At 63.9% G+C, this 55,145-nt stretch carries 56 protein-coding genes and 1 tRNA gene (1 of these 57 running past the window's edge); 28 read left to right on the forward strand and 29 right to left on the reverse strand.

Going from position 1 to position 55,145, the window contains the following annotated elements; genetic code table 11:
* Positions 1-66: 66 nt before the first annotated feature.
* Together phnH and phnG are read right to left on the reverse strand one after the other, a co-directional pair.
* Positions 67-666 carry a phosphonate C-P lyase system protein PhnH gene (gene phnH / locus V6M52_RS19035; RefSeq protein ID WP_332702546.1) on the reverse strand — a complete coding sequence of 200 codons (600 nt, stop codon included), beginning with the start codon at positions 664-666 and terminating at the stop codon, positions 67-69.
* A 1-nt stretch (position 667) separates the two neighbouring features.
* On the reverse strand, positions 668-1,123 hold the full coding sequence (gene phnG, locus V6M52_RS19040; protein WP_332693550.1) for a phosphonate C-P lyase system protein PhnG: 456 nt from the start codon (positions 1,121-1,123) through the stop codon (positions 668-670).
* A 76-nt stretch (positions 1,124-1,199) separates the two neighbouring features.
* Here phnG and phnF point away from each other — a divergent pair, with 76 nt between their 5' ends.
* Positions 1,200-1,925, forward strand: coding sequence for a phosphonate metabolism transcriptional regulator PhnF (gene phnF / locus V6M52_RS19045; protein WP_332702548.1), 726 nt, complete (start codon positions 1,200-1,202; stop codon positions 1,923-1,925).
* On the opposite strand, the gene phnN is transcribed toward phnF, so the two are convergent.
* From phnN to V6M52_RS19080, 7 genes are all read right to left on the reverse strand, one after another.
* Positions 1,922-2,485, reverse strand: a complete 564-nt coding sequence (gene phnN, locus V6M52_RS19050; protein ID WP_332702550.1) for a phosphonate metabolism protein/1,5-bisphosphokinase (PRPP-forming) PhnN — start codon at positions 2,483-2,485, stop codon at positions 1,922-1,924. The genes phnF and phnN overlap by 4 nt on opposite strands.
* Positions 2,482-3,630, reverse strand: a complete 1,149-nt coding sequence (locus V6M52_RS19055; protein WP_332702552.1) for an alpha-D-ribose 1-methylphosphonate 5-triphosphate diphosphatase — start codon at positions 3,628-3,630, stop codon at positions 2,482-2,484. Before V6M52_RS19055 ends, phnN begins: the two co-directional genes overlap by 4 nt.
* 203 nt (positions 3,631-3,833) lie before the next feature.
* Positions 3,834-6,005, reverse strand: coding sequence for an esterase-like activity of phytase family protein (locus V6M52_RS19060; RefSeq protein ID WP_332702554.1), 2,172 nt, complete (start codon positions 6,003-6,005; stop codon positions 3,834-3,836).
* A gap of 87 nt (positions 6,006-6,092) precedes the next feature.
* On the reverse strand, positions 6,093-6,797 hold the full coding sequence (locus V6M52_RS19065) for a YoaK family protein (RefSeq protein ID WP_332702556.1): 705 nt from the start codon (positions 6,795-6,797) through the stop codon (positions 6,093-6,095).
* 202 nt (positions 6,798-6,999) lie between these two features.
* Positions 7,000-7,090, reverse strand: a tRNA-Ser gene (locus V6M52_RS19070).
* A 119-nt stretch (positions 7,091-7,209) separates the two neighbouring features.
* Positions 7,210-7,908, reverse strand: a complete 699-nt coding sequence (locus V6M52_RS19075; RefSeq protein WP_332702558.1) for a glutathione S-transferase family protein — start codon at positions 7,906-7,908, stop codon at positions 7,210-7,212.
* Positions 7,909-8,059: 151 nt separating this feature from the next.
* The gene (locus V6M52_RS19080; protein WP_332702560.1) at positions 8,060-8,500 is read right to left on the reverse strand and encodes a glyoxalase superfamily protein; all 441 of its coding nucleotides are present in this window, start codon (positions 8,498-8,500) and stop codon (positions 8,060-8,062) included.
* 339 nt (positions 8,501-8,839) lie between these two features.
* Here V6M52_RS19080 and V6M52_RS19085 point away from each other — a divergent pair, with 339 nt between their 5' ends.
* Positions 8,840-9,607, forward strand: coding sequence for a sulfite exporter TauE/SafE family protein (locus V6M52_RS19085; RefSeq protein ID WP_332702643.1), 768 nt, complete (start codon positions 8,840-8,842; stop codon positions 9,605-9,607).
* A 63-nt stretch (positions 9,608-9,670) separates the two neighbouring features.
* Here the strand turns inward: V6M52_RS19085 and V6M52_RS19090 are convergent, their stop codons facing one another.
* Positions 9,671-11,764, reverse strand: a complete 2,094-nt coding sequence (locus V6M52_RS19090) for a molybdopterin-containing oxidoreductase family protein (RefSeq protein WP_332702562.1) — start codon at positions 11,762-11,764, stop codon at positions 9,671-9,673.
* Positions 11,765-12,436: 672 nt separating this feature from the next.
* Positions 12,437-13,063 carry a hypothetical protein gene (locus V6M52_RS19095; RefSeq protein ID WP_332702564.1) on the reverse strand — a complete coding sequence of 209 codons (627 nt, stop codon included), beginning with the start codon at positions 13,061-13,063 and terminating at the stop codon, positions 12,437-12,439.
* Between the two features lie 110 nt (positions 13,064-13,173).
* On the opposite strand from V6M52_RS19095, the gene V6M52_RS19100 reads away from it, so the two are divergent.
* Positions 13,174-13,296: a hypothetical protein gene (locus tag V6M52_RS19100; RefSeq protein ID WP_332688204.1), complete on the forward strand. Its 123-nt coding sequence runs from the start codon at positions 13,174-13,176 to the stop codon at positions 13,294-13,296.
* Positions 13,297-13,300: 4 nt separating this feature from the next.
* Here V6M52_RS19100 and sugE read toward each other — a convergent pair whose 3' ends face one another.
* Complete coding sequence (gene sugE, locus V6M52_RS19105; protein WP_332688203.1) at positions 13,301-13,615, reverse strand: quaternary ammonium compound efflux SMR transporter SugE; 315 nt, start codon at positions 13,613-13,615, stop codon at positions 13,301-13,303.
* 189 nt (positions 13,616-13,804) lie between these two features.
* On the opposite strand from sugE, the gene V6M52_RS19110 reads away from it, so the two are divergent.
* Together V6M52_RS19110 and V6M52_RS19115 are read left to right on the forward strand one after the other, a co-directional pair.
* Positions 13,805-15,016, forward strand: coding sequence for an MFS transporter (locus V6M52_RS19110; protein ID WP_332702566.1), 1,212 nt, complete (start codon positions 13,805-13,807; stop codon positions 15,014-15,016).
* Positions 15,017-15,067: 51 nt separating this feature from the next.
* Positions 15,068-15,487: a DUF1801 domain-containing protein gene (locus tag V6M52_RS19115; protein ID WP_332702568.1), complete on the forward strand. Its 420-nt coding sequence runs from the start codon at positions 15,068-15,070 to the stop codon at positions 15,485-15,487.
* 79 nt (positions 15,488-15,566) lie between these two features.
* Here V6M52_RS19115 and V6M52_RS19120 read toward each other — a convergent pair whose 3' ends face one another.
* The 4 genes from V6M52_RS19120 to ndk form a co-directional block, all read right to left on the reverse strand.
* Entirely contained in the window at positions 15,567-15,893 is a 327-nt protein-coding gene (locus V6M52_RS19120; protein WP_332688200.1) for a DUF718 domain-containing protein, read from the reverse strand.
* 112 nt (positions 15,894-16,005) lie between these two features.
* Entirely contained in the window at positions 16,006-16,818 is an 813-nt protein-coding gene (locus V6M52_RS19125) for a hypothetical protein (protein WP_332702570.1), read from the reverse strand.
* An 8-nt stretch (positions 16,819-16,826) separates the two neighbouring features.
* A complete protein-coding gene (locus V6M52_RS19130) occupies positions 16,827-18,797 on the reverse strand; it encodes a DEAD/DEAH box helicase (protein ID WP_332702572.1) in 1,971 nt (656 codons plus the stop codon).
* 336 nt (positions 18,798-19,133) lie between these two features.
* Complete coding sequence (gene ndk / locus V6M52_RS19135; protein ID WP_332688197.1) at positions 19,134-19,556, reverse strand: nucleoside-diphosphate kinase; 423 nt, start codon at positions 19,554-19,556, stop codon at positions 19,134-19,136.
* A gap of 239 nt (positions 19,557-19,795) precedes the next feature.
* Here ndk and V6M52_RS19140 point away from each other — a divergent pair, with 239 nt between their 5' ends.
* The 3 genes from V6M52_RS19140 to V6M52_RS19150 all read left to right on the forward strand — a co-directional run bounded on the left by V6M52_RS19140 (position 19,796) and on the right by V6M52_RS19150 (position 23,036).
* Positions 19,796-21,667, forward strand: coding sequence for an ABC-F family ATP-binding cassette domain-containing protein (locus V6M52_RS19140; RefSeq protein WP_332702574.1), 1,872 nt, complete (start codon positions 19,796-19,798; stop codon positions 21,665-21,667).
* On the forward strand, positions 21,664-22,095 hold the full coding sequence (locus tag V6M52_RS19145) for a cupin domain-containing protein (RefSeq protein ID WP_332702576.1): 432 nt from the start codon (positions 21,664-21,666) through the stop codon (positions 22,093-22,095). The genes V6M52_RS19140 and V6M52_RS19145 overlap by 4 nt, the downstream gene beginning before the upstream one ends.
* A 77-nt stretch (positions 22,096-22,172) precedes the next feature.
* On the forward strand, positions 22,173-23,036 hold the full coding sequence (locus V6M52_RS19150) for a DUF4344 domain-containing metallopeptidase (protein ID WP_332688194.1): 864 nt from the start codon (positions 22,173-22,175) through the stop codon (positions 23,034-23,036).
* On the opposite strand, the gene V6M52_RS19155 is transcribed toward V6M52_RS19150, so the two are convergent.
* From V6M52_RS19155 to V6M52_RS19165, 3 genes are all read right to left on the reverse strand, one after another.
* On the reverse strand, positions 23,029-23,646 hold the full coding sequence (locus V6M52_RS19155) for a YitT family protein (protein WP_332702578.1): 618 nt from the start codon (positions 23,644-23,646) through the stop codon (positions 23,029-23,031). The genes V6M52_RS19150 and V6M52_RS19155 overlap by 8 nt on opposite strands.
* Positions 23,643-24,089: a DNA polymerase III subunit chi gene (locus V6M52_RS19160; protein WP_332702580.1), complete on the reverse strand. Its 447-nt coding sequence runs from the start codon at positions 24,087-24,089 to the stop codon at positions 23,643-23,645. Before V6M52_RS19160 ends, V6M52_RS19155 begins: the two co-directional genes overlap by 4 nt.
* 239 nt (positions 24,090-24,328) lie before the next feature.
* Complete coding sequence (locus V6M52_RS19165; RefSeq protein ID WP_332702582.1) at positions 24,329-25,810, reverse strand: leucyl aminopeptidase; 1,482 nt, start codon at positions 25,808-25,810, stop codon at positions 24,329-24,331.
* 211 nt (positions 25,811-26,021) lie between these two features.
* Between V6M52_RS19165 and V6M52_RS19170 the strand changes: the two genes are divergently transcribed.
* The 6 genes from V6M52_RS19170 (at position 26,022) to rsmA (ending at position 33,421) form a co-directional block, all read left to right on the forward strand.
* Complete coding sequence (locus V6M52_RS19170) at positions 26,022-27,092, forward strand: LptF/LptG family permease (RefSeq protein ID WP_332702584.1); 1,071 nt, start codon at positions 26,022-26,024, stop codon at positions 27,090-27,092.
* Positions 27,089-28,159 carry an LptF/LptG family permease gene (locus V6M52_RS19175; RefSeq protein WP_332687339.1) on the forward strand — a complete coding sequence of 357 codons (1,071 nt, stop codon included), beginning with the start codon at positions 27,089-27,091 and terminating at the stop codon, positions 28,157-28,159. Before V6M52_RS19170 ends, V6M52_RS19175 begins: the two co-directional genes overlap by 4 nt.
* 26 nt (positions 28,160-28,185) lie before the next feature.
* On the forward strand, positions 28,186-30,471 hold the full coding sequence (locus tag V6M52_RS19180) for an LPS-assembly protein LptD (protein ID WP_332702586.1): 2,286 nt from the start codon (positions 28,186-28,188) through the stop codon (positions 30,469-30,471).
* 97 nt (positions 30,472-30,568) lie between these two features.
* Complete coding sequence (locus V6M52_RS19185; RefSeq protein ID WP_332702587.1) at positions 30,569-31,468, forward strand: peptidylprolyl isomerase; 900 nt, start codon at positions 30,569-30,571, stop codon at positions 31,466-31,468.
* A gap of 91 nt (positions 31,469-31,559) precedes the next feature.
* Positions 31,560-32,558: a 4-hydroxythreonine-4-phosphate dehydrogenase PdxA gene (gene pdxA / locus V6M52_RS19190; RefSeq protein WP_332702589.1), complete on the forward strand. Its 999-nt coding sequence runs from the start codon at positions 31,560-31,562 to the stop codon at positions 32,556-32,558.
* Positions 32,555-33,421, forward strand: a complete 867-nt coding sequence (rsmA, locus tag V6M52_RS19195) for a 16S rRNA (adenine(1518)-N(6)/adenine(1519)-N(6))-dimethyltransferase RsmA (protein WP_332702591.1) — start codon at positions 32,555-32,557, stop codon at positions 33,419-33,421. The genes pdxA and rsmA overlap by 4 nt, the downstream gene beginning before the upstream one ends.
* Positions 33,422-33,426: 5 nt before the next feature.
* On the opposite strand, the gene V6M52_RS19200 is transcribed toward rsmA, so the two are convergent.
* Positions 33,427-34,101: a TetR/AcrR family transcriptional regulator C-terminal domain-containing protein gene (locus V6M52_RS19200; protein ID WP_332702593.1), complete on the reverse strand. Its 675-nt coding sequence runs from the start codon at positions 34,099-34,101 to the stop codon at positions 33,427-33,429.
* A 71-nt stretch (positions 34,102-34,172) separates the two neighbouring features.
* Here V6M52_RS19200 and V6M52_RS19205 point away from each other — a divergent pair, with 71 nt between their 5' ends.
* Positions 34,173-34,571, forward strand: a complete 399-nt coding sequence (locus V6M52_RS19205) for a hypothetical protein (RefSeq protein WP_332702595.1) — start codon at positions 34,173-34,175, stop codon at positions 34,569-34,571.
* Here V6M52_RS19205 and V6M52_RS19210 read toward each other — a convergent pair.
* The 8 genes from V6M52_RS19210 to fabD all read right to left on the reverse strand — a co-directional run bounded on the left by V6M52_RS19210 (position 34,568) and on the right by fabD (position 42,306).
* On the reverse strand, positions 34,568-35,809 hold the full coding sequence (locus V6M52_RS19210) for an MFS transporter (RefSeq protein WP_332702597.1): 1,242 nt from the start codon (positions 35,807-35,809) through the stop codon (positions 34,568-34,570). The genes V6M52_RS19205 and V6M52_RS19210 overlap by 4 nt on opposite strands.
* A 103-nt stretch (positions 35,810-35,912) precedes the next feature.
* Positions 35,913-36,551 carry a guanylate kinase gene (gene gmk / locus V6M52_RS19215; RefSeq protein WP_332687347.1) on the reverse strand — a complete coding sequence of 213 codons (639 nt, stop codon included), beginning with the start codon at positions 36,549-36,551 and terminating at the stop codon, positions 35,913-35,915.
* Between the two features lie 10 nt (positions 36,552-36,561).
* Positions 36,562-37,452: a YicC/YloC family endoribonuclease gene (locus tag V6M52_RS19220; protein ID WP_332702599.1), complete on the reverse strand. Its 891-nt coding sequence runs from the start codon at positions 37,450-37,452 to the stop codon at positions 36,562-36,564.
* Positions 37,449-38,570 carry an endolytic transglycosylase MltG gene (gene mltG, locus V6M52_RS19225; protein ID WP_332687349.1) on the reverse strand — a complete coding sequence of 374 codons (1,122 nt, stop codon included), beginning with the start codon at positions 38,568-38,570 and terminating at the stop codon, positions 37,449-37,451. The genes V6M52_RS19220 and mltG overlap by 4 nt, the downstream gene beginning before the upstream one ends.
* A 164-nt stretch (positions 38,571-38,734) precedes the next feature.
* Positions 38,735-39,997 (reverse strand): beta-ketoacyl-ACP synthase II, encoded by a 1,263-nt coding sequence (gene fabF / locus V6M52_RS19230; protein WP_332702644.1) that lies wholly within the window; start codon positions 39,995-39,997, stop codon positions 38,735-38,737.
* A 51-nt stretch (positions 39,998-40,048) separates the two neighbouring features.
* Positions 40,049-40,285, reverse strand: a complete 237-nt coding sequence (locus V6M52_RS19235; RefSeq protein WP_035100440.1) for an acyl carrier protein — start codon at positions 40,283-40,285, stop codon at positions 40,049-40,051.
* A gap of 276 nt (positions 40,286-40,561) precedes the next feature.
* On the reverse strand, positions 40,562-41,299 hold the full coding sequence (fabG, locus tag V6M52_RS19240; RefSeq protein ID WP_332687351.1) for a 3-oxoacyl-[acyl-carrier-protein] reductase: 738 nt from the start codon (positions 41,297-41,299) through the stop codon (positions 40,562-40,564).
* A gap of 56 nt (positions 41,300-41,355) precedes the next feature.
* Entirely contained in the window at positions 41,356-42,306 is a 951-nt protein-coding gene (gene fabD, locus V6M52_RS19245; RefSeq protein WP_332687352.1) for an ACP S-malonyltransferase, read from the reverse strand.
* Between the two features lie 195 nt (positions 42,307-42,501).
* Between fabD and V6M52_RS19250 the strand changes: the two genes are divergently transcribed.
* The 12 genes from V6M52_RS19250 (at position 42,502) to V6M52_RS19305 (ending at position 53,361) form a co-directional block, all read left to right on the forward strand.
* Entirely contained in the window at positions 42,502-42,882 is a 381-nt protein-coding gene (locus V6M52_RS19250; protein ID WP_332687353.1) for a VOC family protein, read from the forward strand.
* Positions 42,883-43,177: 295 nt separating this feature from the next.
* Entirely contained in the window at positions 43,178-43,579 is a 402-nt protein-coding gene (rpsF, locus tag V6M52_RS19255) for a 30S ribosomal protein S6 (protein WP_332687354.1), read from the forward strand.
* Positions 43,580-43,596: 17 nt separating this feature from the next.
* A complete protein-coding gene (rpsR, locus tag V6M52_RS19260; protein ID WP_046169334.1) occupies positions 43,597-43,851 on the forward strand; it encodes a 30S ribosomal protein S18 in 255 nt (84 codons plus the stop codon).
* A gap of 253 nt (positions 43,852-44,104) precedes the next feature.
* The gene (gene rplI / locus V6M52_RS19265; protein WP_332687355.1) at positions 44,105-44,677 is read left to right on the forward strand and encodes a 50S ribosomal protein L9; all 573 of its coding nucleotides are present in this window, start codon (positions 44,105-44,107) and stop codon (positions 44,675-44,677) included.
* Positions 44,678-44,920: 243 nt separating this feature from the next.
* A complete protein-coding gene (locus V6M52_RS19270; protein ID WP_332687356.1) occupies positions 44,921-46,408 on the forward strand; it encodes a replicative DNA helicase in 1,488 nt (495 codons plus the stop codon).
* A gap of 2 nt (positions 46,409-46,410) precedes the next feature.
* Positions 46,411-47,538, forward strand: a complete 1,128-nt coding sequence (gene alr / locus V6M52_RS19275; RefSeq protein ID WP_332687357.1) for an alanine racemase — start codon at positions 46,411-46,413, stop codon at positions 47,536-47,538.
* A 91-nt stretch (positions 47,539-47,629) separates the two neighbouring features.
* Positions 47,630-48,166 carry a DUF1697 domain-containing protein gene (locus V6M52_RS19280; protein ID WP_332702601.1) on the forward strand — a complete coding sequence of 179 codons (537 nt, stop codon included), beginning with the start codon at positions 47,630-47,632 and terminating at the stop codon, positions 48,164-48,166.
* A 9-nt stretch (positions 48,167-48,175) separates the two neighbouring features.
* Positions 48,176-49,576: a DNA repair protein RadA gene (gene radA, locus V6M52_RS19285; protein WP_332687359.1), complete on the forward strand. Its 1,401-nt coding sequence runs from the start codon at positions 48,176-48,178 to the stop codon at positions 49,574-49,576.
* A gap of 130 nt (positions 49,577-49,706) precedes the next feature.
* Positions 49,707-50,342 carry a CvpA family protein gene (locus V6M52_RS19290; RefSeq protein WP_332687360.1) on the forward strand — a complete coding sequence of 212 codons (636 nt, stop codon included), beginning with the start codon at positions 49,707-49,709 and terminating at the stop codon, positions 50,340-50,342.
* A 169-nt stretch (positions 50,343-50,511) separates the two neighbouring features.
* Positions 50,512-52,002, forward strand: coding sequence for an amidophosphoribosyltransferase (gene purF / locus V6M52_RS19295; RefSeq protein ID WP_332687361.1), 1,491 nt, complete (start codon positions 50,512-50,514; stop codon positions 52,000-52,002).
* On the forward strand, positions 52,002-52,751 hold the full coding sequence (locus tag V6M52_RS19300) for an SDR family NAD(P)-dependent oxidoreductase (protein WP_332702603.1): 750 nt from the start codon (positions 52,002-52,004) through the stop codon (positions 52,749-52,751). Before purF ends, V6M52_RS19300 begins: the two co-directional genes overlap by 1 nt.
* Before the next feature lie 4 nt (positions 52,752-52,755).
* Complete coding sequence (locus V6M52_RS19305) at positions 52,756-53,361, forward strand: GNAT family N-acetyltransferase (protein ID WP_332702605.1); 606 nt, start codon at positions 52,756-52,758, stop codon at positions 53,359-53,361.
* A gap of 63 nt (positions 53,362-53,424) precedes the next feature.
* Here the strand turns inward: V6M52_RS19305 and V6M52_RS19310 are convergent, their stop codons facing one another.
* Entirely contained in the window at positions 53,425-54,687 is a 1,263-nt protein-coding gene (locus V6M52_RS19310; RefSeq protein ID WP_332702646.1) for a hemolysin family protein, read from the reverse strand.
* A gap of 213 nt (positions 54,688-54,900) precedes the next feature.
* Here V6M52_RS19310 and V6M52_RS19315 point away from each other — a divergent pair, with 213 nt between their 5' ends.
* Positions 54,901-55,145, forward strand: the 5' portion of a protein-coding gene (locus V6M52_RS19315) for an MAPEG family protein (RefSeq protein WP_332691652.1). It continues 193 nt past the right edge of the window; only the first 245 of its 438 coding nucleotides appear in the window; the start codon lies at positions 54,901-54,903; its stop codon lies beyond the right edge, outside the window.

The following is a 55,145-nucleotide window of genomic DNA, read 5'->3' on the forward strand; positions in this document are numbered from 1 at the left end:
GGTCGGCCAGCAGGGCATGGGCATTGGCAATGGCGGCTTCACCGCCTTTGACGGCTACATACATCGCTAGTGTCCTTCCGAAATGCGGGTGCTGCGCGGCAGGCCCATGACTTCGCCTTCTGCCACCAGCAGCAGGTCGATGCCGCGGGGGAACAGTTCGCGATTGGCGGAGCATTGCGCGAGGAAGTCCCCGGGCAGCCCGGTGGGGCTGATATGGCCATGGCCCTTGATGCCGGGGCCGCGGGTGATGAGCGTCTCGCCGCCGGTCAGCGAAGCGACGGCGAGTACGATGGTGGTCGAGCGATCGGGATATTCCTGCGTGCCGAGATTGAACTGGTCGAAGCGCGGCAGGTGGGCGGCGCCGGTGGCGAAGGCGAAGACCGCCCTGCCCGGCTCGCGCACCACGCCGGCGCCGGTGTGGAAATTGACGAAGTCGAGGACGCCCGCATCGGCACGCAAAGTATTGTCCAGCCATATGCTGGTGTCATGATCGGCAAGCGTCAGCAATATGCTCGCCAATTCGGGCGATATGCTGCTCCGGATCGAAGGGGGCGTGACGAGTTTTCGGGGCGTTCCGGGATTGGCCAGCGCGTCCATGATGGCGCGGAAGCTGCTCTGCGATTGCAGCACCGGGTCGGCAAAGCCGCCGTCGAGACCGATATCCATCTCAGTTATCCCCCCGCACCATGGTGAAGAAATCGACCCGCGTCGCGGCGGTCTCGTCGCGGCGCTGCTGGTCGGAATTGGTTGCAAATGTCCGTAGTGGCTCGACAATTTCGGCCTCTACGCGGGCCGGATCGCGCTGCCACAGGGCGTCGATCACCGCGATGATCTCGGCCTTGGCCATGTCGCGCCCCAGGCAATAGCCGTGCCCCACTTCCCCGCTTGCAATGCGCACACTGGCGCGGCTGACGCTGGCCTCGCCCAGATTGAACGGCGCCCCGCCACCGCCGGCCCGGCCGCGCACCATGACGAGGCCGATTTCGGGTCCGCGCACCTTGGTATGGGCGGGCTTGTCGGCCCAGCGGTCCCAGAGTTCGGCCAGGGCCTTGGCCGGGGCGCTGGCCAGCGCGTCCAGCACCGCCTTGCGCGCGCCGCCATTGCTCGAAGATTGCGTCTGCATGCTTGCCTCGACTTGTCTAATAGAATAGACAACTAATGTCCTGAATCCGGTCCTACGCTTCTCGTGTGAAAATGCAATGACAGTCTCCAAGGACGTTTCCGGCGGAGTCGCCCTGTGGCGGCGCATCGTCGATGCCATCCGGCTCGATATCGTGGGCGGCAAGCTGGCGAGCGGCGATCGGCTGCCGACCGAAGCTATTCTGGCGGAACGCTTTTCCGCCAACCGGCACACGGTTCGCCGGGCCCTTGCCGTGCTTGCCGATGAGGGCGTCGTGGGAGCCGAACAGGGCCGTGGCACCTTTGTGCGCAGCGCCAGGCGGCTGAGCTATCCCATCGGCAAGCGGACGCGATTCTCGGAAGGCCTGGCCGGCCAGGCCAGCGTCACCAGCGGGCAATTGCTGTCCAGCCGCATCGAGAATGCCAGCGCGGCTGGGGCTGCGGCGCTGGGTATCAAGCCCGGCGCCAAGGTGGTCCGCATGGAGACGCTGTCGCTCGCCGACGGCCGGCCGCTGTCGCGCGCCACGGCCTGGCTGGACTATCGGAACTTTGCCGATTTCGCGGGGCGCTACACCGCGCTTGGTTCATTCACGGCAGTGTTTGCCAGCTATGGCATTGCCGACTATTCCCGCGCTTCGACGCGCGTCTCGGCCCGCCATGCCGATGTGGAGGAAACCAAGTTGCTCGACCTCACTCCTGGCGCCATCCTGCTGGTATCGGAGGCCGTTGACGCCGATTCAGATGGCAATCCAATATCTTACGCGCTCAGCCGGTTTCCGGCCGAGCGGATGGAACTGGTGGTCTAGGCCCGTTCCACCAGCCGGGCTGCGTCTTCGAGAAGGCGCACAAACTGCTCTCCGGCTATCTCCAGCGCTCCGGAATTGTCGATGCGCACCGTGCTGGCCGGGAGGCGGCTGTCGACGCTGCGGTCGAGGCGGCGCTGGATGGAATCGGCGGTCTCGCGACCGCGATTGGCCAGCCGCTGGGCGATGACGTCGCGGTCGGCGGTGACCGACACAACCAGAGTGTCGGGATAGCGGGCCACCAGCGCCGGGATCACCCCGCGGGAGAGGTTGGCGACCACGACCTTACCGGCCGCCAGATCGCGATCGAGAGCGATGGGCAGGCCGTAGCGCAGGCCATGCGCGTCCCAGCTGAGGGCGAATGCCCCGTCCTGCTCGGCCAGCGCGAAGGCCTCCGCATCCATGCTGTCGTGGTCTTCGCTGCCGCCATCGGCCTGACGCGTCACCACCCGGCGCACGAAGACGACACGGCCGGTCGCTTCCAGACGCTCGCGGGCAAAGCCGATCAGGCTGTCCTTGCCAACCCCGCTCGGCCCGACAACGGCGACGAAGGTTCCGGTCATATCACCCGCCTGCCCTGGCGCCACACGGTCCGTACAATGGGAATACCGTCTTCGACGCGCACCTGCACGAAGTCGGCGCGCTTGCCGATGGCGACTTCGCCTCGGTCATGAAAGCCCGCGGCTTCGGCCGGGCGCTTGGTGACCATCTGAATGGCCCGGGAGAGACTTATCCCCTCCACATTGTCGGCGAGCGAGAATGCGGACTGCAGCATGGAAAAGGGGATGTAGTCGGACGACAGGATATCGAGCAGATCGGCTTCGGCCAGCGCCCGCGCCGACACATTGCCGGAATGGGAGCCGCCACGGACGACGTTCGGTCCCCCCATCAGGATGGCCATGCCAGCCTGGCGCGAGGCCTTGGCTGCTTCGAGCGTGGTCGGGAATTCGGCCACGTCGGTGCCCAGGGCCACGGCCTCCTCGACATGGTCGCGCGTGGCGTCGTCGTGGCTGGCGATGACAATGCCCTTGTCACGGCAGATCTCGGCAATGGCGCGGCGATGCGGCCCGGCATGGGCAACCGACTCGGCGTTGCGGCGCTGGATGAATTCATCGAGGGCCGCATCGGTCATCTTGAGCTTGCCCTGGTAGTAGACCCGGTAGGCATCGGCGCTGGCGAACTGGCGCTGGCCGGGCGCATGGTCCATCAGCGAGGCGAGCCGCACCTGCGGGTCGTCCTGGAGCAGGGTGAAGCTATCGAGACAGTCCGGGGCCGAGACTTCGCAGCGCAGGTGGATGTGATGCTCCGCCCGCAAGCGGCCGGCCGCATTGCCGGCACGGATGGCGTCGGCGAGGGTTTTCATCTCGGTGGCGCCGAGGTCGGCATGCTCATCCATGCCGACGCGAAGGGCGTCGAGCACGGTGGTGATGCCGGATGCAGCGATCTGCGCGTCATGCGCCTGCACGGCAGCGACAGGGTTCCACCGCACCTTGGGGCGCGGGGCATAGTGGGTTTCGAGGTGGTCGGTATGCAGTTCCACGAGGCCCGGGATCAGATAATCGCCGTCGAGGTCCATGCCAGTGCGCGAGGACGGGGCGATATCGGTTATGATGCCGCCGTCGACCCGGACCGAACCATCCAGCACGGTGTCGGCCAGGACGATCCGGGCATTGGTCAGGACGAGTTCCCCAAGGGCGACAGTGTTCATGGTGTGGGACGATTCTGCGGTTCGTGAGAGCGGTGATTGCGCCTGCGGTAGCCCAGTTTGATGACAATTTGGCGACTTCGCGGTGCAGTCTATATGCCAGCACTGAAGGAACGTAGCCAATTGTGGCGCGCCATAGCGGCCCACCAAATGCATAGGGGCCGGATCCGTGGATCCGACCCCTGCATTCCTTGTCGCGGGAACGGCTAGAGCGCGCCGATGGACCAGAAGAAGGTCTCGCCAGAGCTGTCATCCACGCCGTCGTTGTCGGTGATGACGTAGCCGGTGCCAGTCGAGTCGATCGCCAGGCTCTCGACCTTGTCGACGACATAGCCGTTGAAGGACTTGAGGTCGGGGACGAGGTCACGCACCAGTTCCTTGCTCACGACTGGCAGTTCGCCATCGAGCGGCGCGGCCACCAATTCACTGACCGGCACGCGGTAGATGGCCTTGAGCTGGGCATTGGCGGCGATCTGGTTGTCGCGTTCAACGATATAGGCGAAGTCGCCATGGACGGTGATTTCCGAAAGGCCGACCCAGGCACCCTCGGCAGCCGCTTCGAGCGGGTAGCGCACCGCGCCCCATTCTTCGGTGTCGGTGTTGTAGGCGACGAGCTTGACGAAGCCCTTCTCGTCATCCCTCCACTCGCGCTGGATAGCGATCCAGAGGGTGTCGCCGATCGCGGCAACGCCTTCCGAACCCGACCGGGTTTCACCGGCAAGCAGGGCAGCCGGGAAAGCGATCTCATCTTCGATCTCGCCATCGGCATTGACGTGGAACAGCGCATGCGGCGTCAGCTTGGCAGTGTCGCCTTCCGAAGCCAGCCAGAAGCCGCCTTCGCCGTCCAGCGTGATGCCCTCGAGGTCGAGCTTCTGGGCGGGGTTGCCGTTGCGGGTGATGACGGTTTTCTTGACGATGCGGGCCGGCTTGGCGGTGGCCTCGATCTCGAAGATGGCCGCTTCGGTGAAGACGCTGTCACTGACGGCATAGAGAACGCCGGGCTTTTCGGCATCGGCAACGGCACCGGAAAGCGCGGCCCAGCCGATCGGCTTACCGTCGGCGTCGAGATCGGACATGATGGTCGGATAGGCCGGCTCGCCTTCGGCAAGCTCATAGATCATGACATGGGCCGGCGCGGCGCCATCGGGCGACAGGTCGGTTTCATTGGCGGTGACATAAAGATTGCGCGAGGGAATGGCCAGCGCACCTTCCGGGCCGACGCCGGAGGGGAGCGACTGCCAGTATTCGGGTACATCGCCGGTATCCTTGTAGACGGCGACCAGCGAGGAGCGTTCCTGGTTCACGAAGATGAAGCGGGTGTCGCCGAACGTGCCCACTTCCATGCCTTCGGGCTCGACACCCTTGGCGTCGGACCGGCCTTCCGGATAATGGCCGAGCTGGGCGGCGATATATTCCATCGAAACGCCGCTCTCGTAGAGCTCGGTGCCATCCTTGTGGAAGATGGTGAAGCCGCGCGAGCCGCCTTCGTAGTCGCCTTCATTGGCGGTGATGATGCGGTTCTCGTCCAGCCACTGCACGGCGTCGGGCTCGCGCTTGCGGCCGGGCTGGCTCTCGGTGAAGCTCAGCTTGCCGTCTTCGGTGGCGTCGATGCCTTCGAGATCGACAGTGCCGGCGCTGAAATCATTGACGACTTCGCCGGTCTTGCCGTTGAGAACGACGATGTGGTTGTTTTCCTGCAGCGTGACGACCAGCTCGTCGAGGCTGTTGAAATCGGTATATTCCGGCTCGGCATCGTCGGCGGCGAAGTCAGCAACGCCGGCCAGTTCGGTGACGCGCATGGTGGCACAATCGACGCTGCCTTCAGCGACGTCGAAGAAGGTGATGTTGCCGCTCGGCAGCTGCGGGATGGCGCCGTCGTTGAGGTCTTCGTCGCGCTGGTTTTCCATCGAAATGGCAATCAGCGAGCCATCCATGTTCTTGGCGATGGCGTCGGGCTGGCCGCCCAGTTCGCAGGTGAGTTCCACCTCCTTGCTCACCTGATCGATGATGGCGAGGTAGCCCGTTGGGGCAGTGAAGTCCTCGGTCGTATCGACCGTGACCAGCACCTTGCCGCCGATGAAGGTGACCGAGGTCGGCCCGCCTTCGAGCGCGACGAAGCCGCCCGCCTTGGGCGCGGTCGCGTCGGTGATATCGACAAAGCCGACGCCGCCCAGCAGCGCGTTGGAATAGACCAGTGTCATGCCGTCTTCGCTGGCATTGATGATCTCGGCCGAGTTCTCGACACCGTCTTCCGCATCCGGGTTGTTGAGGGCAACCGGAAAGCTGGCAATGCGGTTGAAGTACTCGGCGGCGGTGACCGACGCCGTCGTGGCCAGCAGCGTCGTGGTCAGCGCGAGCAGGAATTTCGGTGAAAGCATGATGGAGCCCCTGTTGCAGTGGGCTCCGCATAGGGCCGCCATGCTACAGGCCGATGACGCGAATATGACGGATGCATGACGGCCAGCTCACGCGCCGGGGGCGCGTCCAACGGCGTCGCTCACCAGGCGCGGCACCGCCATGACCATGAGGATACCAGCCAGGGGAATCGAAAAGACATAACCGAGGTGGCCAAAGCCGAGGGCGCCGACGACGCCGCCGAGGAAGAACATGCCGACGACGCGGAGCAAGATGCCCAGCTTCTTGCGGTCTGCCGTAACCCTGAGGGCTTCGGCCTTGGTCTTGTCCCGGTGCCAGTAGAGGTACTTGCCCAGCTCAATGCCGATGTCCGTCACCATGCCGGTGAGGTGGGTGGTGCGCATCCGAGCGCCGGAAATCTTGGTAATCGTGGCATTCTGCAGGCCCATGATGAAACAGAGCAGCGGCGCGGCGAGCACCATGAATTGCGGCGCATCGCGGCTGGCGGTGCCCAGGACGCCGAAGGCCAGCAACAGGAGCGCTTCCAGAGCGATCGGATAGGCATATTGCCGGGTCCGGGCGTTGCGGCGGCCCCAGTTGATCAGGACGGCCGAGCATCCGGCGCCCGCGGTAAACGCGATCAGGGCAATGATGCCGGCGCCAACCACGCCGAACAGACCCAAAGCCAGGTTGTCGGCGACCGCGGAGACGATCCCGGTCATGTGGGAGGTGTACTGGCCGATGGCGAGAAGGCCGCCGGCATTGATGGCGCCGGCGATGAAGGCGAGGACCACGCCGAGAATCGTGTCGGTCACACCTGATCGCCGATGGGCGATGGCGGTGCGCAGAAACTGGATACGGCTGCGATGACGCGGACGATGTTCGATGGCGGTTCCGATCTTGGGCCCTGACTCCAGCACGATCGGCCGAGCGCCCTGATTGCCATGCGCGTCGGGTGCCAACCACCCTGGTCAGGCGCCAATGTTGGCACGCGCATTGCCAAGGCTCAAGAGGCAGTGGCGGAGAGGATGGGATTCGAACCCACGAGACCCTTTTGAGATCTGCGCCCTTAGCAGGGGCGTGCCTTCGGCCACTCGGCCACCTCTCCGTCAACGGGTGGATAGCGGGCGGGGTGAGGCATGGCAAGCGGTTTTTGGCCGGCTGGGGATAGCGGCCCGATTTGCCAAGGCTCGGGTCCGGGGGATGCCCAGACCCGAGGCGCAGGGCTCAGCGCTGGTTGAACAGAACCTTGTGGGCTTCCTTGTCCTCGGCCAGGCTCTTGGCTGGTACATCCTTGCCCCAGGCGAGGCCACGGGCAACAGCCGGACGGGCGTTGAGGCGCTCGATCCAGGCCAGGGCATTGGGGAATTCGTCGCGGGTGACGCCATAGCGTTCCCAGGACTGGGCCCAGCCGATGGAGGCGATATCGGAAATGGAATAGTCGCCGGCGATATAGTCGCGACCCTCGAGCTGGGTGTTCAGCACGCGGAACAGGCGATGGGTCTCATCGCTGTAGCGCTTCATCGCATAGGGGATTTTTTCGGGCGCATAGACATTGAAGTGGTTGTTCTGGCCGAGCATGGGGCCGAAGCCGCCGACCTGCCAGAACAGCCATTCATCGACCTTGACCTGCTCGCGCCGATCGGCCGGATAGAACTTGCCGAACTTGAGGGCCAGGTATTTGAGGATGGCGCCGGATTCGAAGATCGAGATCGGCTCGCCCCCCGGGCCTTCGGGATCGACAATGGCCGGAATCTTGTTGTTGGGCGAGATGGCCAGGAATTCGGGCTTGAACTGGTCGCCCTTGCCGATGTCGATGCGGTGGTAGGTCCACGGCACGCCAAGCTCTTCGAGCATGACATGAACCTTCTGCCCATTGGGCGTGGGCAGCGAATAGGCCTCGATCGGCTTGGTCTGGATGGTCATTGCCGGTTCCGTTGTTGATTGATGCGCTAAACTATCGGCATTTTACGATGAAGGGCAAGGCAGCATGTTGCCGCCCTGCCCCAAGTCTTAGAATTGTCGCGCTTTCGAAGCGGAAAACCGGAGACCGCTTTTCCTGCAAGCTCCGGAACCATCATGCCCGCTTGAGGATCATCTGTGGATTGCCATTTCCGCGCAGCGCCGACGAAATGCCGCTGAAATCCACCGTGGAGACGACGCGATGGCGCAGGGCCGCGAACATGAAGGTGGGCGTGACATTGACGGGGGTGTCGAAGGTCACGGTGACGGTCATGTGCTGCATGTCGCCCAGCAGCTGGACGCCGATGAGCAGGCCGGTAAAGGGCTGATCGAGATAGAGCCCCTTGACCCGCATGCCGACCTGGAAAGGCACGGCCACCCGATCGGGCAAGGCGGCGCGGGCGGTGTTCCAGTCGCGATAGCCATGGGCCCGGGCGACGGCTTCGAGCGCGGCGCCGTGGGACAGGGTTTCGCCGGCCAAAGCGCGCTCCTGGCGGAGGGACTTGGCTTCGGATTTGAGGGTCTGGGCGGAAGGGGTGTCGAGCGAAAACGACATGACGAGGTCCTCTCATGCAAATGAGGCGACTGTTCCATGGGGGCTCGCATTGCCATGATGCGCCTTGCAAGGGATGAACCGAAGTTCGTTCTCATGCGCGGAGACTGGACTTCACCATCGGAATTGCTTCCGGCGAGCGGCGGGTGCCAGCGACCTGAGGCGGATATGAGCGCGAGGGGTGGTTTTGTCAACGGCATGGCGGGCATGCGATCAATCGCAGTGATGGGGTGATCAGCGATTTGTGTTGGGCGCGTCCCGCTTTCCAGCGTATGTGCCCAACCTGACGACCCCCACCCCCACCCCTCCCCTCAAGGGGATGGGAGCCGAGGCCCTGTGATCATGATTGAAACGCTGTTCCTGTTGGTAGCGGGTCTCCTGGGCGGGGCGGTCAATTCGTTGGCGGGCGGGGGCTCGTTCATCGTGTTTCCGGCGCTGCTGTTCGTCGGCGTGCCGCCGGTGATCGCCAATGCGTCGAACACCTATGCGGCGCTGCCCGGCTATGTGAGCGGGACTTTTGGCTATTGGCACGCCATGGCCAGGCACAAGGACCGGCTGGTGCTCTATGCCATCATGGCGGCGGTGTTCGGCTATGTCGGTGCCGAGCTGCTGCTGGTGGTGTCGGACGAGCTGTTTTCGCTGGTGGTGCCGTGGCTGATGGGTTTTGCGGTGCTGCTGTTCATCTTCGGCAACCGGCTCAATGGCTTCGTCGCCTCGCTGCATGGCGGGCGGCGGGGGATGAAAGTGCTGGGCCAGGCGCTGCTGATGGCGTTCCTCGCCGGCGTCTGCGTCTATGGCGGGTTTTTTAATGCCGGGCTGGGCATTCTGCTGCTGGCGTTTCTCGCCACGGCGGGGATGAACGACATCCATGCCATGAATGGGCTCAAGCTCTATATCTCCGCCATCGTGGCGCTGGTGGCAGTGGCCCGGTTTGCGCTGAGCGGGTCGATCGACTGGTATCACGGCTCGATCGCGCTGGTGGGCGTGGTGACCGGCGGCTATCTGGCGGCCAAGTATGCGCATCATATTCCGACGCAGTGGATACGGACGGCCGTGATTATCTATGGGGTTTTCATGACCGGGTATTTCTTCTGGGGGGCGTATTTCTGAGCTTCCTGAGCGAAGCTTGCAGTCGACACCCTCCCCCTTGGGCGCGGGGTGTTCAGTATCTTTTTAGTCCGCCCGCCTGATCCACACGGCCGCATCGTGGAAGGCGGCGCCGCCGAAGGGTGGGGCTGGGGTGGCATTGGTGAGGGTGTTGATGCCCTTGCCGCCGCGATGGGATTTGTTCTGGTGCAGACCTTCGGCGATGAGGACGCCGGTGGGCAAGCCGGTGCGGATGCGGGCGGTGAGGTCGACCGCGCCGCGGCGATTGCCGAGGGTGACGAACTGCCCCTCTTCGATGCCGAGACGGGCAGCGTCATGGGGGTGGATGAAGACCGAGGGCACGCCTTCGCGCTTCTGGCTGCCGGGGGTTTCGTTGAAGGACGAATTCAGGAAGGCGCGGGCCGGGCTGGTGGCGAGGCGGAAGGGATGGGTGGCGTCGGTCGCCTCGGTGATGGCCCAGTGGTCGGCGAAGCGCGGCATGTCGGTCGGGTCACAGGTCCAGAAGTAGCCCTTCTTGTCGGCGACATCCTGCCAGTTCGGGGTGAAGCGGAAACGCTTGTCGGGCCAGGCGAAGCCATCGGCAAAACGGGCGACAGCGTCGGGGCGTTCGCGGTCGACGAAGCCGGTTTTCTCGACTTCATCCAGGGCGGGATAGCTGGATCGGCGGAAGGTTTCGGCGACGACGTCGCGATCCGCCATGCGGAAACTTTCATCATCGAGACCGAGGCGCAGGGCCAGGGCGTTGACGACTTCGTGGTTGGAGCGCGTCTCGCCGGGGCGCTGAATCAGCGCGGGGCCATAGAGCACGCGGGTGTGGCCGCCGCGGGTGTAATAATCGTTGTGTTCGAGGAACATGGTGGCGGGCAGCACGATATCGGCCAGTTCGGCCGTTTCGGTCATGAACTGCTCGTGGACGACGAGGAAGAGGTCCTCGCGGGAGAGGCCGGCGCGGGTCAGCGTCTGGTCGGGGGCGACGGCGGCCGGATTGGTGTTCTGGACGATCATGGCCTTGACCGGACCGCCCTGCTTAAGGGCCTTGGCGTCGCCGGTCAGGATCGGGCCGATCTCGGACATGTCGAGCCAGCGCGGATCACCCTTTTGCAGGTGAGTGCCTTCGAGGCGCGACTTGTCGAGCTTCCAGGTGCCCGAATTGGAGTGGAAAGCGCCGCCGCCGCGATGCTGCCAGGCGCCGGTCATGGCCGGGATGCAGAGGGCGGCATGCATGGCGGTTGAGCCGTTGCGCTGGCGGGTAAAGCCATAGCCGAGGCGGAAATAGGAGCGCGGGGTGGTGCCGACGAGATGGGCGAAGGCGGTGATCTCTGCGACGGTGAGGCCGGTGATCTCGGCGGCCCATTCAGGCGTTTTCGTCGCGAGATGGGCTTCGAAATCGGGGCCGAAATCGGTGTATTTTGCCATATAGGCGCGGTCGGCGAGGTTATCGCGCAGCAGCACATGCATGACGGCGACGGCGAGCGCGCCGTCAGTGCCGGGACGCAGCACAAGGCCCATATCGGCCTGGGCCATGGTGGCGGTCTGGTAGATGTCGATGACGACGACCTTGGCCTTGCGCTCCTTTTTGGCGCGCATGGCGTGGGTCATGACATTGACCTGGGTATGCACGGCATTGGTGCCCCAGATGACGACGCAATCGCTCTCTGCCATCTGCTCCGGATTGACCCCGCCGAGCATGCCGGTGCCGGCGATATAGCCGGGCCAGGCGAGGCCCGTGCAGATAGTATCGTATTGGCGGGAATAGGCTTTAGCGGCGCGCAGGCGGTCGATGCCGTCGCGGTGCACGTGGCCCATGGTGCCTGCATAGTAGTAGGGCCAGATGGCCTCGGCGCCGTGCTCGGCCTCGATGGCGCTGAAGCGGGCGGCGATTTCGTCGAGGGCTTCGTCCCAGGAGATGCGGGTGAACTGGCCGCTGCCCTTGGGGCCGGTGCGGCGCATCGGATGGGTCAGGCGCTCAGGATGGTGGACGCGCTCGGCGTAGCGGGCGACCTTTTCGCAGATGACGCCGGCGGTATAGGGATCATCCTTGGCGCCACGCACCCGGCCGATGGTGGCATCGTCGATGATGTCGACGTCCAGCGCGCAGGCGGATGGGCAATCATGCGGGCAGACCGAACGGGCGGTGCGGAGGACGATGGACTGGTTCATGGCCGGAGACTAGCGGAGCGGCGGGACAGGCTCAATTGAATTGGGGTGATGCCGGGCATTTGCGGCGTGAATGGGCGTGCGGACGCGCCGCCTGCATTGCGGTTGTCGTTTGGTTCGGTGCCGCTCAACCTGTCGATGAGCGATGATGGCGAGGCCGGGGCCTCGAATTGGGTAGTAAATGGTGAGGCTACGGTCTCGCCATCACGCCGGGATTTTTCACACACGCATCGAGCGGCCGCCCTTTCGGGTTGGACGGTCGAGCTGGAGGCGGGGCGCTGTGCCCCTCTCCTCCTGCCAGCGTCCGGCCGGTGGTCAGCATACATGCGGGAGCCTGGCGACCCATGCTCCCCGGCAGTCTTACCCGCTCATCACTCGTCATGATCGCGCTCTGGCGGGAAGATGGGAACAGTATGCGGGAGGTTTGGTGGGTGGGGATAAGTTTTGTGCTGACCGCGCAATCCCCAGCAAACCCGGTCGTCATCCTCGGGCTCGACCCGAGGGGACTGTACTTATCCGATGTCCGCAAGTGAAGAGCCCTCGGGTCAGGCCCGAGGGTGACGATCTGTGGGTGGGAGCGGTTTTGCCCTTCGGGCCGGCTTGCCATTCGGCCATAGGCCTCATGGCCTTTTCACCTAAAATCGCTCCACTGGAGCGATTTTGCCTTCGGCCGGCTCAAAGAGTCGCAAACGCCTTGGCCGAGGTTTCGGCGTTACGGCGGGCGCGGTTGGTGGCGTGGATGGCCAGTTGGGCGGCTCCGGAATGGAACTGGGAGAAGGTGACGCGCTGGGCGTCGTGCGTGGCAATGGTGACGCCGCGCCAGCAGGGGCGGACGGCGCGGACGTCGGACCAGGCGATCTTGGTCTCGCGGCCAAGGGCGCTGCGATGTTCCAGCACGGTATTGTTCCAGCGCACCCTGGTGAAGAGCCCACCGAGACCGATGGCGAAGGCCCCTGAACCCAGCAGAAGCGAGGCAATGAAGGTTGCCACCATCTGAGTGGCTTCGACATGCTTGGTGCCGCCGATGACGATGATGGCACTCATCAGCACCACGGCCAGAGCCGCCGCGCCGTAGCAGGCGAAATATTCCACCATGGACGGACGCAGTTCGGACCAGCCATCGACGCTGACGGCTTCCTCGCTCTGCACCAGGCGCAAAGCCAGGAAAGCCGCGTAGCCGAAAGCAACCACGCCAGCGGCGCGGGCGAGCGGCAGACCTTCGGTGAAGGGAACGTATTTGAGGACGAGAAGGGTAACGATTACGAATAGTGGCAAAGCCACTTCCTGCCAGCGCAAGGGCACTATTGCTCTCCAACTAAATCTTGGGGGGCCGGCGACGCGAATTCGGCATTCCTGTGAATCGAAACTAACAAGCCTGCGCGATTTGGCCATTAACAAAGTTGGGAGCGGCCATGTTCGCGTGGAACATCAGCTTTTTTGTCACAGTGACCAAGCCTGAGAAAGTGATTCAAGCGGCTGAGAATTTGATTCAAGACGCCGGCAGGACGATTCAAGCCGGCGCCTCAACCGCCTGAAAAATCAGGAGAAAACCTTGATACCGATGATACCGGCGACAATCATGCCGATGCAGGCAAGCCGCGCCGCGGTCGCCGGATCGCCAAAGAGGTACATGCCGAGCAGCGCGGTGCCGACGGTGCCGATGCCGGTCCAGACGGCGTAACCGGTACCCACCGGCAGGTCGCGCAGCGCCAGGCCGAGCAAGACGACGCTGGCGATCATGGCGGCAATGGTGAGCGCAGTGGGGACGAGGCGGGTGAAACCATCGGTGTATTTGAGACCGATGGCCCAGCCCATTTCAAAAAGGCCGGCAATGACGAGATAGACCCAAGCCATGGGGTGACACTCCTGTTGGCGGGTCGTCCCGACCGGAAACGGAAGCACCCGAGGTCGTCCAAGGGCGGTGTGGTGATAGGCCAGATGGGAGGAAAGGTGAAGTGCGTCACATGGGAAGCAGGTCAGGCCCGCGCGCATGGACCGACTCGTGGTGGCCAGATAGACAGGTGCGCTGCTTGAGGAGCACCGATGATGGGTGAGACGAGACGCATGCCGGTGACGGCCATGCTCGGGGCGAACATGTTCTTCTCGGGGGTGACGTTCGCGAGCACCGCCCCTTATGCTTCGATCGTCGGTGTCGAGACACTGGGCATGAGCACCGGCCAGTTCGCCGCGCTGTTTTCGTTCGGCGCGGTGGTGGGCACGTTCATATCGCTGGGGCTGGGCTATCTCTCCGACAAGCTGCCGGATCGGCGCATTCTGGTGTTGGCGGCAGCATTGGCGGGCATGATCGGCCAGGGGTTGATCTATCTGGTGCCCACGCAATTGTCCTTCATGATCGCCATGGGGCTGATCATGCCGCTGGGCTTTTCGATGTTTTCGCAGAGCTTTGCCTATGTGCGGGTGTATTTCATCAAGCACGATCCGGCCCGGGCGGACTTCATGGTCTCGGCGCTGCGCACGGTCTTTACGGTGGCCTGGACAATCGTGCCGCCGATTGCCGGCTATGTGGCGGCGGAATTTTCCGTGTTCAACGTCTATCTGATGTCGGCGCTATCCTACGCGGCTTGCGGATTGATCTTCATCACCATGATGACCGACCCTGGCACGCGCGTCGCCAATGTGCCCCCTGCCCCAAAGCCCGCCCGCGAAGCCGGCGCGGCGCGGGCCAAGCTGCCCATGCCGATCATCAGCGGTGTGGTGGGGCTGACCATCATCACGGTGGCGACGCGGCTGGTGGGCATGGGCGTACCGTTGCTCATCGTCACGCAATTGGGCGGGACGCTGACCGATGTCGGCATCTATGCCGGAATAGCGGCGGGACTGGAACTGCCCTTCATGCTCGGCTGGGGTTATCTGCTGGCGCGGCTGAGCAAGGAATCCATCCTGATCTTCAACGGGCTGCTCTATGCGGTGTACCTCTATCTGGTGACGCAGGCGCAGGCGGTGACCGACATCTTCTGGCTGCAGGGGATCAACGGCATTGCCACCGCGGCGCTGATGTCGGTGAATATCAGCTATCTGCAGGACGCCATAAAGGGGCGCGTCGGGCTCTCGACCTCGCTGATGGACGTGGTGGCGATCAGCGCGACGCTGCTGGGTTCGGCGGCTTTCGGGTTCCTCAGCGCGGGCGCGGACTACCGGGTCGTGATCGCCGGGGCCGCGACCATCGCGGCAGGGGGTGCGCTGGTGATGCTGGCGGGCAATGTGGGCCAATTGCGCAAGGCCAGGATTGCCTGACGGGGGGCTGACCAGTGGAGAAATCAGGCTGAGCCTGAGCAGGAGAAAGCCATGAACCAAACGGTTGCCGCAGTCTTTGACGGCTATCCAGAGCCGCTGCACGAACAGCTTCTGGCGCTACGGCAATTGATCCAGGACACGGCGGCGGCCACCGATGGCGTCGGTCCGCTGGAGGAAACGCTCAAATGGGGTCAGGTGAGCTACCTGACCAGCCAGAGCGGCAGCGGCACCACGGTGCGGATCGGCACTGACAAGGCGACGGGCCAACCGGCCATTTATGTGAATTGCCAGACTGACCTGCTGAGCCGCTATCGGACGCTCTACCCCGATGCCTTCCGCTATGACGGCAATCGCGGCGTGGTGCTGGGCGCGGCACCCGATGAGGCGGCGCTGCGGCATGTGGTGGCTTTGGCGTTGACCTATCACGCGCAGAAGAAGGCAACACTCAGTGCCGGATCAAGGGATCATTGACGCAAACGCCCTGTCCGTCTCGGCCTGCGTCCGGGCCACCCTCTCCCCTGGGGAGAGCAGGCGCTACGCATATGGGCCGCTAGTGGTCGGCCATGTCGTATTCGGCAGCGGCCTCACCGGACACCGGATCGGTGACGCCGAGGTCGTCGCCAAGGTCCTCTAGCATGGGGCGGAGGCCATCCAGTGAGCTGATCATGGCTGGGCGGGCCTTGACGATACTGTCGAAGCCATCCCATTCGCCGATCACGCAATATGAGCGATCGCCGGTTTTAACGAGGGTAAACCGGCGCATTCCTGCCGCCTTCAACTCGCTCCCTATTGTTTGCACCAGACTGTCGTGATGCGCGACGAACTTATCCTCAAAGCCAGGTTTTACGCGCATACGCACAATATTATAGGCCGTCATGCCTGCCTCCCTGTTTGATGGGCAGGCCCTGAGGGCCTGACACCAATCCCACAATTTACAGCGTCCTCGGGACAGATCACAGCATATTCGGGGCTTCGGACACGGCGCCGCTTCAGGCCTCGAGCGGCAGCTCGATGCCTTCGCGGGCGCAGAGTTCGGCCATGGCGCTGCCGGGCGCGGGGAGCGGCATGTCGGCGCGGCCGCGGCGGGTGAGCTGGCTGCGCCAGAGATGGATGGCGAGGGTCTCGGGCCGGATGGCCGGATCGACGCTGGAGCCGGGCGTCATCAGCGCCGGAATATCCTCATAGGGGATGGGGTAGAACACGGCACTGGGCTGGACGCGGTCGCTGAGACCGTGCCGGGCGACATAGTGGGTGAGCGCCATGGGGCCGGTGGCGCCATATTGCATGTCTTCGGGGGCGATCTTTTCGCCGAAAAGGCGGCGGACGGCGACCTCGATGCGGCGAATGGGCGGCAGGTGCTGTTCGAGCAGCGGCCGCTCGGTCTGGGTGAAGATGGCGAGCAGGTCATCGAGCAGCGGGGCATCGGCGGGGATGTGCAGGACCGCGCCATTGATCGAGCCGGGACGCTCATAGGCCATGAGATAGTCGGGCGGATTGGCGATGGGGCGCACGCAATAGACGTCGAGATCGGCATAGACCCCCCGGCCCTGCCGCAAAGCCATCATGCGGAAATAGTCCGAAAAGACGCCGGGCGTGCCCTTGCCCTTGTAGAAGACCAGCTTGTCGCGCGGCAGCACTTCGGCGGCATCGCGGGCAATGGCGCCGGCCGGCAGGCCGGGCACCGGGTCGAAGGAATAGACTTCCACCTTGTGCCCGTGCCGGCGGAAGGAGGCGATGGAGAGCGCCTCCAGCCAGCTCATGGGGCCGTGCCAGAAGCTCACGATGGTGGGTTGTACCGACATAGATGCGATCAGACCTGCGGCTTGCGCTTGGGCTTGTGATCCTTCTTGGCAGGCTTTTCCTTCTTGGCAAAGGGGGCGCCGTCGGCAGGCTTGCCGGCCCATTTGGGCTTGCCCTTGTCCTTGCTCGGGGGCGCCTTGCTGACCTTAGGCGGACGCGGCTTGTCGAAATCGGGCTTGGGGGCGCGGGGGGCTTCGGACTCGGCCGGATTCCAGCCACCGGTGGCGGGAGGGGAATCTAGATCATCCGGACGCAGGCCGGACGAGCCATAGCGAGCCTGGCGATCGGCGCGGCCGGGGCGAGGCGCGTCGGGGTCGAAGCGTTCGACGGGGCCCGGCGGGCGGCGCTGGCTGGGGGGCGGGCCGGCGCGGCGTTCACCCGGGCCATCGACGGGCGCGATGGTGACGCCGCGTTCGCCGGAACCATTCTTTTCAACGCTGCGGGCAAAGGCATCGGCCTTTTGCGCAGCGACTTCGAAGATGGATTCGGTATCGAAGATGCGGATCGAGCCAATGGCGGTCTTGGTGACGCCGCCGGCCTTGCACAGCATGGGCAGCAGCCAGCGCGGCTCGGCCTTGTGCTTGCGGCCGACCGAGACCTTGAACCAGGTGCCGCCTTCAAATTTCTCGCGGGTACGCGGGTCCTTGTCGCCGGGCTTGTCGAAGACGGGGGCGTCGGACACGTCCTCGGGCGCCGGCCGGGCGGCAAGCTGCTGGCGCAAATAGGCGGCGGCGATGGCTTCTGGCGTGTAGCGCGCCAGCAGCTGGCCGACGAATTCGGCTTCTTCCTCGCCGACCGGCAGGGTCAGGCCCTCGGCGGTGAGGATGCTTTCGCGATAGCGGGCCTCGATTTCCTCGGCGGAGGGCGGGGCCATCATGGTGACGTCGAGGCGGGCGGTCTTGAGGATGCGCTGGGCGACGGCCCGGCGATGCATCGGCGCGATGATGACGCAGGTGCCCTTGCGCCCTGCCCGGCCGGTGCGACCCGAACGGTGCAGCAGGGTATCGGCATTGGTGGGCAGGTCGGCGTGGATGACCAGGTCGAGATTGGGCAGATCGATGCCGCGGGCGGCGACGTCGGTGGCGACGCAGATGCGGGCGCGGCCATCGCGCATGGACTGCAGCGCATTGGTGCGCTCGGACTGGCTGAGCTCTCCCGACAGGGTGACGACATCGAAGCCGCGGTTGTGCAGGCGCGCCGAGAGGTGCTTCACGCCTTCGCGGGTGGAGGCGAAGACGATGGTGTTGACCGCCTCATAGTAGAGCAGCGTGTTGATGATGGCGTTTTCGCGCTCGGCGGATGGCACCAGCATCAGCTTGTAGTCGATATCGGCGTGCTGCTCGGTGCCGCTGGAGGCAGCGACGCGCAGGGCATCGCGCTGAAAGGTCTTGGCCAGCTGGGCAATAGGCTTGGGCACGGTCGCGGAGAACAGCAGCGTGCGGCGATCCTCGGGGGCGGCGTCGAGGATGAATTCGAGATCTTCGCGGAAGCCCAGGTCGAGCATTTCGTCGGCTTCGTCGAGCACGACGGCGCGCAGGGCCGACATGTCGAGGGCGCCGCGGGTGATGTGATCACGCAGGCGCCCGGGGGTGCCGACGACGATATGGGCGCCGCGCTCCAGCGCCCGGCGCTCGGTGCGTGCATCCATGCCGCCGACGCAGGAGGCGGTGCGGGCACCGGTTTCGGCATAGAGCCATTCGAGTTCGCGCTGCACCTGGAGGGCCAGTTCGCGGGTCGGGGCGATGAGCAGCGCCAACGGCGCGCCGGTTTCGGTGAAGCGTTCGGCATCGCCCAGCAGAGTCGGGGCGATGGCCATGCCGAAGGCGACGGTCTTGCCGGAGCCGGTCTGGGCGGAAACGAGCAGGTCGCGGCCGGCGGTCTGGTCTTCGATGATGGCGGCTTGCACGGGCGTCAGCGTCTCGTAGCCTTTGGCGACAAGGGCACGGGCGAGCGGGGCAAGGATGGTATCAGGCAGGGACATATTTGGCTTTCTGGACGCCGCCAATCATTGGCGTCATGGCCGCATGGGGCGGGAGGCCCGGTTTGCGGATGGAATTTAAGGAAACCCCGCTTGCGCGAGGTGGACGCCGTGGTGGTTGGACACACCATAGCACAAACAAGCAAAAAGGCCGCCCGGCGGGCGGCCTACCTGACTCTTCCCTTCTCCCCTTGCGGGAGAAGGTGCCCGAAGGGCGGATGAGGGGTCAGCGGTGACTGGGATTTCGGCGATTGCGGAAGCAACCCCTCACCCTGCAATTCCTCTGAACGAGGAATTGCTCCCTCTCCCGCAAGGGGAGAGGGGGAAGAAGAAGTGCGCTTAGCCAACGAGCTCGTCGTCGTTGAAGAAGAACTTGATTTCCTGGGCAGCGGTTTCCGGGGCGTCGGAACCGTGGACCGAGTTTTCGCCGATCGAGAGGGCGAATTCCTTGCGGATGGTGCCGGCAGCAGCGTTTTCCGGGTTGGTGGCGCCCATGACTTCACGGTTCTTGAGGATGGCGCCTTCGCCTTCCAGAACCTGAACGACGACGGGCGAGGCGATCATCTGCTCGACCAGTTCGCCGAAGAAGGGGCGTTCCTTATGGACCGCGTAGAAGCCTTCAGCCTGGGCGCGGGTCATGTGGATCTTCTTGAGGGCGATCGGGGTAAGACCGGCTTCCTCGAACTTGGAGATGATCTTGCCGATGAGGTTGCGACGGACGGCATCGGGCTTGATGATGGAGAAGGTGCGTTCGAGCGCCATGAGGTTCGATCCTTGAATGGGTCTGTTGGGAAGGTGGCGCCTTGTAGCGGGAGACTGCGACGGAGACAAGACGGGGTGTCGCGGCACTGTCGAGCCCGCTGGCGTGGCACCCATGCCGCAAAGCCGGTTGCCATGATCGCCGCATAACTCTATCCAACGGCAAACACTTTGTCGCAGGCCTGAGGCACGGCTTTTTTGCTGTCGCCCGCGTAGGCCCGCCCTCCACAGATTGCCGCATCATGCTGACCATCAACAACCTGACCTATCGCATCCAGGGCCGCGAACTGTTCGAAGACGCCTCGGTGGTACTGCCCACCGGCTCCAAGACCGGATTCGTGGGCAAGAACGGCACCGGCAAGACCACGCTGTTCCACCTGATCCAGGGCCATATCTCACTTGATTCGGGCTCCATCGAGCTCAACAAGAAGGCGCGGATCGGGGCGGTGGCGCAGGAAGCGCCGGCGGGCAATGAGAGCGTGCTCGACGTGGTGATGGCCGCCGACAAGGAGCGCACGGCGCTGATGGCGGAGGCCGAGACGGCAACCGACCCGGACCGCATCGGCGAAATCTACATGCGGCTCGCCGATATCGACGCGCATACCGCCGAGGGTCGGGCCTCCTCGATCCTCAAAGGCCTGGGCTTCGAGCAGGACCGGCAGAATGCACCGACGCATGAGCTGTCGGGTGGTTGGCGCATGCGCGTGGCGCTGGCGGGCGTGCTGTTCAGCCAGCCAGACCTGCTGCTGCTGGACGAGCCGACCAACTATCTCGATCTGGAAGGCACGCTGTGGCTGGAGAAGTATCTCGCCACCTATCCCTACACCGTCTTCATGATCAGCCATGATCGTGACCTGCTCAACAAGTCGGTCAGTTCGATTATCCATCTCGAGCACCGCAAGTTCACCTTCTACAAGGGCAATTACGACACGTTCGAAACCACGCGTCGCATGCAGATGGAGCTCAATAACAAGGGCCGCGACAAGGCACTCGACCAGGTGGCGCATCTGCAGAAATTCGTCGACCGCTTCAAGGCCAAGGCCTCCAAAGCCAAGCAGGCCCAGTCGCGCATGAAGATGATCGAGAAACTCAGGCCGCCCGCGGCGATGTTCGACGAGTATTCGGCACCGTTCACGTTCCAGCAGCCAAAGGCCGAGCTATCTACGCCGATGATCTCGCTGGATAGCGTGGCGGCGGGTTATGGCGACAAGACCATTCTGCGCAACGTGAACATGCGGATCGACCCGGAAGACCGCATCGCGCTGATCGGCGTCAACGGCAACGGCAAGTCGACTTTCGCCAAGCTGCTGGCCGGCGACATCGCGCCGATGGGCGGCCAGTTGCGCAAGGGCAAGAAGCTGGAAATTGCGCATTTTGCGCAGCATCAGATGGACAAGCTCAAGCCGGACTGGACGCCGTTCGAACACGTGGTCGAACTGATGCCGACCGACAGCGAAGCCAAGCGCCGCTCGCGGCTGAGCCAGATGGGCCTGACCAAGTCGCGCATGGATACGCTGGCCAAGAACCTCTCGGGCGGCGAGCGCGCACGTCTGCTGATGGGGCTGATCACCTTCTCGGGACCGGGAATGATGATCCTCGACGAGCCGACCAACCATCTCGATATCGACAGCCGCGATGCGCTGGTGCATGCGCTCAATGACTACGAGGGCGCCGTGCTGATCATCAGCCACGATCGCCACCTGATCGAGGCGACCTGCGATACGCTGTGGATCGCCGAAGGCGGCACGATCCGCGAGCTGGACGAGGATCTCGACAGCTACCAGCGCAACATCACCTCCTCCAAGGAAGGCAAGGGCGGCGGTGGTGGCAGCAAGGCCGATCGCAAGGCCAACAAGGCCGAGGCGGCGGCCCGCCGGGCCGAGATCGCGCCGCTCAAGACTTCCATCAAGGACGCGGAAACCAAGATTGCGCGCCTCAAGGTGGAAATCGGCAAGATCGATGCCCAGCTCGAGGATCCCAAGGTTTATAACGGCGCGCCCGACCGGATGATTGCCCTCGGCAAGGACAAGGCGCGCTTCAGCGCCGACCTCGAGACCACCGAAGAGCAGTGGCTGGCGCTGAGTGCGGAGCTCGAGAGCGCCGAGCGCGCATGAGCAAGCTGACTGCCAAGGATGTGATCTTTACTCTGGGGATGCAGCGGCACCCCGAGGGCGGCTGGTATGCGCAGACCTTCGAGGATGCGGAGCAGTCGGACGGCCGCGCCCGGTCGACAGCCATCTATTACCTGCTAGAAGCGGGAGATGCATCGCACTGGCACCGGGTCGACGCGGTGGAGGTGTGGCACTGGTATGCCGGCGCGCCGCTGCAGCTGCGCATTTCGGACGGCACGAGCGTGGATGAGCATGTGCTGGGCGCCGATCTCGACGCCGGCCAGCGCCCACAGGTGGTGGTGCCGCGTGCAGCCTGGCAAGCGGCCGTGAGCACGGGCGACTGGACGCTGGTGGGCTGCACGGTGGCGCCGGGTTTCCAGTTTTCCGGCTTCGAGCTGGCGGATGCCGACTGGGGCCCGGGCAAGGATTAACCGGTCTGAGACCGCCCGGTTGACAGCCGGGGTCCCCTGCCCTTTGCTGGCGACCGAATAGACGTTGAAAGTGCGTGATGCGCTCTGTTGCCAAGCTGCTTGTTGCCCTTTCGCTATGCCTGCTCTGCCTTGCAGGCGCGGTGCAGGCACAGGAGCTGACCAAGAAACAGCGCGCTGCCGTCCATCGCTTTGGCTACAATAACAGCCTGTTCGTGCTGTATCACGAGCTGGGCCACCTGCTGTTCCACCAGTTCGACCTGCCGGTTCTGGGCCGGGAGGAAGATGCGGCGGACAATGTGGCCACCTGGATTCTGCTCAACAGGCGCGGCCCCGAGGCCGAGCAGGTCCTGATCGATGCGGCGGAGGGGTGGACTCTCTCGGGGATCGCCTATGACAGCGGTGGCAGCGAAAGCGACTATGCCGCCGTCCACAGCCTCGACAAGCAACGCGCCTATCAGATCGTGTGCCTGATGGTGGGCATGGATGAAGCCGCGTTCCGGCCCATCGCCAACGAATACCGCATCATTCGCGATCGGCAGCAGAGCTGCCATTGGGACTATGACACGGTCGACCGGTCGCTGCGGGCCCTGTTGGGTGGGCGCGGCGACAAGCAGGGCACCGAGGTGGTGGTGACCTATCACGATGCCGGTCAACGGCTGAAGGAAGCCGCCCAGGCCTTCAGGGCAAGCGGCGTGTTTGACCAGGTGGCGGAAGAGCTGCGCAACAACTATCGCCTCGGCAAGACGGTGCAGTTCAACGCCAAACGCTGTGGGGAACCCAACGCCTTCTACGATCCGGAAACGGTCGAAGTGATCTTCTGCTACGAGCTGATGCAGGACTATATGGATCTCTATTCGGAGAGCCTTGCCAAGGACCTGGAGCCAGCGGCGCCGCAGGTGGAGCCGCGCAAGCAGAAGAAGACCAAGATCGGGGCTAGCTGAAGCCGACGTAGCGCCCAGGCTTGTGATTGGTGGCGATAATCATGTTGAGCACCAGGGCGCCCAGGATCGAATAGACCACGCGGTCGACGGGCAGCACGAAGAAGGCCGCCGCCAAAATTACCGCATCGACGCCGAGCTGGAAATAGCCGGCGCGAATGCCGAAATTGTCCTGCAGGAACAGAGCCAGGATGTTGATGCCGCCGACGCTCGCCTTGTGCCGAAAGAGCGAGAGAATGCCCAGCCCCATCAGCCCGCCGCCGACCAGAGACGCATAGAGCGGCTCGATGCGGGAGATGTCGAGCCAAGCGGGAATCTGGACGGTGAAATAGGATACCAGGCCGACGCAGGCAAAGGTCTTGATGGCAAAGGGCCAGCCCATGCGCAACACGGCCAGGATGTAGAATGGCAGGTTGATGGCGAAGAACAGCCAGGCAAAGGGAATGCCGGTGCCGTATTGCAGCAGCAGCGCCAGACCGGCGGTACTGCCGGTGGTCAGGGTGGCCTGGGCATAGAAGACGATGCCGAGCGAGACCAGCATGGTGCCGATGAACATGGCGAAGATGTCTTCGTGCAGCTGGTGGCGGCTGGGCGTGGCGAGATCGGTGCTCATGCCTTCTTGACCCAGCGCCCCTCGGCTTCCTGCTGCCAGTAGGTCAGTGCATTACCCTCCTTGAGGGCCTTCCAGGCGAGGCGGGCTTCGGCGACCGCATCGGGGTCGTGGCCGGAGAACATGTAGACGATGCGCTCATAGCCCTCGGCGGACTGGGGCACGGCGCGATCGATGAAGAAGCGCACGGCGGCGCCGTTGGGATTGTCGGTGCCGGTGGTGATCAGCACGGGCTGGTGTGCGTCGGTCTCGTCGCCCGCCAGGCCATGGGCAAGGAAGCTGTCATCGCGAAAGGTCCAGAGGTGAGCATCGAGCGCCTCGGCCCGCTCGGTGGAGCCGACCTCGACCACGGCACGCCAGCCGCGTTCGAGGGTTTTTTCCAGCAATTGAGGGAGGACCGCTTCGAGCGGGCGGACTTCGAGGTGGTAGAAGAGAACTTCGGGCATGGATGCAGTTAAGCCCTTCGTGTGGCCAGGCGGAAGATTGAATCGGCGAATGGGTGGGTTGTTGCAGTTTGCTCCGCCCTTCTCCCCTTGAGGGAGAAGGTGCCCGAAGGGCGGATGAGGGGTGCTGCGCCATCAACCAACATTGAAGCATGGGATAGCGCAGCACCCCTCACCCTGTTCTTCCGCTGAACGCGGAAGAACGTCCCTCTCCCACAAGGGGAGAGGGGAAGAAGGCAGGGCTACCCCTGATAATAATCCCTGACCAAACGATCGAGCAGTGCCACGCCGAAGCCGGGGGCCCAGGAGGCGTTGATCTCGGAGGTCCCTGCCCCGAAGGCCGTGCCGGCGATGTCGAGATGGGCCCAGGGGACGTTGTTGACGAAGCGCTGCAGGAACTGCGCGGCGGTGATCGAGCCGGCGGGGCGGCCGACCGAATTGCGGATGTCGGCGAATTTGGATTCGATCATCTTGTCGTAGGCCGGGGCCAGCGGCATGCGCCAGAGCTTTTCGTTGGCGTTGAGCCCGGCATTGAGCAGTTGGATCGACAGTTCGTCATTGTTGGAGAAGAGGCCGGCATGCTCGTGGCCCAGGGCAACGATGATGGCGCCGGTGAGGGTCGCCAGGTTGATCATGAAGCGGGGCTTGAAGCGGTCCTGCGTGTACCAGAGGGCATCGGCAAGCACGAGGCGGCCCTCGGCATCGGTATTGATCACCTCGATGGTGGTGCCGCTCATGGCCTTGACGATATCGCCTGGGCGCACCGAGCCGCCCGAGGGCATGTTTTCAACCAGGCCGATGACGCCGACGGCGTTGACCGGGGCCTTGCGGGCCGCGAGGGCATGCATCAGCCCGGTGACGGCGGCCGCGCCACCCATGTCGCCCTTCATGTCTTCCATATTCGCGGCGGGCTTGATGGAAATGCCGCCGGTATCGAACACCACGCCCTTGCCGACGAAAGCCAGCGGCGCGGCGCCGGCCTCGCCACCCCGCCAGTGCATGATGACGAGGCGCGCCGGGCGGTCGGAGCCCTGCGCGACACAGAGCAGCGAGCCCATGCCCAGCTTTTCCAGCGCTTCGGGCTCGAGAATTTCGACCTCGACGCCAAGATCGGACAGCTGGGCGGCGCGGGCGGCGAATTCGACGGGGCCGAGGACATTGGCGGGTTCGTTGACCAGATCGCGGGCGAGCAGCGTGCCATCGACCGTGGCATTGCGATCGGCGATGGCGGTTTCGGCGGCGGCGGGATCAGCCACATGCAGGGTGACGGCGAGCGCAGCGGGTGCGTCCTCGGCACGGATGGACTTGTATTTGTCGAACTTGTAGTGGCGCAGGCGGAGGCCCGCGGCCAGTTCGGCGATTGCGGCGGGGCTGGCCGCGACTTCGTCGAGGATGACCGAGACGGTTTCGGCGCGGGTCGCGGCGATCTTTGCCAGCAGCGAGCCGCCGCGGTCGGTCCAGCTGTTGAGCGGCGCATCGGTGTCGGCCTTGCCGCTTCCCAGCACCAGCAGGCGGCGACCGCCTTTGCCCATGACGTCGAGCGCCTGGCCCTGCTTGCCCTTGAAGGCGGCGGCAGCGGCGGTCTCGACCCAGTTGAGGCCGGTGGCGGCCCAGATGGCAGCGGCAGCGCCGGCGGGCGCAGCGTCTTCAGCGGCGTAGATGATGGTCAAGGGTGCGGAGGCGCCGGCAAGCGCGGCGGCGCGAATGGTGATGGACTGGGACATGGAGGGCCTTGATTGGCAAAACGGGCGGGCGCCGACGGGGGACTGCAATGGCTTTACATTGAGGTGTTTCCCGCCCGCGTCAATCCCGCAACAGGGTGGCGGACAAATCGGTGGATGGGCGGCTGCACGCTTGTGCGGCACCGCAAACTGCACCAAGGTCCGGCGCATGCGTGGGAGCTGCCCGCGGCCCCGGATAGACTGACCTTACCGCATGAAGAGACTGACCGCCTATCTTGCCCGGCTGTTCGTTGCCGACGCGCTGATCCTGTTCGGTGTCGTCTGTTTCCTGCTGTGGCTGGTCAACTGCCTACGCTCGTTCGACGTGGTTTCCGTCAAGGGACAAAGCATAGTGGTGCTCGGGGTGCAGGCGCTGCTGACGATGCCGCCGCTGGCCATCTCTTTTTTCTATGTCTGCATCGGCATCGGACTGACCCGGGCCCTGCAATCGCTGCAGGCCAATCGGGAATTGCACATTATCCACACCAGCCATGGGCTGGGGTCGCTGTGGCGGGCCACGGCATTGGTGGCCGGAGCGGGCGTGGTGGGCGTGCTGCTGCTGTCCAACTTCATCGAGCCCTATGCCAATCGCCGGCTCAACCTGCTCAATGCGAGCGTGGCGGCGGATCTGGTCAGCTCGACCCTGCGGCCGGGGCGCTTCACCCAGGTGACGCCCGGCGTGGTGCTGCTGATCGGCGGACGCGGCAGCGATGGCGAGATCAGCGAATTCTTCGCCGACGACCGGCGCGAACCGGAGACGCGGCGCACCTATATCGCCGACTCCGCACGGGTCTCCACCGATGGCGCGAATTACGTGCTCGAGCTGCGCAATGGCACGCTGCAATATACCCAGGCCAATGGGCGGTTCTCCGAAATTTCCTTTGCCCGCTATGACCTCAGCGTGGACCAACTGTCACAGCCGGTGGCGCAGATCGACCCGATGCTGGCGCAGGATAGCGTGTCGCTGGTCGCCGAAGCCCTGGCCAGCGGCAATTGGAGCCAATCGCTGCTGACGCTGCTGGCAAACCGCATGGCGGAGGGCCTACGGGTCATCGGCATGGCCATGATGGTGCTGGCCATCATGGGATTTCCAAGCGGAAGGCGTACACGGTTCAACGTGCCAATGGAGGCGGTGGTGCTGCTCATCGCCTTCAGCGAGCGGGGCCTGAGCGCCTATAGCCCACTGGGCACAGGAACGGGCGCGCTGCTGCTCATCGTGGTGGCCGGGGGTGCCCTGCTCATGCGCACGCGACCACGGCCCATCCCCATGGTGGCAGTGCCATGAGCCGCATCGACTGGATTGTGCTCAACCGGCTGGGCAGCCGTATCGGGGTGACGGTGCTGGTGTTCTACGGCCTCATCGCGCTGGTCGAGTCGCTCGATACGTGGCGATTCAATTTCGTGGCCGACAATCACGGGCTGCATATGGCGGTCGTCATGGTGGCGATGAGCGGGGTGAAGTGGACGATCAAGACCCTGCCCGTGACCGTGCTGATGGGCGCCATCCTCGGCTTCATCGACCTCAAGGCGCGGCACGAGCTCACGGTGATCCAGGCCAGCGGCATCTCCATCTGGCGCACGGTGCGCGCGCCGGTCATCGCGCTGGCGGCGGTGAGCCTGCTGGTGGCGCTGGGGGTGGAGACGCTGAGCACGCAGATCAACCGCCAGCTCAGCCCGACGCCTCCCGGCCAGGCGGCCATGCTGACCCCGCCAGGCGAGGTGTGGCTCGAACAGCGCAACGGCGACATCCACTATGTGATGATGGCCACCGGCATGCAGCCAGGGGGCGCGGTGCTAGGCCAGGTGACGCTGTTTCACCTGGGGCAGAGTGATTCAGCGCGCGTGGAGGCCTCTGAGGCGCGGCTGGAGAATGGGCAATGGGTGTTTCCGACGGCCATTGTCCGCAACCCCGACCGGCAGGCCGAAACCGTCTATAACTACACGGTGCCGACCAGCTCCTCGGCTGCGGAAATCGGCCTGAAGCTGGCATCGACCGAGGACATGACGTTTTTCGAACTGGCGCGCCTGCTGCAGGCCGGCGTGGCCGATGCCAGCATCCGCACGGCGGGGACGATGCGGCTGATCAAGCTGCTGGCCCTGCCGCTGGTGCTGACGGGCTCGCTGTTCATTGCTTTTGCGTTTACTGCAGGTTATCGAAGAGGCTCTAATTATGGTCCTGCGGTTCTCTATGGGATCGTGCTGGGATTTGTTGTTTTCGTGATTACAGAGATGGCCGACCGAGCCGGGTCGACCGGTGTTCTCGATCCCACGTTTGCGGCAGTCGGACCGGCGTTTGTAGCCATCGTCATCGGCGTGACGGTGCTGCTGTATAAAGAAGACGGGCGCGCGTGAGTATGATGGCGAGTGCCAAGAGGGGGATGTCGCCACGCCGCCTGGCCCTGGCCAGTGCGCTGCTTGCGCTTACCCTAACCTCCACCGCCTTTGCGCAAGGCCTTGTTCCCACAGATTTTTTCAACGCACCGATCGACAGCTCCGCACCGTCGGCGATCGAAGCCAATACGCTGACTTTCGACAGCGTGAACAATATCATCACGGCCAGCGGCGATGTGGTGCTCAGCCAGAGCGGCTATACGCTGACCGGCCAGAACCTAGTCTATAACCGGGCCACCGGTAACCTCAAATTTGTCGGCGATGTCACCATCCTCGATCCCTCCGGCAACCTGGCCGAGATGGTCGACCTGGATGTCACCGGTGGGATGAAGCAGGCTTTCATCAATTCGCTGACCATCACCAGCTACGACGGTGCGCGGATCACCGCCGACAGCGTTGATTACGATGCCGCGCTACGGACCCTGATGGAGAAGGCAACCTACGCACCCTGCGGGGACTGCATCGACGATGCGGGGCGCCGCATCGGCTGGTCGGTCAACGCTTCGCGCATCACCTACAATGCCGAGGACGGCTCGCTTGCCCTCGAGCAACCGACGCTGTCGATCCTTGGCATTCCAGTCGCGTGGCTGCCCTACCTGTGGCTCCCCGACACCAGCGCGAACACCGTGGCCAATGTACGGACCCCGATTTACGACTATAGCGAGAAGACCGGGCACACGCTTGTGGTGCCCTATGCCGCCTATTCGAGCCGCTGGACCGACATCATCCTGACGCCGACCTTCATGAGCCGGCAGGGGTTCCTGCTGGGCGCAGAATGGCTGCAGCGGTTCGACAACGGCTCGTTCCAGATCAAGGCCTCCGGCCTCTACCAGTTCGACCAGTCGGCCTTTTCATTCACCGAAGCGAAGCGCGACTGGCGCGGCGCGGTGCAGATGTCAGGCGAATTCACCCCGATCGAGGACTGGACGGTGGGGTGGAGCTATGTGGCGTTCACCGACGCGGCCTATCTGCCCGACTATCGGCTGACCACTGCCAAGTCCTCGGTCAATCAGGTCTATGCGACGCATCTGACCGATGACACGTTCTTCGACGTCCGCCTGCAGCACTTCAACCTGCTGGGCGACGTGACGGCTGCTTCGCAGGGGCAGCAAGGCAAGGCGCTGCCGGTGGTGCGGTTCGAGCATGTCGAGGAGCTGGGGCCGGAAGCGGGGCGGATCGAAATCAGCGGCCGCCTGCTGGGCGTGCATCGGGATCTGGATTCATCCACGACGACGCCCAACGGAACTCCCTATACATTCGGCTATGCCGGCAACAAGCAGCATCTGAACCTGCAGGCGGGCTGGCAGCGGCAGTTTATCGGCTCGGGCGGGTTTGTGGCAACGCCTTATCTGGGCGGACGCGGCGACGTGGCCTATTACGACGGCACCAGTGCCGCCCTGCCCGGCGCGACGACGCTGTGGAGCGCCACGCCAATCGCAGCCATGGATGTGCGCTTTCCGATGGCGGCCAATGACGGTTCGACGGTCCACCTGATCGAGCCCATTGGCCAGCTGGTCTATCGCGGTTCCAACACCACCGCTGTGGGCATCACCAATGACGATGCCCAGAGTTTCGTGTTCGATGACACGAATTTGTTCAGCTACAACCGCTTCTCGGGCGGCGACCGGCAGGAGACCGGGCTGCGCGCCAATGTGGGCGGGCGCTACCAGGCCAATTTCGCCGACGGTGGCTATTTCGAAGTCATTGCGGGCCAATCCTTCCAGCTGGCGGGCAGCAATGCCTTTGCGGCTGCCGACCCCGCCCAGACCGGCGTTGGCGCCGGGATGAGCGCCACGGCTTCTTATGCCGTGCTGGGCGCCTATGCCTCGTTCTCCGAAGGGCTGACGCTGGGCGGCAAGCTGCAGGTCGACACCGCCACCCCGCAGATCACCCGGACCGGATTGGGTGTGGGCTATGCGAAGGCGGGCTATGCGGCGACCGTTGATTACGGTTTCCTGGCCGCCAATGCGAGCGTTGGCACGCTGAAGGACCAGCACGAAATCGGCGGCACGATCACCATTCCGGTGGCCGAATACTGGTCGCTCAGCAGCAATGCCTCCTGGGACCTGGCAGGCAACAGCTGGCTGCAGGTGGGCGGCGGCGTGACCTATGACGATGGCTATCTGGTGATCGGCGCGAATGCCAACCGCACCGGGCCGACGCATAGCTCACCTGATGCAACCACGGTGACCGCGACGTTCCGGATCAAGGCACCGGCGGGGCTCAATCTCGGGTACCAGGGCGCGGTGCCCCTTACCCTTCCAGGGTTCTAGGCGATATCGGATTTTGGCCTCAATCATGGGGCAATTGACAGGGCGCAGTTCCCGCCGCATTGAGGGCGGGTGCTTTGACGCGAGGCGGAAGAATACGATGACCAAAAATCTCTGGAGGCGCGCAGCCAGCGCCATGATCGTGGGCGCGATTCTGACCATCGGGGCGGCCATGCCAGCCGTTGCGCAGAGTGCCCGGGTGACCGTGAACGGCACGCCGATCACCGATCTGCAGGTAGCGCAGCGCCAGAAGCTGTTTGCGCTTGAAGGCAGCAGCGGCGGCTCCAAAGGCGCTACCGAACAGTTGATCGACGAAGCCATCCAGATCAGTGAAGCCAAGCGCATTGGCATTACCGTGTCCAATGCGCAGATCGATGAGGCGCTGCTGCAGATCGCGCGCAATATGAATGTAAGCCAGGACAAGCTGATCAATATGCTGCAGCAGGGCGGCGTCGGCATGGACACGCTCAAGGACCGGCTCCGCGCGGCCATCGCCTGGAATGCGATCACCGAGCAGGTGATCATGCCGCAGGTGCAGATTTCCGAACTGCAGCTCGACCAGGAGGCGGCAACCCAAGTGCAGGCCCACCAGACCTTCGATTATATCCTCAAAGAAATCATCTTTGTGGGTAGCGGTTCGGGCGGCCGCGCCGGGCAGGCCAACAACTATCGTTCCCAGTTTTCCGGCTGCGATACTGCGGTGGATCTGTCGCTGGCCTATACGGACGCAGCGGTGATCGACGTGGGACGTCGGCATGCGACGCAGCTGCCGGAAGCTATCGCCAAGGAACTGGCCGGGCTCAATGTCGGCGGCATCACCAAGCCGCGCGTGGTTGAAACCGGCGTTTCCATGCTGGCCGTCTGCGAGAAGGCCCAGGCGGAAGACCTGACCTTCATCAAGAGCGACCTGCGCGCAGAGGCAGGCAATGACGTGCTTGCCGGCCAGAGCGAGAGCTATATGGCCAACCTGCGCAAGCAGGCCAAGATCATCTACAATTAATCCAGACCGGCCCGCTTCGGCGGGCCCTTCTGTTAATCGCAAGAACGGGCCCGCGTGGCGGGCCCTACGCTGTTCACCGACGGGGGCCGAGATGGACAAGGCGCTGGCCATCAGCATGGGCGAACCCGCGGGCGTGGGGCCTGATATCATCCTGGCGCTCTATGCGCAGCGGGCCGAGCTGGGTTTGCCGGCCTTTTGCGTCTTCGGCAACGCCGAATTCCTCAAGGCGCGCGCGGCACGGCTGGGCCTGAGCATCGACATCACCAGCGTTGGGGCCGATGGAGCCAATGCGGCTTTCGCCGATGCCCTGCCGGTGGCCGAGGTTGAAGGGCTGGTGCCCGACCACCCGGGCCAAGCATCGCAGGTGTCGGCGGGCGCCGTGATCCGGTCCATTCAGGAGGCCGTCGAGGCGACGCTGACCGGCGCCTGTCGTGGGCTGGTGACCGCGCCCATCCACAAGGGCGTGCTCTATAACGCCGGATTCAAGCATCCGGGCCATACCGAATTCCTGGCCGAACTGTGTGCCCGTGGCGGCACACCGAGGCTGCCAGTGATGATGCTGGCGCATGGCGGGCTGCGGGCGGTGCCGGTAACCATCCATGTGCCGATCCGCGACGTACCAGGGCTGCTGACAAAGGAGCTCATCGTCGAGACGGTGCGAATCGTGGCGCATGATCTCAGGCACCGCTTCGGCATTGCCAATCCGCAGATCGGAGTGGCGGGGCTCAATCCGCATGCCGGAGAAGGCGGCGCCATTGGCCGGGAAGAGCTGGAAATCATCGGACCGGCCGTCGCCCAGCTGCAATTCGAGGGTATCGGCATCGAGGGTCCCCTGCCCGCCGATACGCTGTTCTACCCCACCCATTGGGCGCGCTATGACGCGGTGGTGGCCATGTATCACGACCAGGCGCTGATCCCGATCAAGACGGTGGCCTTCGAGGAGGCGGTCAACGTGACGCTGGGCCTGCCCATTGTGCGCACCTCCCCGGACCATGGCACCGCATTTGACCTGGCAGGCAGCGGGCGCGCCTCGTCGGCGAGTTTCCTCGCGGCCATCCAGATGGCCGATGCCATGACGGCCACGCGATGAGCCAGATCGACAATCTGCCGCCGCTGCGCGAGGTGATCGCCGAGCATGGCCTGCGCGCCAAGAAGGAACTCGGGCAGAACTTCCTGCTCGACCTCAACCTGACGTCGCGCATCGCGCGGGTTGCCGGACCGCTGGAGGGCGTGCGCGTCATCGAAGTGGGACCGGGACCCGGCGGGTTGACGCGGGCCTTGCTGGCCGAGGGGGCGCGCGAGGTGATCGCCATCGAGCGGGACGCGCGGGCCCTGCCGGCGCTGGCGCAAATCGCCGAGGCCTATCCGGGGCGGCTGACGGTGATCAGCGGCGATGCCATGGAAATGGATTATCGCCTGCTGGCGGAGGGTCCGACCCGCATCATCGCCAACCTGCCCTATAACATCGCCACCCCGCTGCTGACCGGCTGGCTGACGCTGGACCCCTGGCCGAGCTTTTTCGAGAGCCTGACGCTGATGTTCCAGCGGGAAGTGGCCGAGCGCATTTGCGCAAAACCGAGCGAAGATCCCTATGGAAGGTTGGGCGTGCTGGCCGGATGGCGCACCGAGGCGCGGATTGCCTTCAATGTCGGCCGCCAGGCCTTCGTGCCGCCACCCAATGTCACCTCGGCCGTGGTACATCTGGTTCCCAAGGCGGTGGACGACGACGTGACCGTCAAGGACCTCGAACACATTACCCGCGCCGCCTTCGGGCAGAGGCGCAAGATGGTACGGCAGAGCCTTAAGGCCGCTGGCGTGCCGGTGGAGGGACTATTGCTGGCCGCCGGGCTGCGGGGCGACGAGCGGGCCGAGGAACTGCCCGTGGCGGCGTTTCTGGCCATGGCGCGGGCATTGCCGGGCCTGCGCAATGCGAGCCGGGCCTCCACGGTCTGAAGCGATCAGCGCAGCGTATTCCAGACTTTGAGAAAGTGCTCGATCTTGTCGTCCGGGCCAGAGGCCGGCCGACCAAAACCGCTTAGCATCAGGTCAAGACCGAAGGTGAAGCGCTCCTCCTGATCAAGCTCGGCGAAGTGCGGCAACGCGGCTTCGACGGCCGGAAACCGGCCTTCGCCCCATTGCGCGAGGCGGGTGGCGAATATGGATGGATCGGTACCGGTTTCACGCGCCCAGGCCTGTTCTTCGATGACAAAGCCCAGCACGAAATAGAGCAGCGAGAAGCCGGTCCGCATCGATGTCCGGGCATCAAACCCGGCCGCCATCAACGTGCCGATATTGGCTTCGGCCAGGCGCAGGACATTCTCACCCAAAACGAATGTACCGGCATAGACCCGGGCACCGTCGCGCCGCGCCAGCAGGGCACGACGCAATTCCTGAGACGTCTGCCGGAGCACCAGACGAAAATCGGCGGACTTGTCGATGGTGCGGGCCACGTCTTCCAGCAGGGCATTGGCCATGGCGTCGAGCAGAGCGGGCTTGCCCGGGAAATACCAATAGAGCGAGGGCGCCTGTACGCCCAGCGCATCGGCCAGCTTGCGCATGGTCAGCCCATCCAAGCCCTCTGCATCCAGCAAATCCAGGGCGGCAGCGACGATCAACGCGGGCTCCAAAGCCATGACAGGTCTCCCCTTGCGGCAGCAGATTAACACTGTTAGTTTCATCTAACGATGTTAGTTTGGAGCCTGGAATGCAACTCGACATGACGCAGTTTCCCATCATCTGGATGCGAGACCATGAGGATGACGAGCCCGAGGATGTGGCGGCAACGCGCGATATGCTGCTCGACCTCCTCAGCAAGGACGAGCGCTTCGTGCTGGTGGCCGGCCGGATGCCATCCCTCTCCGACCTCACCGAGGCCAGCCCGAGCGAAAAGAAGATGCGGGCGCAGTTGTTCAAGACGCATCGGACCAAACTGACCCGTCTATGTGCCGGCATGATCATCGTGGGCAATGGCAGCAAGCTGCCCCCTGCCATCGCCAAAGCCATGGAGGCGTTTACCAATGCGATGGGCATTGCGGTGGTCTTCGCCGCCAGCAGCGAGGACGCCGAGGCCATCGCTCAGGAAAGGCTGAAGCGCGCGGCTTAGACGCCGGCGGGGGGCTCGGCCGGACGCTCCGGGATTGGCAATACCGGTAGCCACATCAGTCGGACAGACACCAGGAAGGCGGCGATTGCGGCGCCGCCGCTGACCAGCATCACGCCCGGCCAGCCCCACGCCATCCAGGCATATCCACCGAGCGTGCCCAGCACAGACGAGCCGAGATAGTAGGCGAACAGATAGATGGCCGAAGCCTGGGCGCGACCGACTACGGCACGGCGAGCAACCCAGGCGCTGGCGATGCCGTGAGCGGCGAAGTAGCCGATGGTGGCGATGGCGAGGCCGGCGATGATGGCGGGCGTTGACGGGATGAGCGTGAGGAAGACGCCGGTGGTCATGATGAGCACCAAGGTCCAGTAGACCTTGCGACGGCCGAGGCGCTGTGCCAGACCGCCGGCCCATGCCGAGCTTACGCTGCCGAACAGATAGACCACGAAGATCGCGGCGATGGCGGAATGGCTGAGGGCGAAGGGCGGCAAAGCGAGGAGGAAGCCGGCATAGTTATAGAGCGTCACGAAGCTGCCCATGAGCAGGAAGGCCGAAGCGAAGAGCCAGGGCAGTCCCTTGTCGGTGAACTGGACGGCGACGAGACGCACCAGGTCACGCATGCCGAGGCGGGAGCGGGCGGAATTGTGCGGGGTGGGCAGCAGCAGGACCACGGCCAGCGCCGCAGCTGCGATGGCGATGCCCAGCACCAGCAAAGCCAGCCGCCAGCCGATCCAGTCGGTCAACACGCCTGACACCAGGCGCCCGGCCATGCCCCCGATAGCGGTGCCGCCAATATAGAGACCCATGGAAAAACCGAGGGCATCGGGGTCCATCTCCTCGGCGAGATAGACCATGGCGACGGCGGGCAGGCCGGAGAGCGTGAGCCCCATCAGCGTCCGGATGACGATCAGCGACCACCAGTTTGGCGCGAAGGGTAGCAGCAGGCCCAGCGTGGCGGTGAGCAGGATGGCCCAGACCATCAAGGTCTTGCGGCCCAGGCGGTCGGCTACCCAGCTCGCGAGCAGCAGCGCGACGGCGAGCGTCGCGGTGGTGGCCGACAGTGCAAGTGAGCTAGTGGCGGCGTCGAGCCCGAACTCTACCGCAAAGATCGGCAGCAGCGGCTGCACAGAATAGAGCGAGGCAAAGATCGCAAAGGCCGACAGGAAGAAAGCCGTGTTGGCGCGGAAAAAGGCAGGCGTGCCGCGCCGGATGGCAACCTGAACCTGCGCTTCAGCCATGCAAGATATCTCCACGCTGCTCCGCCATTCGGGCATAGCCCTCATGGCCTTCTCGCCTAAAATCGCTCCACTGGAGCGATTTTCCTTCGGTCGGCTCGAAGTCTCAGAGCGAATCGATCTGGTTCTGCAAGTCCTTGACGAAATTATCCAATTGGGTAAGGCGGGGCCGCGCAAGGCGCGCTGCGGCCAGAATGGAGCGCACTTTCTGGGCGGATGCTTCAAGGTCATCGTTGATGATGATGTAGTCGTATTCGGAATAGTGCTGCATCTCGAGCTTGGCGTTGCGCAGACGCTTTTCGATGGTGCCGACGCTGTCCTGCGCGCGGCGCTCCAGCCGGGCCCGCAGCTCCTTGATGGTCGGGGGCAGGATGAACACCGTGACCATGTCCTTGCGGCTCTTTTCGTAGAGCTGCAGCGTGCCCTGATAGTCGATGTCGAACAGGATGTCGTTGCCGGCAGCCAGTTGCTCCTCGACCCTGGCGCGCGGGGTGCCGTAGAAATTGTCGTGGACCTGGGCCCATTCGAGCAGCTCGCCATCGGCCTTCATGCGGTTGAAGGTTGGCACATCGACGAAGTAGTAGTGGGTGCCCTCGACTTCATCGGTGCGGCGCGCCCGCGTGGTGACCGAGACCGAAAGGCGGATATTGGGATCCTGGCCGAACAGGGACCGGGAAATCGAGGATTTGCCCGCGCCCGACGGCGAAGCAATAACCAGCATGACGCCGCGACGCTGGGATTCCATCAGCCAGATCCTATTCGATATTCTGAACTTGTTCGCGTAGTTGATCGATCGCCGCCTTGAGGTCAAGGCCGATGGCGGTGAGCTCCACCGCATTGGATTTGCTGCAGAGCGTATTGGCTTCGCGATTGAATTCCTGCGCCAGGAAATCCAGCCGACGGCCCACGGCGCCGCCGCCCCGGATGAGCTGGCGGGCATTGGCGATATGCGCGACCAGCCGGTCGAGCTCCTCGCGGATATCGGCCTTGGTGGCGAGCAGCAACGCCTCCTGGGCGAGACGCTCCTCGGGGATGGTGATGTCGTCGGCGATGGCGGCGACCTGCTCGCGCAGGCGGGCCAGAATGACGTCGCGGCTGCGGGCGGGATGCTGCTCAGCCTGACTCACCAGTGCTTCGATCTGATCCAACCGATCCAGCAAGATGGTGGCGATCTGGTTACCCTCCTGACGACGCGCCAGCACCAGATCAACGAGGGCCTGGGAGGCGGCATCGAGGATGGCCGCGATGAGCGTCTCTTCGGCGCCGGTGGACATGGGACGGTCGCGCTGTTCCAGCACGCCCTTGAGACCGAGAATGCCATCCAGGCTAGGGGCGGTCGCCTCGACCTTGCCCTTGAGGTCTTCAAGCGCAGCAAGGACGGTCGCCAAGGCCTGGCGGTTGATGAGCAGGTCGCCCCCTGCCCCGTCGCGCTCGACAGAGAGATTGAAGGTGACCGAACCACGCGAGACCATCTTGCCGACCAACTGGCGGATGTCGCTCTCAAGGGCATCGAGACCGGGGGCCAGACGCAGCCTTATATCGAGGCCGCGGCCATTGACCGATTTCACCTCGCAGGCGAAGGAGGCGCCGGGCACCGCGCCGGTGGCCCGGGCATAGCCGGTCATGCTGGCGAGCGGCTGGCTCACTCCGCGGCCGGCGCGTCTGGATTTTCCGCGGCCTGCTCCGCCTCGACGGCCTGCCGGGCCTCCTCCGCATCGGCCTCGGCCTGCGCGGCGGCTTCGGCGGCTATGCGGCGGTATTGCGCGACATTGTCCTGATGCTCGGCATAGGTTTCGGCAAAGACATGGCCTTCGCTGGGCGTGGCACCCTTGGCGACGAAATAGAGATAGTCATGGGTGTCGGGATTGGCGACGGCGCGCAAGGCCTCGATGCCCGGATTGGCAATGGGCGTGGGGGGCAGTCCATCGATCTGATACGTGTTGTAGGGCGTCTGCGCCTCGATCTCGGAGCGGCGCAGGCCGCGACCGAGGGTCGATTGCCCCTTGGTGATGCCGTAGATGATGGTGGGGTCGGACTGCAGGCGCATGCCGTCGCGCAGGCGATTGACGAAAACCGCGGCGACCTGCGGCCGCTCGCTGGCAAGGCCGGTTTCCTTCTCGACGATGGAGGCCAGCACCAGCAATTGCTCGGGTGTCTCGACCGGCAGATCGACGACACGGGTTTCCCACACGGCAGCAAGCTCGGCGGTCATGGCGGCTTGCATCTTGTCGAGAACGGCCTGGCGCGTGTCGCCCGGTACGTAGTCATAGCTGCCGGGCAGGATGGAGCCCTCCGGCGGAAGCGCTGTGACTTCGCCAACGAGGTTGCCGTCGGCATTGAGGCGTTGCAAGGCCTCCCAGGAGGTCCAGCCCTCGGGAATGGTCACTGCATAGCGGATCGGGTTGCCCTCAGTGAGTTCCTGGAGGATGTCGGCCATGCTGGCGCCGGCAGGAATACGGAAATCGCCGGCCTTGAGCGCAGCCTGCCGTTCGGTGAGGCGGCCGCCGGCCTGGAAAATGTATTGGTTGGAGATGAGCCCCTGCTCTTCCAGGCGCGTCGAAATGGACGCCAGACCCGAACCCGATTCGACGCGGAAGGTAGCCTCTTCGGTGAGGGGACCATCGCCATAGAACTGGGAGGCGCCATAGACGACGAGCCCACCGGCCAGCAGCAGGCCGATGACCAGCAGGGTCAGCAAGCCATTGAGGATGTCGACGAAACCATTGCTTGAGCGGCGGCGGCGCCTGGGCTTGCGATCATTCATCGTGCTGGATCATCCTCGAAGCCCATTCGCGTTGGGCGCGACGGGTCTTGTCATCGTTTTGAGTCAGCCTCATGGCCGCCGGCATTGTTGGTGTGCCAAGGGCACAAAGACAAGAGGCACACCGCGCAACAACGCGATGTGCCTCCATTTGAATCGTGGAAAAGTCAGCTGACTTTGCGCATCACCAGGCTCGCATTGGTGCCGCCGAAGCCAAAGCTATTGGACAGCGCCACGTTGATCTCCTTCTTGAATGCCGTTTTAGGCACCAGATTGATCACCGTTTCGACCGATGGGTTGTCAAGATTGAGCGTCGGCGGCGCTATGCCGTCGCGCATGGCCAGCAGGCAGAAGATCGCCTCAACCGAGCCGGCGGCACCTAGAAGGTGGCCGATGGCGGACTTGGTGGAGCTCATCACCGTCTTGGGCGCGGCATCGCCCAGCACGCGGGTAACAGCGCCCAGTTCGATCTCGTCGCCCAGCGGCGTCGAAGTGCCGTGCGCGTTGATGTAGTCGATGTCGGCCGCGTCGATACCAGCGCGCTTGATCGCCGCGCTCATGGCGCGGAAGCCACCATCGCCATCGGGCGAGGGAGCGGTGATGTGGTAGGCGTCGCCCGAAAGGCCGTAGCCGATCACTTCGCCGTAGATCTTGGCACCGCGCGCCTTGGCACGCTCATAGTCTTCGAGCACGACGATGCCGGCGCCCTCGCCCATGACGAAGCCATCACGATCCCTGTCGTAAGGACGAGATGCGGCTGCCGGGTTGTCGTTGAAATTGGTCGAGAGGGCACGGGCTGCGGCAAAACCGGCCAGCGCCAAGCGATTGACACAGCTTTCGGCGCCACCGGCAACCATCACGTCAGCATCACCAAGCGCGATCAGCCGGGCGGCATCGCCGATGGCATGGGCACCCGTGGAGCAGGCGGTTACGACCGAGTGGTTCGGTCCCTTGAGACCGAATCGAATCGAGACGTAGCCGGAGGCGAGGTTGATCAGCCGGCCCGGGATGAAGAACGGGCTGATGCGGCGCGGACCCTTTTCATGCAGGATGATGGAGGCATCATAGATGCCGCCAACGCCGCCGATACCGGAACCGATCAGAACGCCTGTGCGCTCCTGGTCTTCCTGGGTCTTGGGTTCAACGCCGGCATCATCGATGGCCTGCTTGGCCGCCGCCATCGCGTAAACGATGAAGGGGTCGACCTTGCGCTGTTCCTTGCTATCCATCCACTCATCGGGATTGTACTTGCCCTCGGCGTAATCGCCGAGCGGCAACCGATGCGCGATCTGGCAGGCGATATCATCGACCTCGAATTCGTCGATGCGCTTGGCACCACTCTTCCCGGCCAAGATATTGGCCCAGGTGGCTTCCACTCCGCAGCCGAGGGGCGTAACGAGGCCCAACCCGGTGACAACAACGCGGCGCAATTCCATGCTTTACCTGCCTAACTCAACCAAGCCCGACCAAGCCCGAGGGGCTTAGCCGACGGCCTTAGTGAGAAAGGAGACGGCATCGCCGAAAGTCTGAATCGACTCGGCAGCGTCATCGGGAATCTCGACCGAGAATTCTTCTTCGAAGGCCATGACCAGTTCGACCTGGTCGAGAGAGTCCGCACCCAGATCGTCGATGAAGCTGGCCTTTTCGACAACCTTCTCGGCATCCACATTGAGGTGTTCCACAACGATCTTGCGGACCCGATCAGCGACATCGCTCATATTGACTTCCCTTTTCGAAATCGAGGTTTCGTTTCGCTTCTTTATTGGCGCAGTGCCAAATCTTCAAGCACCGTGTTTGGCTGACCGTCTGGCAATGTAGGCGCGCTTTCCGGCGCCTGCAAGGCAGTCTGCCACGGCTATCAGCGGGGCCGAGTATCACACTTGCAGCGGCTTGCCCAGAAGCCGGTGCCCCGGTTTTCAACGGCTTTCGGCCGGTTTTTGTCGCCGCGTCGATTAATTCCGAAAAACCGGTGACCACTTTTCGGATCGACGCGGTCAGATCATTGCCATGCCGCCGTTGACGTTGAGCGTATGGCCGGTGATGTAGCCTGCAGCGTCGCTGGCGAGGAAAACCGCACAGGCGGCAATTTCCTGCGCCGTACCCAGCCGGTTGGACGGAATCGTGGACAGGATCGACTCGCGCTGCTTGTCGTTGAGCTCGTCGGTCATGGCCGAGGCGATGAAGCCGGGCGCAATGGAATTGACCGTGATGCCACGCGACGCGACCTCGTGGGCCAGAGCCTTGTTCATGCCGATCAGGCCCGCCTTGGAGGCGGCGTAGTTGCCCTGCCCGGGATTGCCCATGACGCCCACCACCGAGGATATGCCGATGATGCGGCCGAAGCGCTGTTTCATCATGCCGCGCAGCACGGCCCGGTTGAGGTGGAAAGCGGCGGTGAGGTTGACGGCGATCACCTCGTCCCACTCCTCGTCCTTCATGCGCATGAAGAGATTGTCGCGCGTCATGCCAGCATTGTTGACCAGGATATCGAGGCCGCCCAAGGCCGCCTCGGCGGCGGGAACGAGCTTGTCGACTTCGTCGAGTTTGGAGAGGTTGCAGGGCAGAATGGGACTGTCCTTGCCGATTTCCTTCGCCGTATCTTCGAGCGCACCGACGCGGGTGCCACTGAGGGCCACGGTAGCGCCGGCCGCAGCCAGGGCCTTGGCGATCTCGCGCCCGATACCGCCGCTGGCGCCGGTGACCAGGGCGCGTTTTCCAGTCAAATCAAACATTTAGTCCTCCCCCACGGAGATAGTGATTCAAGCCCTTGATGGCCTGATTCAAGTTCTTAAGCCGATAGTTCCGCCACGAAGGCGTCGATGTCGACCGGCGAGCCGACGGCGGTCGCGACGGCTTCGGTGTTGATGCGTTTTGCGAGGCCCGTCAGCACCTTGCCGGTGCCGAGTTCAGCCAGATGGGTAACGCCGCCGACGCCGGTCAGCCAAGTGATGCTTTCAGTCCAGCGGACGACGCCGGTGACCTGTTCGACCAGGCGCTGGCGGATCTCGGACGGGTCAGAAATCGGGGCAGCGAGCACATTGGCGACCAGCGGAACGACTGGCGCCTGCATGGTGACTTCGGCCAAAGCGGCGGCCATGGCGTCGGCGGCCGGCTGCATCAGCGAACAATGGAAGGGCGCGCTCACCGGCAGCAGCAGAGCGCGCTTAGCACCCTTGGCCTTGGCAATCTCGACGGCGCGCTCGACGGCAGCGGTGCTGCCCGAGATCACGACCTGGCCGGGGGCATTGTCATTGGCGACATCGCAAACATCGCCCTGGGCCGCCTCCGCGGCGACTTCGCGCGCGGTGGCAAGGTCCAGGCCAAGCAGCGCGGCCATAGTGCCGTGGCCAACGGGAACGGCCTTCTGCATAGCCTGGCCGCGGGTCTTGAGCAGACGGGCGGTGTCGGAGATGGAAAAGGTGCCAGCAGCGCAAAGGGCGGAATACTCGCCGAGCGAATGGCCGGCGACATAGCTGGCGTGATCGGCAAGGCGAATGCCTTTGGATTCGAGAACGCGGATGACCGCGAGGCTCACGGCCATCAGGGCCGGCTGGGCATTCTCGGTCAACCGCAGGATATCGTCGGGCCCCTCGAACATGATGGCCGAGAGGCGCTGCCCCAGTGCCTCGTCGACTTCCTGGAAGACGGCACGCGCCTCGGGATAGGCGGCGGCCAGGTCCTTGCCCATGCCGACGGCCTGGCTGCCCTGGCCGGGAAAGGTGAATGCATAGCTGGTCATGGTGTCGCCCCCTTTTGTCTCAGTTAGACAATCCGCAGGCGGGCTGTCCAGTTGCGCGGGGTTTGAGCGGGAGTGTGTGGCAGAGTCAAGGCGGGAGCACGGCAGAGATCGCCGCCAACGGCGTGAACGCCTGTACACGCGTCCGGGGGAGGCGTATTTTGGTGGTGTGACAGGCTCTCAGAAAGGGAGGAAGTTATGCTCACGGATCATCGTGCCTACGCAACCATCCCGGCTGCAGACATGAATCGGGCGAAATCCTGGTACCGGGACAAGCTCGGCCTCACCCCCGCGATGGAAGACGACATGGGCTGCATGTACAAGGTTGGCGGCGGCACCAGCTTCCTGCTTTACCCCACGCCCAATGCCGGCAAGGCGCCGAACACCCTGCTCTCCTTTGCGACCGACGACGTGGAGGCGGAGGTCCAGGACCTGCGCAAGCATGGCGTGCGGTTCGAGGAATACGACATGCCGGGCCTGAAGACCGTCAATGGCATTGCCACAATGGGCAAGTTCCACGCCGCCTGGTTCAAGGATTCCGAAGGCAATATCCTGGCCGTCGGGGATGAACCCAACTAGGCCCCTGCCCCATAGAGTGAGCCGGGCCCGCGTTCGATCTGCCCGGCTTTCTGCCCTTCTGCTGCCATCATGCTGGCATTTTGCTTGATCTCTGGCCTGTTTGGCCCTATTGGACCGCCAGCAATTCGTTTGGCCGGGGGCTGAACGGAGGGTTTGCCATTTGGAATGGCGAATAGGGCAACTGCCCGGCCTCCCGTGTTCCCGCTCTTTGCAAGACTGCTTTGACGCCTTTCCGGCTTCAAGGAGGCTCCGCGCCAGACATTGCTGTGTTTGAACCACGAAGGAAGGCGCATCAATGGCCCTTTACGAGCATATCTTCCTGGCGCGCCAGGACGTTTCCCAGCAGCAGGTCGAAGAACTGACCGCTGCACTGACCGAAGTCCTCGCCTCTGGCGGCGGCAAGGTCACCAAGAATGAATATTGGGGCCTCAAGGGTCTCTCCTACCGCATCCGCAAGAACCGCAAGGCGCATTACACGCTGCTGAACATCGACGCATCGGCCCCGGCCGTTGCCGAAATGGAACGCCAGATGCGCATCAATGAAGACATCCTGCGCTTCATGACCGTGCGCGTGGACGAGCTTGAAGAAGGCCCGTCGGCAATGATGCAGAAGCGCGACCGCGACGATCGCGATGGCGACCGTGGTGGCCGTCCTGGTGGTGGCTTCGGCGGCGAACGCCGTCCGCGTCGTTTCTAATTTAAGGACATACAGCTATGGCAATCAAAGACCTTACCACCGCCCAGGCCCGCCGTCCGTTCCAGCGTCGCCGCAAGACCTGCCCGTTCTCGGGCGAAGGCGCGCCCAAGATCGACTACAAGGACGTCCGCCTGCTCTCGCGCTACGTTTCGGAGCGCGGCAAGATCGTCCCGAGCCGTATCACTGCCGTTTCTGCCAAGAAGCAGCGTGAACTGGCCCAGGCGATCAAGCGGGCCCGTTTCATCGGCATCATGCCTTACGCTGTCCAATAAGCTCACTGGGACGGCGATCTAGCGGCGATCGGCTGCGCTTCCGGTGCTCACGTACTCAAGTACGTTCCGCTCCGGTTCTAGCCGATCACCACTATCTCATCCGTCCCAGCGGCTTCTTGTTTGCGTAAGTGCCAGACTACGGCCCCTCCTTCGGGAGCGGGCCACGTGCCTAAAGAGGCACATCGCTGGGGTTCCGGATGGTCCGGGGCTCCTAACCGTCCACGAGGACGGGACAGCCACAAGGAATAGCCAAATGAAAGTCATTCTCCTCGAACGTATCGGCCGCACCGGCTCGATCGGCGACGAAGTTGCAGTCAAGGACGGTTTTGCCCGTAACTTCCTGCTGCCGCAGGGCAAGGCCCTCCGCGCCACCGAAGCCAACCGCAAGAAGTTCGAAGCCGAACGCGCCCATATCGAGAAGCGCAACGAAGACCGTCGTGCTGCCGCCACCGGCATTGCCGAAGGCCTCAACGGTCGCACCGTCGTCATCATCCGCCAGGCGGGTGAAACCGGCCAGCTCTACGGCTCGGTCGCCTCGCGCGACATCGTGGAAGCCCTCGCCGCCGACGGCTACACCGTGCAGCGCAGCCAGGTCGACCTCACCGACCCGATCAAGTCGGTGGGCGTGCATACCGTGCCGCTGAACCTGCATGCCGAAGTCGCCGTGACCATCTCGGTCAACGTCGCCCGCTCGGAAGACGAAGCCACGCGCCAGAGCGCCGGCGAAGACGTTACCGTCACCGTCTATGAGGACGACGACAATGGCGATTTCGCTGCCGGCCAGAAGGACGCCAAGCAGGACGATCGCTTCGACGACGAACTCTAGTTTTCGCCGCAACTGATCAAAGGCCGGGCCATGTGCCCGGCCTTTTTGTTTTCTATTTGGGCACGACTCGGTGCCATGCTTGGGCCCAGGTCATTTGCAATGTTTTGAGTCGGATATCCCCGCTATTCCCAATGTTCACTCGCGGGGATGTGGATGTTCAGGCAATCGGCAAACGACCCAAGGTTAGGAATCGACTCTGACCGCGCGACGGTTAAGACACATTGACGTTTCGCTAGAGGCACCATGGCAGAGATCGCGCGGCTTCATCCACCCGAAGACAAGTCATTTCGTCTGGCCCCCCACAATGTGGAGGCCGAGCAGGCATTGCTGGGCGCGATCCTGCTGAACAATGACGCCTTCTATCGAGTTTCGGATTTCCTCGAGCCCGTGCATTTCTACGAGCCGGTGCACCGCGACATTTATGAAGTGGCCGGCAAGATCATCCGCGCCGGCAAGTCGGCCGATCCGACCACAATCAAGACCCACCTGCCCGAGCAGTTGCTGCCCGATGTGACGATGGCGCAGTATCTCGCCAAGCTCGCGGCAGAAGCGACCACCGTGCTCAACGCCGCCGATTATGGGCAGGCGATTTACGACACCGCGATTCGACGGAACCTGATCCTGGTTGGCGAGGAGATGGTGGCCGTTGCCTATGATGGCAGCGACGTCGAGATGACGCCGAACAGGCAGATCGAGAAGGTGGAAGGCGAGCTGTTCCAGCTGGCCGAAAAGGGCCGCTATGACGGCGGCTTCCAGAATTTCTCCAGCGCGCTCAGTGCCTCGATCCAGATGGCGGGCGAAGCCTATCAGCGCGATGGGGGCCTGTCAGGCATTGCCACGGGCCTTGATGACCTCGACCGGCAAATGGGCGGTTTGCAGGGAAGCGATCTGATCGTCCTGGCCGGCCGACCCGCCATGGGCAAGACGTCGCTTGCCACCAATATCGCCTTCAATGTGGCCAGGGCCTGGAAGGGCGAAATCACCCCGGACGGGCACCAAAAGACCACCAATGGCGGCGTTGTCGGCTTCTTCAGCCTCGAAATGAGTTCCGAGCAGCTCGCCACCCGTATCCTGGCCGAGCAGGCCGAGATTTCCTCGTCCGACATCCGTCGTGGTCGCATCCACGACAGCCAGTTTTCCAAGCTGGTGGATGTTTCCAATATGATGAGCAAGCTGCCGCTCTATATCGACGACACCGGCGGCATCAGCGTGGCGCAGCTGGCGGCACGGGCACGGCGGCTGAAGCGGCAGAAGGGGCTCGACTTCCTGGTCATCGACTACCTGCAACTGCTGAGCGGCTCATCCAAGGCGTCGAGCCAGAACCGCGTGCAGGAACTGACCGAGATCACCACAACGCTCAAGGCGCTGGCCAAGGAACTGGAAGTGCCGATCGTGGCGCTGTCCCAGCTTTCGCGTCAGGTGGAATCGCGCGATGACAAGCATCCGCAACTGGCGGATCTGCGCGAATCGGGCTCTATCGAGCAGGACGCCGACGTGGTGCTGTTCGTTTATCGCGAAGAGTACTATCTCAAGAACAAGGAGCCCAAAGAGGGCACGCCAGAGCATATGACCTGGCAGGGGGAAATGGAAAAGGTGCACGGCAAGGCCGAAGTCATCATCGCCAAGCAGCGCCACGGCCCGACCGGCACGGTGCAGCTCAGCTTCGAAGCGCAGTTCACGCGCTTCGGCAATCTGGCACGCGCCGATTACCTACCCGAGCGTATGGAATAGGCATGGCGCTGACGTCGGGCCTTGGGGGGCAACTCAGCATCGATCTCGGGGCACTGGCCCGGAACTGGCGGGCACTGGACAAGGTGAGCGCGGGCGCGCTGACGGGCGCCGTGGTCAAGGCGGATGCCTATGGCACCGGCATCACCATGGCCAGCAAGGCGCTGTATGCGGCGGGGGCGCGGTTCTTCTTCGCTGCAACACCGGACGAGGGCATGGCGGTGCGCGCGGCGGTGCCGGATGCCCACATCTTCGTGCTCAACGGCCTCTATCCCGGGGCGGCGAACCTCTATATCCGGCAGAATCTGATGCCGATCATCTCCTCGATGGCGATGCTGGAGGAGTGGCTGGCCAAGTGCCTTGAACGGAACGAGGCCTATCCATCGGCCTTTCATTTCGACACCGGCATGAACCGCTTCGGGTTCCGCCTCAACGAAGCAAGCCTGGTGCGCGACCGCATCCAGACGCTGGGCTATGCGCCGCAGATGGTGATGAGCCACCTCGCCTGCGCCGACCAGCCCAACCATGAGAAGAACCGAACGCAACTGGCGCTGTTCGGTTCGGTGATGACACAGTTCCCGGGCGTGCCGGCGTCGCTGGCCAATTCGGCCGGGTTGATGACCGGGCGGGACTATCATTTCCAGATGGTGCGGCCTGGCATTGCGCTTTATGGCGGGCGGGCCGTCAATGGCCGCAAGAACCCGATGGCGCCGGTGGTGACGCTGCATGTGCCGATCCTGCAGGTGAAGGAAGCGCGCACCGGGGAAACCGTGGGCTATGGGGCGACCTATTCGCTCTCCCGCGACAGCCGGCTGGCGATCATCAGCCATGGCTATGCCGATGGCTTCTTCCGCTCGCTGTCGAGCAACAATATGCGGCCGGGCGGCAAGGTGGCGATTCGCGGCAAGCTGTGCCCGGTGATCGGCCGCGTGTCGATGGACCAGATCACCGTGGACATTACCGAACTCGGATCGGACATCCCCAGCCCCGGCGAGGGCGCGGAAGTGTTCGGCAACCTTATCGGCGTCGACGACCAGGCGGACGCTGCAGGTACTATCGGCTACGAGATGCTGACGTCGCTGAAGGGCCGCTACAGCCGCAACTATGTCGGCGACGGCAATCTGCCGGAATGAGGGTGCTCGGCAAGCGCGGCGAAAGTTCCTGATTTGTTCTTGATTGCCCTTGGCAAGTGCGGTATCGGACTCGCAGTTGAAGAGGCCGTGAATGAGCGTCTTTATCGTCCTGCTGCGGGCCATCGGACCGATAACGCACAAGGTCATGTCGATGGCCCAGTGGCGTGAAGCCGTCGCCGCAGACGGATTCGTGGCTCCCGAAACCTATGTGGCGACCGGCAACATGATCATGCGTGGCGATGGCACGCTGGCGGCCGTCACCACGCGAATGGACCGCATCGTGCGCGACCTGGGTCTGGGGCCCGGCAACAAGGCGGTGGTGCGCACACCGGGACAGTTGCGGACGCTGCTGAGGGCCAATCCGTTTCCCGAAGCCGCCATCACCCGCCCCAGCGAGATCGGTGTCTATTTCTTTGCCGGGGTAAGACCCAGCTTCGAGTGGATCAAGGATTATGACGGGCCGGAAAGCATCCACATCGAGGGCCAGCACCTGATCGTGGACTATGACGGCCGGGGCTCAAATTCGCGCCTGCCCGTGGTCATCGAGAAGAAATCCGGCGTGGTTACGGCCCGCAACTGGAACACACTGCGGGGGCTGGTCGAGCGGTCTGCCGTACGCAACACCTAAGGAATCGTCTTGGCAAAATCGCGTTCTTCCTTCGTCTGCCAGAGCTGCGGCGCCGTCACCACGCGCTGGCAGGGACGGTGCGATGCCTGCGGCGAGTGGAACACCATTGTCGAGGAGATCACAGACAGCGGCGTCGGTGCGGGACCGAAATCGGCCAAGGCCAATGGGCGGCCGGCCAATCTGGTGCCCCTGTCGGGCGAGACAGAAAGCGCGGCGCGCGTCGTCACCGGCCTGGCCGAGCTGGACCGGGTGACGGGCGGTGGTTTCGTCATGGGATCGGCCTTGCTGGTGGGCGGCGATCCCGGCATCGGCAAATCGACACTGTTGCTGCAGGCAGCGGCGGCGCTGGCCAGCCAGGGACGGCGCGTCGTCTATGTATCGGGCGAAGAAGCGGTGGCGCAGGTGCGCCTTCGGGCGCAACGGCTGGGGCTGGGCGAGGCCAATGTGCTGCTGGCCGCCGAAACCAATGTCGAGATCATCCTGGCGACGTTGGAGAGCGGCCCTGCCCCGGACCTCGTCATCATCGATTCCATCCAGACGCTGTGGACGGATCGCGTCGACAGTGCCCCCGGCACGGTGACGCAGGTGCGCACCTCGGCGCAGGCGCTCACCCGCTTTGCCAAGAAGAGCGGCGCGGCTGTGGTGCTGGTCGGCCACGTGACCAAGGACGGGCAGATTGCCGGTCCGCGCGTGGTCGAGCATATGGTCGATGCCGTGCTCTATTTCGAGGGCGATACCAGCCATACCTTCCGCATCCTGCGCGGGGTGAAGAACCGCTATGGCGCGACCGATGAAATCGGCGTCTTCGCGATGACCGAGCTGGGGCTGGAACAGGTCGCCAATCCGTCGGCGCTGTTTCTCGACCAGCGCGACGAGGGCGCGGCGGGGTCGGCGGTGTTTGCCGGCATGGAGGGCACGCGACCCATCCTGATCGAAATCCAGGCGCTGGTGGCCCCTTCCCCCTTGGGCACGCCCCGCCGGGCGGTGGTGGGCTGGGATTCCTCGCGCCTTTCCATGGTGCTGGCCGTGCTGGAGACGCGTTGCGGGGTGCGGATCGGCGCCAATGACATTTATCTCAATGTCGCGGGTGGATTGAAGATCAACGAGCCCGCGGCGGACCTGGCTGTGGCGGCGGCGCTGATCTCGTCGCTGACCAGTTCGCCGCTGCCGTCGGATTCGGTCTATTTCGGCGAGATCTCGCTGGCCGGAGGGGTGCGCCCAGTGGTGCATGGCTCGCTGCGGCTGCGCGAGGCGCAGAAGCTGGGCTTCAAGTCGGTCTCGACGGGCCGGCTGAGCAATGCCGACCGCAATTCCGGGCTGGACGTGTCCGAATTCACCGCCTTGTCGGAACTGGTCGGGCGCATTGCTGCCAATGGCAAGCCGCGCGAGCCGGACCGGGAAGAGTGGTAGGGCGGCGACACCTGGCCGCTTTTCGGGGAGATCGAACGTGCGGACGCCCGGCACCCTTGGCATTGCGACACAAAGCGGCTAAACGAAGCCCCACAATGCCGGGGCGGCAACTGGAGCTAAGCGAAGACATATGCTGACAGCGTTCGACGTTGGTGTGGGTGTGCTGGTGCTGATTTCGGCAATCCTGGCGACCGCGCGCGGTTTGACCCGCGAAGTGCTCTCCCTGGCGACCTGGGCCGGTTCGGCCGCCATCGCCATCTATATGTGGCAATATCACCCCGAGATCGCGCGGCAGTACATCGCCGAAGCCATCGTGGCCGATATCGCGACGGTGGTCGTCACATTCATTGTGGCGCTGATCGTGCTGCATCTGCTGACCATGCGCATCGCCGATTTCGTTGTCGACAGCCGCGTCGGGCCGATCGACCGGACGCTGGGCTTCGTGTTCGGCGTGCTACGCGGCATATTGATCGCCATCGTCATCACCATTTTCGGCACCTGGCTGCTGCCCAACAACCTGCCGGCCTGGGCCGCGGAATCGCAATCGCTGCCGCATCTGCGCAATATGGGCCAGACGCTGATTTCACTGCTGCCCGAAGGCCTCGAGCAACAGGTCACAGACATGCTGCAGGGCGGCACGGGCCTTACCGAAGACCCGGAGGTGCCAGTCGCCCCGGTTGAAGAAGGTACGGATGCTACGGAAGACGGCACGGTGGTGCCGGCAGTGCCGCCAGCACCCGTTGCGCCAGCCACGCCGCAGGTCTGATCATAATCTGGTGAGCGCGCCGCGCTCGCCACAACCCTGACCGTCTTGCGAGGCATTGGTTCGGGTGAGCAAAATGGGCTATTGCGTGGGGACCAACTCACCTTTTGGCCCGGTCGCCATTGGCGGCACGCAGTCCTGCGGTTGAGGCAGCATTGGCATGGAGACCCCGGTGAACCATCCGAGCGACGACAGTTTCAGTCTTGATGGCGACACGCTGCACGAAGAGTGCGGCGTGTTTGGCATTTTGGGGCATAGCGACGCCTCGACGCTGACGGCGCTAGGGCTGCATGCCTTGCAGCATCGCGGCCAGGAAGCGGCGGGTATCGTCAGCTTTGACGGCCGACAGTTCTTCACCGAGAAGCGCATGGGCCTGGTGGGCGATCACTATACCGACCCGGCCCTCTTGGCGAAGCTGCCGGGCTCGATGGCCATGGGCCATACGCGCTATTCAACGACCGGCGAAGTGGCGCTGCGCAATGTGCAGCCACTATTTGCCGAGCTGGAAGACGGCGGCATCGCCATCGCGCATAACGGCAACTTCACCAACGGGCTGACGCTGCGGCGGCAGATCATCGCCACCGGCGCCATCTGCCAGTCCACCTCGGACACGGAAGTCGTGCTGCATCTGGTAGCCCGCTCACGTCACAGCTCAACCACCGACCGTTTCATCGACGCGATCCGTCAGATGGAAGGCGGCTATGCCATGCTGGCGATGACGCGCACCAAGCTGATTGCCGCGCGCGACCCGATCGGCATTCGTCCGCTGGTCATGGGTGAACTGGATGGCAAGCCGATCTTCTGCTCGGAGACCTGCGCTCTCGACATTATCGGCGCCAAATATATCCGCGACGTCGAGAACGGTGAGGTCGTGATCTGCGAAGTGCAGCCCGACGGCTCGATCAGCATCGAGGCGCGCAAAGCGGCGCGGCCGGCGCCGGAACGGCCGTGCCTGTTCGAATATGTCTATTTCGCCCGCCCCGACTCGATCGTTGCCGGGCGCAGCGTCTATTCGGCGCGCAAGCGCATGGGCATGAACCTGGCCAAGGAAGCGCCGGTCGAGGCCGACGTGGTGGTGCCAGTGCCCGATGGCGGCACGCCGGCGGCCATCGGCTTTGCGCAGGCCAGCGGCATTCCGTTTGAACTCGGCATCATCCGCAACCATTATGTCGGCCGCACCTTCATCGAGCCGACGCAGTCGATCCGCGCCTTCGGCGTCAAGCTGAAGCACTCAGCCAACCGCGCGGAGATTGCCGGCAAGCGGGTGGTGCTGATCGACGATTCCATCGTGCGGGGCACGACCTCGGTCAAGATCGTGCAGATGATGCGCGAGGCTGGCGCCACCGAAGTGCATATCCGCGTCGCCAGCCCGATGATCTACTATTCGGACTATTACGGCATCGACACACCGGACCCGGAAAAGCTGCTGGCCAACCAGCATGACAGCCTGGAGTCGATGTGCAAGTTCATCGGCGCGGATTCGCTGGCCTTCCTGTCGATCGATGGGCTCTATGACGCGGTGGGCGGGGAGAAGCGCAACCCCAAGGCGCCGCAGTTTACCGACCACTACTTCACGGGCGACTATCCGACGCAGTTGACCGATCTCAACGGCCGCTCCAAGAACGAGCCGAAACAAATCTCCCTGCTCAAGGAAGCCGGTTAATGGCTGGAACAAAAGTTGCCGCCGGACAGGATCTGGCAGGCAAGGTCGTCCTCGTCACCGGTGCCTCGCGAGGCATTGGCTATGCTGCTGCCATTGAAGCGGCCCGCCGCGGCGCCCATGTGGTCGCGGTCGCCCGCACGGTGGGGGGCCTCGAGGAACTGGATGACGAAATCCAGGATCTGGGTTCCGCAGCGACGCTGGTGCCGCTCGATCTGCGTGATGGCGATGCCATCGACCGGCTGGGTGCGGCCATCTTCGAGCGCTGGGGTGCGCTGGATGGCCTGGTCGCCAATGCCGGCCAACTGGGTGTGCTCAGCCCCCTGCCCCATGTGAAGCCGGAAGACTTCGACAAGGTGATGGCAGTCAACGTCACCGCCAATTATCGCCTGTTGCGCGCGACTGACCTGCTGCTGCGGCAATCGACAGCGGGCCGGGCCGTGTTCGTCTCGTCGTCATCGGCGCGGTCGGCGAAGCCATTCTGGGGGCTCTATGCCGCCAGCAAGGCCGCCCTCGACGCGCTGGTGAAGTCCTATGCCGGTGAAGTGGCGCAGACCAAGGTGCGCGTCAACGTGCTCTATCCTGGCGCCGTGCGCACCGCGATGCGCGCCAAGGCGATGCCGGGCGAAGACCCCGATACCCTGCCAAAGCCTGCTGATATCGCGCCCCGCCTGATCGATTTGCTGAGCCCGACGCTCAAGGAGAACGGCAGGCTGTTCGACGTCGACAAGGGCGCGTTCGAGGATATCTAGAATCATGGTGGCGCTGCGGCCCTATCGCCCGGACGATCTCGAAGCGCTTTACGAGATCTGTCTGGTCACCGGGGATTCGGGCGATGATGCCTCCCCGCTCCACAATGACCGCAAGGTGATCGGGCATCTCTATTCGGCGCCCTATGGCGTGCTGGAGCCCGAGCAGGTCATCCTCGCCGAGGATGAGCAGGGCGTTGCGGGATATATCGTCGGCACGTTCGATAGCGATGGCTTCGCCGCACGGCTGGAACGGGAATGGTGGCCGGCGCTGCGCCAGCATTATGCGGGCGTGCCCGCGTCGGAGCTGACCGAGACCGATCGCCAGCGCATCGGCGCAATCGTAGAGCCGTCGTTCAATCCACCGGGCATAGTGGCGCGGTATCCGGCCCATATCCACATGAACCTGCTACCGCGGTTGCGCGGGCAGCGCGTGGGGTCGGCGCTGCTGGAGCGCTGGATTGCCCAGGCCCGCGCGGCCGGCGTTCGTGGCATCCATCTGGGCGCGAACGCCAAGAACACCGGTGGCATCGCGTTCTGGACAAGGAGCGGCTTCGAGCCGCTCCAGTCAAACGACCGGACCGTGTGGTTCGGCATGGATTTAGGAGATTGAGACGGCACGACCTCGTGGTTAGCTCACCATGAGGTCGTGCCGTTGCATCGTGCCTGATCGGGCCTAGGCCAGTCTGGTCATCAGCACCTTGTCGATACGGCGTCCGTCGAGGTCGACGACCTCGAACTTCCAGCCATTATGCTCGAAAGTCTCTCCGGCCTTGGGCAGGTGATTGATGACCGAGAGCACGTAGCCGGCGACGGTTTCGAACTTGGCATCGCGGGGTATGGAGATCTTGAGCTTGTCGCCGAATTCGTCGACAGGCATCCAGCCTGCCACGAGGTAGGAACCGTCCTCGCGCTTGATCAGGGCCGGGTCATCGCCGGTTTCTTCCTGAAACACGCCGGTAATGACTTCCAGAATATCGCCGGAGGTAACAATACCTTCGAAGTGACCGTATTCGTCCACCACCAGGGCCATATGGACGGTGGAGTTGCGAATGGCTCGTACGACGTCCAGCGCGTCGGCGTGCTCCATCACCACCGGCACCGGCTGCACGAATTTGCGGATATCGAGCGGCAGGCCATTGGCGAAGACACCGATAATGTCCTTGATCGCCACCACACCAATGATGGAATCGGCGTCACCATCCTGCACCAGAAGGCGCGAGCGGTGGGTGTCCAGAATGGTGCGGCGGATTTCGTCGCTGTCATCGGAAAGATCGACCACGTCGACATCGAGACGTGGCGTCATCAGGCCGCGGGCCGACCGGTCGGCCAGGCGCATGACGCCCGAGATCATCGAGTGCTCGTCGGACTCGATCACGCCGGCGGTGGTGGCCTCGGCGATGATGGTCTTGACCTCTTCCTCTGTTACCTTCTCCTCGGACGCGCCGACCTGACCAAGCAAGGCCAGGACGCCCTTGCCGGATATGTCGAGCAGCCAGACGATGGGTGAACCGACGGCGGCCAGCAGCTTCATGGCAGGCGCAACGCGAGCAGCAACGCCCTCGGCATCACGCAGGGCAATCTGCTTGGGCACCAACTCGCCGACAATCAACGAGACATAGGTGATGAGCACCACCACGACGCCGACACCGAGGATATCGGCGATGTTGTCCGGCACGCCGACGGAGGCGAGCCATGAGGTGAGGCGCAGGCCAAGCGTGGCGCCGGAGAAGGCACCGGAAAGGATGCCGACCAAGGTAATGCCGATCTGCACCGAGGACAGGAACTTGCCCGGATCGTCGGCCAGTTCAATGGCGATTGCGGCGCCCTTGTTGCCTTGTTCCGCCATGCCGCGCAGGCGGGCGGGGCGAGCGGAAACGACTGCCAGTTCCGACATTGCCAACAGGCCGTTGACGATGGTCAGGACGACGACGATCAATATTTCTACGTACAAGGTCTTTTCATGGGAATGCGGCCCCGCTCTCAGCATCGGGTCGCTTATGCCAGAGCAATATAGAGGCAAGGGCCGGGTTGCACCATGGGCCTGGAAAATATGTCGCGGGGGCCGGGCGGCAGCCAGGTCTCACAGCGATTTTGGGTGCGCCGGCGGAGGTTTGCTCTACAAGGCAATATCTGCAGCGGAGCTTCTCCCATGCCCTTTGTCGACAAACTGCTGATCCTAGCCGTGGCCGCGCAGGTGCTGCTGACACTGGGCATCCTGGTCTGGATGGGGTTTGAGCGGGTGCCGCCGGTGGCGCGGGGCGAAATTGCGATCAAGGACATCGCGGTGGACGGGGACGCCTATCCGCTGCAGGCGCGGCTGCTGTCGAACAGCTTTGACAACCAGTTTCAATTGCCTGTTCTGTTCTATGTGGCGGCGCTGATCGCGCTGTGGAG

This window comes from Devosia sp. (genome assembly GCF_036676215.1).
Lineage (GTDB): Bacteria > Pseudomonadota > Alphaproteobacteria > Rhizobiales > Devosiaceae > Devosia.

What these genes read in the sequence shown, in the direction of transcription:
- V6M52_RS19250 (WP_332687353.1), top strand. Translation starts at nt 42,502, where the DNA reads ATGCTCACGGATCATCGTGCCTACGCAACCATCCCGGCTGCAGACATG.
- V6M52_RS19185 (WP_332702587.1), top strand. Translation starts at nt 30,569, where the DNA reads ATGACCAAAAATCTCTGGAGGCGCGCAGCCAGCGCCATGATCGTGGGC.
- rsmA (WP_332702591.1), top strand. Translation starts at nt 32,555, where the DNA reads ATGAGCCAGATCGACAATCTGCCGCCGCTGCGCGAGGTGATCGCCGAG.
- gmk (WP_332687347.1), bottom strand. Translation starts at nt 36,551, where the DNA reads ATGGAATCCCAGCGTCGCGGCGTCATGCTGGTTATTGCTTCGCCGTCG.
- V6M52_RS19290 (WP_332687360.1), top strand. Translation starts at nt 49,707, where the DNA reads ATGCTGACAGCGTTCGACGTTGGTGTGGGTGTGCTGGTGCTGATTTCG.
- mltG (WP_332687349.1), bottom strand. Translation starts at nt 38,570, where the DNA reads ATGAATGATCGCAAGCCCAGGCGCCGCCGCCGCTCAAGCAATGGTTTC.
- V6M52_RS19110 (WP_332702566.1), top strand. Translation starts at nt 13,805, where the DNA reads ATGATGGGTGAGACGAGACGCATGCCGGTGACGGCCATGCTCGGGGCG.
- ndk (WP_332688197.1), bottom strand. Translation starts at nt 19,556, where the DNA reads ATGGCGCTCGAACGCACCTTCTCCATCATCAAGCCCGATGCCGTCCGT.
- V6M52_RS19120 (WP_332688200.1), bottom strand. Translation starts at nt 15,893, where the DNA reads ATGACGGCCTATAATATTGTGCGTATGCGCGTAAAACCTGGCTTTGAG.
- fabG (WP_332687351.1), bottom strand. Translation starts at nt 41,299, where the DNA reads ATGTTTGATTTGACTGGAAAACGCGCCCTGGTCACCGGCGCCAGCGGC.
- V6M52_RS19235 (WP_035100440.1), bottom strand. Translation starts at nt 40,285, where the DNA reads ATGAGCGATGTCGCTGATCGGGTCCGCAAGATCGTTGTGGAACACCTC.
- V6M52_RS19200 (WP_332702593.1), bottom strand. Translation starts at nt 34,101, where the DNA reads ATGGCTTTGGAGCCCGCGTTGATCGTCGCTGCCGCCCTGGATTTGCTG.
- sugE (WP_332688203.1), bottom strand. Translation starts at nt 13,615, where the DNA reads ATGGCTTGGGTCTATCTCGTCATTGCCGGCCTTTTTGAAATGGGCTGG.
- V6M52_RS19080 (WP_332702560.1), bottom strand. Translation starts at nt 8,500, where the DNA reads ATGTCGTTTTCGCTCGACACCCCTTCCGCCCAGACCCTCAAATCCGAA.
- V6M52_RS19055 (WP_332702552.1), bottom strand. Translation starts at nt 3,630, where the DNA reads ATGAACACTGTCGCCCTTGGGGAACTCGTCCTGACCAATGCCCGGATC.
- V6M52_RS19170 (WP_332702584.1), top strand. Translation starts at nt 26,022, where the DNA reads ATGAAGAGACTGACCGCCTATCTTGCCCGGCTGTTCGTTGCCGACGCG.
- V6M52_RS19145 (WP_332702576.1), top strand. Translation starts at nt 21,664, where the DNA reads ATGAGCAAGCTGACTGCCAAGGATGTGATCTTTACTCTGGGGATGCAG.
- V6M52_RS19210 (WP_332702597.1), bottom strand. Translation starts at nt 35,809, where the DNA reads ATGGCTGAAGCGCAGGTTCAGGTTGCCATCCGGCGCGGCACGCCTGCC.
- V6M52_RS19075 (WP_332702558.1), bottom strand. Translation starts at nt 7,908, where the DNA reads ATGACCATCCAGACCAAGCCGATCGAGGCCTATTCGCTGCCCACGCCC.
- V6M52_RS19100 (WP_332688204.1), top strand. Translation starts at nt 13,174, where the DNA reads ATGTTCGCGTGGAACATCAGCTTTTTTGTCACAGTGACCAAGCCTGAG.
- V6M52_RS19085 (WP_332702643.1), top strand. Translation starts at nt 8,840, where the DNA reads ATGATTGAAACGCTGTTCCTGTTGGTAGCGGGTCTCCTGGGCGGGGCG.
- rpsF (WP_332687354.1), top strand. Translation starts at nt 43,178, where the DNA reads ATGGCCCTTTACGAGCATATCTTCCTGGCGCGCCAGGACGTTTCCCAG.
- alr (WP_332687357.1), top strand. Translation starts at nt 46,411, where the DNA reads ATGGCGCTGACGTCGGGCCTTGGGGGGCAACTCAGCATCGATCTCGGG.
- rpsR (WP_046169334.1), top strand. Translation starts at nt 43,597, where the DNA reads ATGGCAATCAAAGACCTTACCACCGCCCAGGCCCGCCGTCCGTTCCAG.
- V6M52_RS19305 (WP_332702605.1), top strand. Translation starts at nt 52,756, where the DNA reads ATGGTGGCGCTGCGGCCCTATCGCCCGGACGATCTCGAAGCGCTTTAC.
- V6M52_RS19175 (WP_332687339.1), top strand. Translation starts at nt 27,089, where the DNA reads ATGAGCCGCATCGACTGGATTGTGCTCAACCGGCTGGGCAGCCGTATC.
- rplI (WP_332687355.1), top strand. Translation starts at nt 44,105, where the DNA reads ATGAAAGTCATTCTCCTCGAACGTATCGGCCGCACCGGCTCGATCGGC.
- V6M52_RS19090 (WP_332702562.1), bottom strand. Translation starts at nt 11,764, where the DNA reads ATGAACCAGTCCATCGTCCTCCGCACCGCCCGTTCGGTCTGCCCGCAT.
- V6M52_RS19060 (WP_332702554.1), bottom strand. Translation starts at nt 6,005, where the DNA reads ATGCTTTCACCGAAATTCCTGCTCGCGCTGACCACGACGCTGCTGGCC.
- V6M52_RS19140 (WP_332702574.1), top strand. Translation starts at nt 19,796, where the DNA reads ATGCTGACCATCAACAACCTGACCTATCGCATCCAGGGCCGCGAACTG.
- V6M52_RS19150 (WP_332688194.1), top strand. Translation starts at nt 22,173, where the DNA reads ATGCGCTCTGTTGCCAAGCTGCTTGTTGCCCTTTCGCTATGCCTGCTC.
- phnG (WP_332693550.1), bottom strand. Translation starts at nt 1,123, where the DNA reads ATGCAGACGCAATCTTCGAGCAATGGCGGCGCGCGCAAGGCGGTGCTG.
- phnN (WP_332702550.1), bottom strand. Translation starts at nt 2,485, where the DNA reads ATGACCGGAACCTTCGTCGCCGTTGTCGGGCCGAGCGGGGTTGGCAAG.
- V6M52_RS19155 (WP_332702578.1), bottom strand. Translation starts at nt 23,646, where the DNA reads ATGAGCACCGATCTCGCCACGCCCAGCCGCCACCAGCTGCACGAAGAC.
- V6M52_RS19205 (WP_332702595.1), top strand. Translation starts at nt 34,173, where the DNA reads ATGCAACTCGACATGACGCAGTTTCCCATCATCTGGATGCGAGACCAT.
- V6M52_RS19180 (WP_332702586.1), top strand. Translation starts at nt 28,186, where the DNA reads ATGTCGCCACGCCGCCTGGCCCTGGCCAGTGCGCTGCTTGCGCTTACC.
- V6M52_RS19160 (WP_332702580.1), bottom strand. Translation starts at nt 24,089, where the DNA reads ATGCCCGAAGTTCTCTTCTACCACCTCGAAGTCCGCCCGCTCGAAGCG.
- V6M52_RS19165 (WP_332702582.1), bottom strand. Translation starts at nt 25,810, where the DNA reads ATGTCCCAGTCCATCACCATTCGCGCCGCCGCGCTTGCCGGCGCCTCC.
- pdxA (WP_332702589.1), top strand. Translation starts at nt 31,560, where the DNA reads ATGGACAAGGCGCTGGCCATCAGCATGGGCGAACCCGCGGGCGTGGGG.
- V6M52_RS19130 (WP_332702572.1), bottom strand. Translation starts at nt 18,797, where the DNA reads ATGTCCCTGCCTGATACCATCCTTGCCCCGCTCGCCCGTGCCCTTGTC.
- fabD (WP_332687352.1), bottom strand. Translation starts at nt 42,306, where the DNA reads ATGACCAGCTATGCATTCACCTTTCCCGGCCAGGGCAGCCAGGCCGTC.
- V6M52_RS19125 (WP_332702570.1), bottom strand. Translation starts at nt 16,818, where the DNA reads ATGTCGGTACAACCCACCATCGTGAGCTTCTGGCACGGCCCCATGAGC.
- phnH (WP_332702546.1), bottom strand. Translation starts at nt 666, where the DNA reads ATGGATATCGGTCTCGACGGCGGCTTTGCCGACCCGGTGCTGCAATCG.
- V6M52_RS19270 (WP_332687356.1), top strand. Translation starts at nt 44,921, where the DNA reads ATGGCAGAGATCGCGCGGCTTCATCCACCCGAAGACAAGTCATTTCGT.
- V6M52_RS19300 (WP_332702603.1), top strand. Translation starts at nt 52,002, where the DNA reads ATGGCTGGAACAAAAGTTGCCGCCGGACAGGATCTGGCAGGCAAGGTC.
- V6M52_RS19280 (WP_332702601.1), top strand. Translation starts at nt 47,630, where the DNA reads ATGAGCGTCTTTATCGTCCTGCTGCGGGCCATCGGACCGATAACGCAC.
- V6M52_RS19115 (WP_332702568.1), top strand. Translation starts at nt 15,068, where the DNA reads ATGAACCAAACGGTTGCCGCAGTCTTTGACGGCTATCCAGAGCCGCTG.
- phnF (WP_332702548.1), top strand. Translation starts at nt 1,200, where the DNA reads ATGACAGTCTCCAAGGACGTTTCCGGCGGAGTCGCCCTGTGGCGGCGC.